This window comes from Salinimicrobium marinum, assembly GCF_014651535.1.
Taxonomy (GTDB): domain Bacteria; phylum Bacteroidota; class Bacteroidia; order Flavobacteriales; family Flavobacteriaceae; genus Salinimicrobium; species Salinimicrobium marinum.
Map to the genome: position 1 here is coordinate 1 of NZ_BMXB01000004.1, position 57,671 is coordinate 57,671.

General features: G+C 39.7%; 51 protein-coding genes and 1 pseudogene (1 of these 52 running past the window's edge). 31 read left to right on the forward strand and 21 right to left on the reverse strand.

From position 1 onward, the window contains the following. The first annotated feature begins 354 nt into the window (after positions 1–354). On the forward strand, positions 355–924 hold the full coding sequence (locus IE056_RS07465) for a transposase (protein WP_189604081.1): 570 nt from the start codon (positions 355–357) through the stop codon (positions 922–924). A 347-nt stretch (positions 925–1,271) separates the two neighbouring features. Here the strand turns inward: IE056_RS07465 and IE056_RS07470 are convergent, their stop codons facing one another. From IE056_RS07470 to IE056_RS07480, 3 genes and pseudogenes are all read right to left on the reverse strand, one after another. Further along, on the reverse strand, positions 1,272–1,814 hold the full coding sequence (locus IE056_RS07470) for a hypothetical protein (RefSeq protein ID WP_189604082.1): 543 nt from the start codon (positions 1,812–1,814) through the stop codon (positions 1,272–1,274). 93 nt (positions 1,815–1,907) lie between these two features. Beyond that, a complete protein-coding gene (locus IE056_RS07475; protein ID WP_189604083.1) occupies positions 1,908–2,915 on the reverse strand; it encodes a hypothetical protein in 1,008 nt (335 codons plus the stop codon). Between the two features lie 213 nt (positions 2,916–3,128). After that, positions 3,129–4,355, reverse strand: a pseudogene (locus IE056_RS07480) (IS110 family RNA-guided transposase); the annotation flags it as partial. Positions 4,356–4,522: 167 nt separating this feature from the next. Between IE056_RS07480 and IE056_RS07485 the strand changes: the two are divergent. The 7 genes from IE056_RS07485 to IE056_RS07515 all read left to right on the forward strand — a co-directional run bounded on the left by IE056_RS07485 (position 4,523) and on the right by IE056_RS07515 (position 13,457). Then, positions 4,523–5,020, forward strand: coding sequence for a DUF488 domain-containing protein (locus IE056_RS07485; protein ID WP_308427612.1), 498 nt, complete (start codon positions 4,523–4,525; stop codon positions 5,018–5,020). 157 nt (positions 5,021–5,177) lie between these two features. Then, positions 5,178–5,645: a PepSY-like domain-containing protein gene (locus IE056_RS07490; protein ID WP_189604085.1), complete on the forward strand. Its 468-nt coding sequence runs from the start codon at positions 5,178–5,180 to the stop codon at positions 5,643–5,645. Positions 5,646–5,763: 118 nt separating this feature from the next. After that, entirely contained in the window at positions 5,764–6,390 is a 627-nt protein-coding gene (locus tag IE056_RS07495; RefSeq protein ID WP_189604086.1) for a hypothetical protein, read from the forward strand. After that, positions 6,387–6,686 (forward strand): winged helix-turn-helix domain-containing protein, encoded by a 300-nt coding sequence (locus IE056_RS07500; protein WP_189604087.1) that lies wholly within the window; start codon positions 6,387–6,389, stop codon positions 6,684–6,686. The genes IE056_RS07495 and IE056_RS07500 overlap by 4 nt, the downstream gene beginning before the upstream one ends. Positions 6,687–6,754: 68 nt before the next feature. Next, positions 6,755–7,090, forward strand: coding sequence for a potassium transporter KefB (locus IE056_RS07505; protein WP_189604088.1), 336 nt, complete (start codon positions 6,755–6,757; stop codon positions 7,088–7,090). 39 nt (positions 7,091–7,129) lie between these two features. After that, positions 7,130–8,374 (forward strand): hypothetical protein, encoded by a 1,245-nt coding sequence (locus IE056_RS07510; protein WP_189604089.1) that lies wholly within the window; start codon positions 7,130–7,132, stop codon positions 8,372–8,374. Positions 8,375–8,480: 106 nt separating this feature from the next. Next, positions 8,481–13,457 (forward strand): PAS domain S-box protein, encoded by a 4,977-nt coding sequence (locus IE056_RS07515; protein WP_189604090.1) that lies wholly within the window; start codon positions 8,481–8,483, stop codon positions 13,455–13,457. A gap of 83 nt (positions 13,458–13,540) precedes the next feature. Here IE056_RS07515 and IE056_RS07520 read toward each other — a convergent pair whose 3' ends face one another. The 3 genes from IE056_RS07520 to IE056_RS18775 all read right to left on the reverse strand — a co-directional run bounded on the left by IE056_RS07520 (position 13,541) and on the right by IE056_RS18775 (position 18,296). Then, positions 13,541–14,767 (reverse strand): multidrug effflux MFS transporter, encoded by a 1,227-nt coding sequence (locus IE056_RS07520; protein ID WP_189604091.1) that lies wholly within the window; start codon positions 14,765–14,767, stop codon positions 13,541–13,543. A 262-nt stretch (positions 14,768–15,029) separates the two neighbouring features. After that, positions 15,030–17,903: a M16 family metallopeptidase gene (locus tag IE056_RS07525; protein ID WP_189604092.1), complete on the reverse strand. Its 2,874-nt coding sequence runs from the start codon at positions 17,901–17,903 to the stop codon at positions 15,030–15,032. A 171-nt stretch (positions 17,904–18,074) separates the two neighbouring features. Then, positions 18,075–18,296: a PLDc N-terminal domain-containing protein gene (locus IE056_RS18775; protein ID WP_189604093.1), complete on the reverse strand. Its 222-nt coding sequence runs from the start codon at positions 18,294–18,296 to the stop codon at positions 18,075–18,077. 374 nt (positions 18,297–18,670) lie between these two features. Between IE056_RS18775 and IE056_RS07535 the strand changes: the two genes are divergently transcribed. From IE056_RS07535 to IE056_RS07550, 4 genes are all read left to right on the forward strand, one after another. Continuing rightward, positions 18,671–19,501, forward strand: coding sequence for a M57 family metalloprotease (locus IE056_RS07535; protein WP_189604094.1), 831 nt, complete (start codon positions 18,671–18,673; stop codon positions 19,499–19,501). A 537-nt stretch (positions 19,502–20,038) separates the two neighbouring features. Next, on the forward strand, positions 20,039–20,218 hold the full coding sequence (locus IE056_RS07540; RefSeq protein ID WP_189604095.1) for a hypothetical protein: 180 nt from the start codon (positions 20,039–20,041) through the stop codon (positions 20,216–20,218). A 176-nt stretch (positions 20,219–20,394) separates the two neighbouring features. Further along, positions 20,395–22,284, forward strand: a complete 1,890-nt coding sequence (locus IE056_RS07545) for an ATP-binding protein (protein ID WP_189604096.1) — start codon at positions 20,395–20,397, stop codon at positions 22,282–22,284. 11 nt (positions 22,285–22,295) lie between these two features. Further along, on the forward strand, positions 22,296–22,967 hold the full coding sequence (locus IE056_RS07550) for a response regulator (RefSeq protein WP_189604097.1): 672 nt from the start codon (positions 22,296–22,298) through the stop codon (positions 22,965–22,967). Positions 22,968–23,031: 64 nt separating this feature from the next. Here IE056_RS07550 and IE056_RS07555 read toward each other — a convergent pair whose 3' ends face one another. Continuing rightward, positions 23,032–23,379, reverse strand: coding sequence for a hypothetical protein (locus IE056_RS07555; protein ID WP_189604098.1), 348 nt, complete (start codon positions 23,377–23,379; stop codon positions 23,032–23,034). A 102-nt stretch (positions 23,380–23,481) separates the two neighbouring features. Continuing rightward, positions 23,482–24,180 carry a M15 family metallopeptidase gene (locus IE056_RS07560; RefSeq protein ID WP_229793694.1) on the reverse strand — a complete coding sequence of 233 codons (699 nt, stop codon included), beginning with the start codon at positions 24,178–24,180 and terminating at the stop codon, positions 23,482–23,484. A gap of 134 nt (positions 24,181–24,314) precedes the next feature. Between IE056_RS07560 and trhA the strand changes: the two genes are divergently transcribed. Then, positions 24,315–24,992 carry a PAQR family membrane homeostasis protein TrhA gene (trhA, locus tag IE056_RS07565; RefSeq protein WP_229793695.1) on the forward strand — a complete coding sequence of 226 codons (678 nt, stop codon included), beginning with the start codon at positions 24,315–24,317 and terminating at the stop codon, positions 24,990–24,992. Positions 24,993–25,032: 40 nt separating this feature from the next. Here trhA and nadB read toward each other — a convergent pair whose 3' ends face one another. From nadB to IE056_RS07590, 5 genes are all read right to left on the reverse strand, one after another. Next, positions 25,033–26,544 (reverse strand): L-aspartate oxidase, encoded by a 1,512-nt coding sequence (gene nadB / locus IE056_RS07570; RefSeq protein WP_189604099.1) that lies wholly within the window; start codon positions 26,542–26,544, stop codon positions 25,033–25,035. 4 nt (positions 26,545–26,548) lie between these two features. Further along, the gene (gene nadA, locus IE056_RS07575; protein WP_189604100.1) at positions 26,549–27,493 is read right to left on the reverse strand and encodes a quinolinate synthase NadA; all 945 of its coding nucleotides are present in this window, start codon (positions 27,491–27,493) and stop codon (positions 26,549–26,551) included. A 165-nt stretch (positions 27,494–27,658) separates the two neighbouring features. Beyond that, complete coding sequence (locus IE056_RS07580) at positions 27,659–28,129, reverse strand: hypothetical protein (RefSeq protein WP_189604101.1); 471 nt, start codon at positions 28,127–28,129, stop codon at positions 27,659–27,661. Positions 28,130–28,221: 92 nt separating this feature from the next. Beyond that, positions 28,222–28,689 carry a hypothetical protein gene (locus IE056_RS07585; protein ID WP_189604102.1) on the reverse strand — a complete coding sequence of 156 codons (468 nt, stop codon included), beginning with the start codon at positions 28,687–28,689 and terminating at the stop codon, positions 28,222–28,224. Positions 28,690–28,973: 284 nt separating this feature from the next. After that, positions 28,974–30,266, reverse strand: coding sequence for a sulfurtransferase (locus IE056_RS07590; RefSeq protein WP_189604103.1), 1,293 nt, complete (start codon positions 30,264–30,266; stop codon positions 28,974–28,976). Between the two features lie 365 nt (positions 30,267–30,631). Between IE056_RS07590 and IE056_RS07595 the strand changes: the two genes are divergently transcribed. From IE056_RS07595 to IE056_RS07610, 4 genes are all read left to right on the forward strand, one after another. Next, positions 30,632–31,009: a rhodanese-like domain-containing protein gene (locus tag IE056_RS07595; RefSeq protein ID WP_229793696.1), complete on the forward strand. Its 378-nt coding sequence runs from the start codon at positions 30,632–30,634 to the stop codon at positions 31,007–31,009. A 3-nt stretch (positions 31,010–31,012) separates the two neighbouring features. Then, the gene (locus tag IE056_RS07600) at positions 31,013–31,276 is read left to right on the forward strand and encodes a DUF202 domain-containing protein (protein ID WP_189604104.1); all 264 of its coding nucleotides are present in this window, start codon (positions 31,013–31,015) and stop codon (positions 31,274–31,276) included. Between the two features lie 237 nt (positions 31,277–31,513). Further along, on the forward strand, positions 31,514–32,644 hold the full coding sequence (locus IE056_RS07605) for a vWA domain-containing protein (protein ID WP_189604105.1): 1,131 nt from the start codon (positions 31,514–31,516) through the stop codon (positions 32,642–32,644). A 128-nt stretch (positions 32,645–32,772) separates the two neighbouring features. Next, entirely contained in the window at positions 32,773–34,236 is a 1,464-nt protein-coding gene (locus IE056_RS07610) for an AAA family ATPase (RefSeq protein ID WP_189604106.1), read from the forward strand. A 146-nt stretch (positions 34,237–34,382) separates the two neighbouring features. Here the strand turns inward: IE056_RS07610 and IE056_RS18605 are convergent, their stop codons facing one another. After that, on the reverse strand, positions 34,383–34,514 hold the full coding sequence (locus IE056_RS18605; RefSeq protein WP_262891443.1) for a hypothetical protein: 132 nt from the start codon (positions 34,512–34,514) through the stop codon (positions 34,383–34,385). Between the two features lie 53 nt (positions 34,515–34,567). Here IE056_RS18605 and thrA point away from each other — a divergent pair, with 53 nt between their 5' ends. From thrA to IE056_RS07660, 10 genes are all read left to right on the forward strand, one after another. After that, positions 34,568–37,015, forward strand: coding sequence for a bifunctional aspartate kinase/homoserine dehydrogenase I (gene thrA, locus IE056_RS07615; protein ID WP_189604107.1), 2,448 nt, complete (start codon positions 34,568–34,570; stop codon positions 37,013–37,015). Between the two features lie 3 nt (positions 37,016–37,018). Then, positions 37,019–37,942, forward strand: coding sequence for a homoserine kinase (locus IE056_RS07620; protein ID WP_189604108.1), 924 nt, complete (start codon positions 37,019–37,021; stop codon positions 37,940–37,942). 1 nt (position 37,943) lies between these two features. Beyond that, the gene (gene thrC, locus IE056_RS07625; RefSeq protein ID WP_189604109.1) at positions 37,944–39,236 is read left to right on the forward strand and encodes a threonine synthase; all 1,293 of its coding nucleotides are present in this window, start codon (positions 37,944–37,946) and stop codon (positions 39,234–39,236) included. A gap of 45 nt (positions 39,237–39,281) precedes the next feature. Then, positions 39,282–40,160, forward strand: coding sequence for a sterol desaturase family protein (locus tag IE056_RS07630; protein ID WP_189604240.1), 879 nt, complete (start codon positions 39,282–39,284; stop codon positions 40,158–40,160). Between the two features lie 601 nt (positions 40,161–40,761). Further along, the gene (locus IE056_RS07635; protein ID WP_189604110.1) at positions 40,762–42,063 is read left to right on the forward strand and encodes a cytochrome ubiquinol oxidase subunit I; all 1,302 of its coding nucleotides are present in this window, start codon (positions 40,762–40,764) and stop codon (positions 42,061–42,063) included. 2 nt (positions 42,064–42,065) lie between these two features. After that, positions 42,066–43,085 carry a cytochrome d ubiquinol oxidase subunit II gene (locus IE056_RS07640; RefSeq protein ID WP_189604111.1) on the forward strand — a complete coding sequence of 340 codons (1,020 nt, stop codon included), beginning with the start codon at positions 42,066–42,068 and terminating at the stop codon, positions 43,083–43,085. Positions 43,086–44,254: 1,169 nt separating this feature from the next. Continuing rightward, positions 44,255–44,761 (forward strand): acyl-CoA carboxylase biotin carboxyl carrier protein subunit, encoded by a 507-nt coding sequence (locus tag IE056_RS07645; protein WP_189604112.1) that lies wholly within the window; start codon positions 44,255–44,257, stop codon positions 44,759–44,761. A gap of 41 nt (positions 44,762–44,802) precedes the next feature. Continuing rightward, positions 44,803–46,245: an acetyl-CoA carboxylase biotin carboxylase subunit gene (accC, locus tag IE056_RS07650; protein ID WP_189604113.1), complete on the forward strand. Its 1,443-nt coding sequence runs from the start codon at positions 44,803–44,805 to the stop codon at positions 46,243–46,245. Between the two features lie 101 nt (positions 46,246–46,346). Then, entirely contained in the window at positions 46,347–47,888 is a 1,542-nt protein-coding gene (locus IE056_RS07655) for an acyl-CoA carboxylase subunit beta (protein ID WP_189604114.1), read from the forward strand. A gap of 26 nt (positions 47,889–47,914) precedes the next feature. Further along, a complete protein-coding gene (locus IE056_RS07660; protein ID WP_189604115.1) occupies positions 47,915–48,802 on the forward strand; it encodes an NAD(P)-dependent oxidoreductase in 888 nt (295 codons plus the stop codon). 4 nt (positions 48,803–48,806) lie between these two features. Here IE056_RS07660 and IE056_RS07665 read toward each other — a convergent pair whose 3' ends face one another. Beyond that, positions 48,807–49,433 (reverse strand): trimeric intracellular cation channel family protein, encoded by a 627-nt coding sequence (locus IE056_RS07665; RefSeq protein WP_189604116.1) that lies wholly within the window; start codon positions 49,431–49,433, stop codon positions 48,807–48,809. A 201-nt stretch (positions 49,434–49,634) separates the two neighbouring features. Between IE056_RS07665 and trxB the strand changes: the two genes are divergently transcribed. Further along, on the forward strand, positions 49,635–50,603 hold the full coding sequence (gene trxB, locus IE056_RS07670) for a thioredoxin-disulfide reductase (protein ID WP_189604117.1): 969 nt from the start codon (positions 49,635–49,637) through the stop codon (positions 50,601–50,603). 63 nt (positions 50,604–50,666) lie between these two features. On the opposite strand, the gene IE056_RS07675 is transcribed toward trxB, so the two are convergent. The 4 genes from IE056_RS07675 to IE056_RS07690 all read right to left on the reverse strand — a co-directional run bounded on the left by IE056_RS07675 (position 50,667) and on the right by IE056_RS07690 (position 53,903). Next, positions 50,667–50,855 carry a hypothetical protein gene (locus tag IE056_RS07675; RefSeq protein WP_189604118.1) on the reverse strand — a complete coding sequence of 63 codons (189 nt, stop codon included), beginning with the start codon at positions 50,853–50,855 and terminating at the stop codon, positions 50,667–50,669. Between the two features lie 96 nt (positions 50,856–50,951). Next, positions 50,952–52,925: a PspC domain-containing protein gene (locus tag IE056_RS07680; protein WP_189604119.1), complete on the reverse strand. Its 1,974-nt coding sequence runs from the start codon at positions 52,923–52,925 to the stop codon at positions 50,952–50,954. Further along, positions 52,918–53,262: a PadR family transcriptional regulator gene (locus IE056_RS07685; protein ID WP_189604120.1), complete on the reverse strand. Its 345-nt coding sequence runs from the start codon at positions 53,260–53,262 to the stop codon at positions 52,918–52,920. The genes IE056_RS07680 and IE056_RS07685 overlap by 8 nt, the downstream gene beginning before the upstream one ends. Positions 53,263–53,402: 140 nt before the next feature. Then, positions 53,403–53,903, reverse strand: coding sequence for a DUF4870 domain-containing protein (locus IE056_RS07690; RefSeq protein ID WP_189604121.1), 501 nt, complete (start codon positions 53,901–53,903; stop codon positions 53,403–53,405). Between the two features lie 143 nt (positions 53,904–54,046). On the opposite strand from IE056_RS07690, the gene IE056_RS07695 reads away from it, so the two are divergent. From IE056_RS07695 to IE056_RS18470, 3 genes are all read left to right on the forward strand, one after another. Continuing rightward, complete coding sequence (locus tag IE056_RS07695) at positions 54,047–54,505, forward strand: DUF4442 domain-containing protein (RefSeq protein ID WP_189604122.1); 459 nt, start codon at positions 54,047–54,049, stop codon at positions 54,503–54,505. Positions 54,506–54,516: 11 nt separating this feature from the next. Further along, complete coding sequence (locus IE056_RS07700; protein ID WP_189604123.1) at positions 54,517–55,317, forward strand: TIGR00266 family protein; 801 nt, start codon at positions 54,517–54,519, stop codon at positions 55,315–55,317. A 130-nt stretch (positions 55,318–55,447) separates the two neighbouring features. Further along, the gene (locus IE056_RS18470; RefSeq protein WP_229793697.1) at positions 55,448–55,645 is read left to right on the forward strand and encodes a hypothetical protein; all 198 of its coding nucleotides are present in this window, start codon (positions 55,448–55,450) and stop codon (positions 55,643–55,645) included. Between the two features lie 129 nt (positions 55,646–55,774). Here the strand turns inward: IE056_RS18470 and IE056_RS07705 are convergent, their stop codons facing one another. Continuing rightward, positions 55,775–56,716 carry a LysR family transcriptional regulator gene (locus IE056_RS07705; RefSeq protein ID WP_189604124.1) on the reverse strand — a complete coding sequence of 314 codons (942 nt, stop codon included), beginning with the start codon at positions 56,714–56,716 and terminating at the stop codon, positions 55,775–55,777. A gap of 222 nt (positions 56,717–56,938) precedes the next feature. Next, on the reverse strand, positions 56,939–57,671 hold the 3' portion of the coding sequence (locus IE056_RS07710) for a serine hydrolase (protein ID WP_189604125.1). The gene runs 212 nt beyond the window's last position; only the last 733 of its 945 coding nucleotides appear in the window; its start codon lies beyond the right edge, outside the window — the gene reads right to left on this strand; it ends in the stop codon at positions 56,939–56,941.

Here is a 57,671-nt window from a genome sequence, read left to right on the forward strand (position 1 = left end):
GAAGTATTTGCTTTACCTGACTCATTCGTTTTGGTTTTCCGGCCATTACTTATCTTTTGATGGTATACATCAAATAAACCAAAACCAATACAAAAAGCTGGGGGGTCAACATGCTCCTGAATAAATTCACAGAGGGGTCAACATGCTCCTGAATAATTTTTCAAGCCAGCTTTTTTATTTTCTAAAGGGGTCAATATCCGCCGGAATGACAGATACCTCAAAGATGATCTTCAGAGGGGTCAGCTTAGTCCTGAATATCCACCGCAGTCTCTTCCGTCGCCGAAATGATCTTGTTAAGGATTTGCGGCGCATAAAATCAATGATCAAAAGCAGCTGCTCTACTTTGGGATCCAGGTGCCCGAGGAGTTTGATAATGATCACTGGAGCCATAAATACCGCAACTGGCTGGACAACCTGTCTTTTGAATTTGATACTGCCCGTGAGACCTTGAACAGCCGTATGCGCAGTTTCAGGTTCACAGATCAGGAGTTGCGCCAAGTTACCAATCAACTCCGCGCCTATTGTCGTAAACATTATAAAAAAGATTATTATCTGTTAAAAAGCATTCCAGGAATTGGTGGGATTGTAGCCGTGGGCATTCTCTCAGAACTTGGAGACCTGCGCCGGTTCAATTCATTAAAACACCTGGCAGGATATGTTGGTATCGCCCCGGGAATGCATCAAAGTGGTGCTTCAAACAAAGCTATGGGAATGAACCCAAGGTCAAACCGCCTAATCCGATCCTATTTTGTGGAAGCTTCCTGGCAGGCCATCCGCACAGATCCGGTAATGCAAGCTTACTATCGCACACATTTGGGAAAAGAGGACAAAAAGATCGTTATTAAAATAGCCCATAAACTCCTGAGCAGGACCCTTGCAGTTATAAAAACAGAAACTCCCTATGAAATAGGAGTGGTTGCATAAAAAATAAATAAACTATTCATAACCAGCTCAAAACAATTTCAGCCTGTACCACAAAACACTGTACGTGGCCAATTAAGGATCACATTTTTTAGCTGGTGGACAGGTTTTTATAATCAAAATCATAATGATGCTGGTGGCCTTGCCAGGGCGAGGACCACATATAGGATGCGGAGCAGGTTATAAGTATTGAAATATTGACAAGTAAGCAAGTGCTGAAAAGACTTGCCAACATTTCAACACTCCAAAAACACCATCAGGATGAAATAAAATAGAAAATAAAATATTAATTTTGAGAGAAGGACTTATTGCTTTTCATGGGATATAGTGTTGACAATAGTTATTTTTTTCTATTTTTTATTTATTTCCAGTCCGTTAAGAAAGTCGGTTTTCTTTTTATTCCATTCATTGTTTTTTAGATAAGTAGATGACCAAATATAAAATTCTGTATCATTCAATAACATTCGACTTGTCATCAACAATTCGCCGTCTCTCATAGAAATTCTGACTTCCCTTCCTTCTAATCCATCAATTTCAAAACTTTGTGAAATGACTACTTTTCCAGAAACCATTTCGGCACCTTGTCGTTCGGCATTGTCATAGAATTCTTTTAATGAAGGTTTGAGCTGTTCCAAGTCTTCTTTTAGATATTTTGAATATATTATGGCGAAAGCCATTTGGTCTGATTTGTTTTCCGAATAAGCCCTATTTATTTCCATTTGACCAAAGATGTTACTTTGAACGGTATGGTTCTCTACAGGCTTTTTTTGAAAATTAATAGAGAAATTGAAATTGTCGGGATTATAAGAATAATATTGGGATGAATTTTCTCCGACTTGTCCTTTACAAGATATTATACTTAAAAAAAATATTGTGTAAATCAGTTTTTTCATAATTATTGTCAACGGTCTCGTTTAACCGTGCGTTACGGGTTAATATGCGTTAATTTTCGGTTTAGCACAGAAGTTAGCAATAGTCTTTTCCGCTTATTCATAGTTCGCAACTCTATTATTTTTGATAATGATAAAGAAACTATTCCCATAAGTTACATTTTGTTTCATTTTTTCGGAATAAGACGGTATCATAATTGGAAGATTTTTTACTGTTTCATGACCAATTTTCTCTAATGCTTTGTTACTGGATTTAATTGAACTTATTTGAGCTTTTATTTTTCCATCGATTTGAACTAAATAACCAACTTTTAATGTGTCATTTTTAATTTGCATATTATTTTCTCCTACTCTTTTGATGACCAAATCTCTAATCTTATTATTCATACAGCTGATTTTATCATTGCTGTTTTCGCATCCTGGAAAAGTAGGTTCCTGACTACCTATGATGGGGTTTTCAATATTTGGAATTGCTTTTCTGTTTCTTTTTATCAGTTCTGAATTTTTGAAATCAAGTTTGTTTTCTAAATTAATTGCTAGATATGAAAGATAAATTTTATGAGTTGGAAAAATTTTTTTCTGCTCGTCATGAATATTCGACATCATTATGTTCAATTTTACAATCGTATTTTCAAGTGTCCATTGAATTTCTTTAGAATAGGTGTCTCTATCGTTGATATTTTTTGGGATGTCTCCGCTGGTAGTACCATTTCCGTAATTTCTCCGCAAACTCTGCTCTAACATTTCATAGAACTTGACTAAATCAGTTCTGAATTTTACATCTTTTTTGTTGTCAAGTTTTTGATTATGATTTGCGATATCCCATTCATTTCGAATTTCTTTAATCAGGCTATCTTTTTTGAAATACAGATACCTTACAATTAAGTCAACATTTGGGACGCTATTGTCAGATCTAATGTATGATGTAAGTGCTAATTCATCGTAAGTAGTAGAATAGTCAGAGTCAAGAATTCTTCCGCCAACAAATTCCTTTTCTTTTTCAATGTAATCTGAAAAAGATTTTTTATTAATATCGAAACTTTCATTTTGACAAGAGCCGACAATTGGAAGTAAGAAAATTAGAAGTAAAATAATTTTGTTCATTAACTCAAGGCTTTTTTTTAAGATTATTGCTAACGTCCGGTATAAAACTGTGCGGGCGAGCGTGATTGTCCACAGGTTAATCCGCCCTTATGCTCTTTTTTTATTCCGTTGTAATAAAGAATTATCATAGATCCGAGAACGTTCATGGCACCTAACACAATGTTTATCATAGATTATTTAATAAAGGTTTTTTCAATTCTGACTAACGTCAAATTAGTTGGTTGGTATTAAGGTTGGTAAAAACCCCAGATCCTCTGGTTTGAGTTCCAATTTAGCTATATTTTTCTTTAGCCGCGCCACCACCTTTAATTTTCGCTTTTGATCGAGAAATAGGTATTCAGTTGGTGGAAGGTATGGAACTTTTTTCACCATCATATTCCAGATTATCACTGCCAGTTTTCTCGCTGTTGCAGAGACTGCCGCTGTTCTGCCCTTTCTGTAAGCTACCCTCTTAAAGAAATTTGAAAGATGTGTGTCTTTTAAGTTTCCTATGGAATTTGCAGCTTGTCTAAAAGCAATTTTTAACCGGTTACTGCCTTTTGGTATTCTATGGCTTAAGATTTTGCCGCCCGATATCTTATTGTTGGGTGCTAATCTTAGCCAGGAGGTGAAGTGCTTGGCGGATTCAAATTTTTTAAATCCTTCCGGTCCTATCTCACCCATAATAGATACTACTGTAGCATGGCTCAAGCCTTCTATGGCCAAAAGGTCGACACCTTCAAAATACTGGTAGGCTACCTGGTTGAGATTCTTAATTTTAGGAGCATTTTTGTTGATCCTTTTGTGTGGTTTATCTGTGGTTTTAAGTGCTTTTTTGGCAGGGAATTTTTTAAGTTCTGCATTGATGAACTTTTCCATCTGTTTATCACACTCATTGATTTTCTTCTGAAGGAACAGGTAAGTTTCGTATTCCTGCTTTAGACCAAAAAGGAAATCTTCTCTATTGTTACCGTGCAATGCTTTGGCTATCTCTTCTTCTGACTTTCTACAGTTGTAATGCCGGTGCTTTGCAAGTTTTTCCGGATCTAAATTTCCTTTACAGATATCACCAATAATTGCAAGTCCTGTAAGGCCACATACATCCTTTACCACTACATCGAGCCTAAAGTTTAAAAACTTCAGAAACTTCTGCATTTTATGAGTGGTGGATGCTGCCTGATCTACCCAGTTTCCTCGCTGCCTGCAATAGGTGCGGAGCTTCTCTGTGGTCTCATCTGGAAGAAAACTCCCGGAGAGAAGCCCTAGGGTATGTAGCTGCTGGATCCACCGACAATCCTTTACGTCTGTCTTCTTCCCTTTAGCGTGTTTGGTAAATTTACCATTGACCAGAACAACTTCAAAACCTTGTTTAACCAATTCGGCGAACAGGTTTTGCCAGTAATCACCAGTAGACTCCATTGCCACAGTGGTAATCTCCTTTGATTTCATCCATTGTCCAAGTGCAGTAAGGTCTTCGTATCCACCCCACCAACTGCATCTTGATTAGCTGACTTTCTACCGATAGCTTTGCTGCTCTAAAATAATATTTATTATGAGCAAACAGGAAGAAATGTACACTTTNGCAGGATCAACCAGAAATATTCACCGTAGGCCATGCCACCCGCTCGCTGGAAGAATTTCTGGAAATACTTCGTACCTGGGATATTGAAGTTTTGGTCGACGTTCGGCGCTATCCCGGTTCGAAAAGGTCACCACATTTCAAGAAGGAAAATCTAATGGATTCTATGGCTCTCCATAAGATAAAATATTACCATATCGAGGATCTCGGCGGCAGGAGGAAGGCTGGTAAGAATTCAGCCAATACTGCCTGGCGGTTGTTGTCATTCAGGGGTTATGCCGATTATATGGAGACAGAAACTTTTCAGGCTGCAGCAAAAAAACTTCAGGAGATTGCAGTTAATTCAAGCGTGGCTTACATGTGTGCAGAAACTGTTTGGTGGAGCTGCCACAGAGCACTAATTTCCGATTATCTTAAAGTCAGGGGATGGAAGGTAAATCATATCATGGGGCCGGAAAAAATTATGGAACACCCGTGGACCAGGCCCGCAGAAATAGTTGATGGAAAACTGACTTACAGAAAAAAGAATCCTGAAAAGCCAGACTAGAAAAAAGATTAAATAAATTCTGTTTCAGCACCCATATTTCCTCGTATTTGCTCCTTCCGAAAAAACATCCTTCCGAAATTAAACTATCAGGATTTACTCCCATTTCTTTCCAGAATCTGTTAGTAATATTGCATCAAATTTAAATACAATTATAGTTATGAAAAGAAGATTTTTCACAATCGCATTCCTTGCTTTAGGAGCAATTACTTTTGTTTCATGTTCAGATGATGATGATGATAATTCACATGAAACAATGATCGAGGCTCAGGATCTACCTGAAAATGCACGTACTTTTATAAGTACTTATTTTCCAACTGCAGAATATTCCAGAGTAGAAGAGAACTCTGCAGTAGAAAGTGATGGCACCATGTACGAAGTTGATTTAAGCAATAATTTTGAAATAGATTTTACTTCTGAAGGATCTTGGGTAGATGTGGATGGAAACGATCAGGAATTACCCGCCGGTATTGTACCGCAGAAAATTGCAGAGTATGTATCTGAAAATTACCCAGATTTTTTTATTACTGGGATAGATACCGAGACTACAGGATACGAAATAGAATTATCCAACGATCTTGATGTGCTTTTCGATACAGAAGAGAATTTTATTAGTGAAGACAAATAAGAATTCCATAAGCTATTTGTTAGAGGCAGCCATTGGTTGCCTCTTTTTTTTGGAAATTTTCGAGCCGGTGTAAAACATATTCCATTTTTATTTAACTTTGAAATACAAAGTACTTTCTATGAAATCGGAACAGGAATATATCAGGGATCTTTCAGAGATTCGTTCTATGATGGAACGGTCAACCAGATTTTTGTCTTTAACAGGCTGGTCAGGGATAATGGCCGGGGTGTATGCTTTAGCCGGAGCATATATAGCATATCGTTTCTACTATCAGAATTTTGATACGGATTCGTTAAGCGCCGGACAATATACCATTGTCACCGGAAATGTGTTGGATTTAGTTTTTTTAGGAGTTGCTGTCCTGGTACTGGCAATTGGAACGGCGATTATTCTGTCTCAAAGAAAATCCACAAAAAAAGGAGAGCGACTTTGGAATGCTGCCGCAAGAAGATTAATTACCAATATGGCTATTTCGCTGATTACGGGAGGTGTATTTATTCTAATCCTTCTGTCAAAGGGATTGTTTGTTTTTGCAGCGCCTGCCAGCCTTATTTTTTATGGTTTGGCACTTCTCAACGCCAGTAAATTCACGTTTGAAGAACTTAGATCACTGGGGATCATCCAAGTGGTTATGGGACTTATTGCAGCAATTTTTGTAAATCACGCACTCTTGTTCTGGGCACTCGGTTTTGGGGTTATGCACATCATTTACGGAATTTACATGCACCTGAAGTACGAGAAATGAAAACGATCATTGAGGATCTACATAAGGCTTTTGAAAGCAGGATTAGGTTAGGGATCATGTCTGCACTGGCTGTTAATGACACGCTCGATTTTATTTCGCTGAAAGAGTACCTCGACCTTACAGATGGAAATCTTGCCAGTCATTTAAAGTCTCTCGAAAAAGAAAAATTTATTGAAGTAAAAAAATCTTTTGTGGGTCGCAAACCAAACACTAAATATGGAATAACGCGGGAGGGAAAAAAAGCTTTTGAAGCCCATCTCCATGCGCTCGAAAAACTCATAAAAACTCAGAAGTAATTTTTTTATAGTTTCACTTTGTAATTCAAAGTACTCTAAATTAATGTCTAACCTAAAACCAATAGATCATGTCACAACAACGTAGTTTAACCAGCAGGAGGATTTCTTCAGCATCAATTTTAAAAGCGGTAATAACAGGAGCGGGAATCGGTATTTTGGTGATCTCATTTTTTGTGTTCGGAATTGATAAACCAAATCCCGAATGGGGGCAATACTGGAGGATAAAACCTTTAATTCTTTCATCACTTATGGGAGCAATAGGCGGAGCATTTTTCTACTTCACAGCTAACCGGATTTTCCGTGGCATGAATAATACCATGGCTATTCTTTTAGGCATGGTCGCTTATTTTGTAATTCTGTGGCTCGGAGTTGTAATGGGATTAGACGGTACTATGTGGGATTAACATACATACTTCATTATTGTTTAATTAAATCGCAACCTTATGAAAAATGAAATTCTTTCTCATATGAAAGATCCCGGGGATCTGGAAAAGCTCTACCAGAAAAATAAAGTACAGTTTAAACGGGAATTCAATGGGATATATCCGGAACTGAAAGGTAATCACGCTGCCGACTTCTGGTATGAAAGACTGAATTTTAGGAAAGATATTCCTAAGAAAAGGTCTAATACTGAATTACTTTTTGTGGTTTTGGCTGCACTCCTGGCAGGGGTAACAGCAAAACTTCCGGCAATATTCTCTATTGATGATGAGTTTTTCTATTCCAGAAATGTCGGATTCATCATTTTTCCGGTATTAATGGTCTACTTCGCCTGGAAAAATAAAATCTCTTCCCTAAAATCAGGATTCATAGCTCTTTCCACCTTAGTTGGATTAATTTACATCAATGCCTTACCTGCTGTACCCGAAAGCGATACTTTATTTCTAGCCTGTACTCATTTGTTGTTGTTTCTCTGGATTCTTTTCGGCTTTACCTATGTACAGGAGTGGAATAATAATACAGGAAAGCGTCTGCAGTTTTTAAAGTATAACGGAGATCTGGTAGTCCTCGCAGCCTTAATTTGTATTGCAGGTGGCCTCATGACCGCAATTACAATTGGTCTTTTCTCACTTATTGGATTTAGCATTGAAGAATGGTATTTCCAGAATATTGTAGTATTCGGTCTTGCAGCCGTACCGGTTGTGGGAACTTATCTAACTCAAACGAATCCGCAGTTGGTTGGTAAAGTGTCTCCGGTAATTGCAAGAATTTTTAGTCCGCTGGTCCTGGTAATGCTCGTTATTTATCTCGTTGCGATGCTTTTTTCGGGTAATGATCCTTACCGGGACCGTGAGTTTCTCATCATATTCAATGCTCTCTTAATCGGGGTGATGGCTCTTGTCTTCTTTTCAATCGCAGGGACTTCAGCAGAGAGCAAAAGGAGTTCTGAAATCTGGATCCTTTTTCTGTTATCAATCATGACTATTATTGTGAACAGCATTGGACTTTCTGCTATCCTGTTTCGTATTTCTGAATGGGGAATGACACCAAACAGAGCTGCGGTACTGGGAGCCAATGGTCTTATTCTGCTCAATCTTCTGCTGGTAACTGCTCAATTATTCAGGGTGATCACCAAAAAAACGGATATGGAAGCTGTGGGAAAAGCTATTGCTCTTTATCTTCCTGTTTATTTTCTATGGGCTATTGTCGTAACCTTCATATTTCCACTAATTTTTGGGATAAATTAGGGAAAATATAGTTGTATTTTAAGATCAAAAAAATAATCTTTGAAGAGATATTTATACCTGAAAATTCCTTTGTTTTCTGCTGTTTATATTTCTGTAACTTAATTTTATGTCCGATAAAAATATGCCTTCTAATGAAACTAATGCTTCAGGTTTTAGCAAAGTAGAAATCTTTCCCGGGAAGGTTGCCCAATTAAGCCCCAATCTCCTGTTTGTGATAGGGCTACAGGAGTTAAAGATTCACTATGTTAATATAAAAGCAGAAGAGTTTCTAGAAAATTTGTCAGAAGATATATTCAGAGAAGGAGCTGATATTTTTAAAAAGCTTGTGCATTCTAATGACTATGAATTATTTGAGCAAAGCCTGGAAGAGGGAAGTTTGCTTTTAGATCATGAAGAAAAGGAACTGGACCTCCGTTTAAAAGTAGAAGAGGGCTTATGGGAGTGGTACAGGATAACCTATAAGGCGTACGAGAAAAATCAAGCTGGTGCTGTTTCCCACCTCATTGTTACTGCTCAAAATGTCCATGAACAAAAGGTAAGAGAAGTCCAGCTTCAGGAAGAGGATCGAAGGCTTAAAAATGCACAGGCTATTGGGCACATTGGTAGCTTTGAAAGGAAGTTGCCCGGGAACAATTTTATCTATTCCGAAGAATTTTACCGCATTTTAGGACTGGAACCCAAACAGGAGGAAATTGGCATGGATGAATTTCTATCTCATGTACACCCCGAAGACCGGGAAGCCTACAAGAATGCTATTGATCATACCCATGCCACAGGGGAACCGCTTGATATGGTTACCCGCATAAATCGTGCAGATGGGACGACCAGGCATGTACACCGGCGTGCTGCGATCATATATGATGAAAAAGGAAAACCGGTACGGGTATATGGTACTGTGCAGGATATTACCGAAAGACTTAAAGCTGAAGAAGAACGGAATAAATTTAACAAGCTGCTGCGTGCCACCGAAACAATTGCGGAAACCGGAAGTTACGAAGCAGATCTTCAAAGCAACAACATCTTTTTCTCTGCAGGTCTTTTCCGACTTTTTGGGGAAGAACCTGATTCATTTGTTCCATCCCAGGAGTGGCTTGAAGAGCATTCCCACCCAGAGGATGTACCCATTGTAAGAGAGATCCTGGAAAAAGCCAGGACCAGTAAAAAAGGATATCAATACACAAGACGAATTTTCCATAAAAGCGGAGAGATGCGTATTCTGGAAGCTAACGGAAGTGTGGTCACAGATGCAGAAGGCAACGTGGTAAAGCTGATAGGTCTTGTGCAGGATGTTACCGCACGCAAACAGGCCGAAGAAGAACTGCGAAGAAGCGAAGAACGCAGTAAAAATTTATTGAAGGTGCTTCAAAATGCACCCGATTCTTACCTGGTGCTTACTCCCGATTTACATATCGAAATGGCAAGTGATGCATATCTTGAAGCCACCTTTACCAGCCGGGAGCGTATTATAGGAAAGCACATGTTTGAAACATTTCCCGATAACCCTTCAGCACCCGAGGCTAATAGTGTTAATAATCTGACTGCATCTTTAAAAAGTGTATTGTCATCGAAAAAGCCACACCGAATGAACATTCAGCATTACGATGTGCGCCGCCCCGACGGAACTTTTGAGGAAAAATATTGGAGTCCCATCAATACCCCGGTAATTAACTCCGAGGGTGAAGTGGAATACATTATCCACCGGGTGCTGGATGTAACAGATGTAATGAAGAAAAAAACTACAGACAAACATGTAGTCAATGAAACAGAGATGCTGAAGAATTCTCTGGAAGAAATAAAACTCCAGGCCGATCAAATTAAAGAAAGCCGGGCTTTGTTACAATCCGTTTTTGATGCCTCGCCCAATTCTATCATCCTTTACCGGGCGCTTTATGACGAAAAAGGTACCATAGAAGATTTCGAATTTTCAATGTTAAACGCTTTTACCTTTAAGTTACTTAAGGTCTCCCGTGACATTATTGGTAAGCGACTACTGCACGAATTTCCTAATTCCAAAGAAACCGGACTTTTTGAAAGGTTTAAAAGAACTGTGGAAACCGGTGAGCCTACAGATGTGGAGATATGGTATGAGGGAGATGGATTGCAGCACTGGTTCCATTTTAGAGCTAACAGAATAAATGAACTTCTGGTGGTAACTACAGAAGATATTACCGAGCGTAAAAAAGCTGAACAGGAACTAATTCTTCTCAAAGATGAACTGGCTCAACGAGCAAATGATAAATACAGGAAGATCATAAATTCCATGGATGAGGGCTATTGCCTCCTGGATATTATTTTTGATGACAACGAAGAATGTATTGATTACCGTTTTGTAGATACAAATCCTGTTTTTGAAAAACAATCGGGATTAAAAAATGTCCTCGGAAAAAGACTCAATGAGCTTGCCCCGGAAAGTCCGGACTTTTGGAAGAAGATTTATGGCAAAGTGGCGCTAACAGGTGCGTCTATTCGTCTTGAAGATTATTCGGAAGTGTTGGAGCGCTGGTTTGATGTATACGCCTTTCCAATTGATGCCGCTAACAGAAAACAGGTAGCTGTTATTTTTAAGGATACCACCAAACGTAAAGAAGCAGAAGAGCGACAATCTTTTCTGTTGAGGTTGAATGATGCATTACAACAACTGGCCGAACCCGAAGAGATCCAGGAGAAGGCAATGGAGATCCTTGGGGAGCATTTGGAAGTAAACAGGGCATATTATTCCTCAGTGTCTTCAGATGGAGACAGGATGCTGAAGGGGTTTGGTTATCAAAATAATATTTCTGGTCTTCCGGAAGAAAGGTCAGTTTCAGATTTTGGGACTGCTTTTAAAAAATTATTACTTGCAGGTGAAATAGTAGTAAATAATAATCTTCGTCAGGATTTAGGATTAAATGAAAGGGTCAAAGAATCTTTCAGAAATCTGCAGGTCGAAGGCTTTATAGGTGTGCCATTACTAAGAAACGGAAATTTAGTTACAGTAATTGAAATCCATGATTCTGATCCCCGGCGTTGGACCTTGGATGAAATTGCGCTGATAAAAGAAGTTTCTGATAAAGCTCGGGAAGCGGTGGAAAGAGCAGAGATCGAGAAAGCACTGCGAGAAAGTGAGCAGCGTTTCCGTAACCTGGTGGAAGCTTCTGCACTGGCGGTGTGGGAAACTGCGCCCAATGGCGAAGTATTACAGGATAGTCTTTCCTGGCGCAGCTTTACCGGCCAAACCTTTGAAGAATTTTATGGTAAAGGCTGGTTGCAGGCGGTACATAAGGAGGACAGAGAGTATGCAGCAAGTCAATGGAATGAAGCGGTAGCCTCCCGAACAAAAGTTGATGCAGAATTCAGGCTGAAGAATGCCGCGGGCGGATATAAATGGACAAACGTAAGAGCCATTCCAATCCTGGATGTTAGTGGCAGGGTCATCAAATGGTCGGGTATGAACCTCGACATTCACCACAGAAAGATGACAGAGGAGGCTTTGAGAAATGCAAAAGAAGAAGCCGAAGCTGCTTCCCGGGCAAAAGAAGATTTTGTCTCTACCATTAGCCATGAAATTAGGACTCCTTTAAATGCAGTGATAGGAATCACCAATCTTTTACTGGAACAGAATCCACGGGATGACCAGAAAGATAATCTTGGTTCTTTGAGCTTTTCTGCTAAAAATCTTCTGGCTCTTATCAACGATATTCTTGATTTCAGCAAACTGGAAGCAGGAAAAATGGAGCTGGCAGAAAATGCCTTTAACCTGCACGATTTATTGTTCAGTTTAAAAAATTCACATGAACCCCAGGCTTTGGCAAATGATACGAGCCTGCTTTTAAACCTTGATGAAACTATTCCTGAGCGTATTACTACAGATCAACTTAAACTGTCCCAGATATTACATAATCTCGTAAGTAATGCCGTAAAATTCACTCAAAAAGGAAGGGTGGTGATAGAAGTGAATTTAAGTGAAAGGGAAGAGGATGTCTTGTGGCTTGATTTTGCTATTCAGGATTCAGGCATAGGTGTTCCGGAAGATAAAGTAGATCATATTTTTGACAAATTTGCCCAGGCAGAAAGTACCACGGTGCGCCATTATGGAGGTACCGGTCTAGGACTTAGTATTACAAAGCTGTTGCTAGAATTAATGGGGAGTGAAATTAAAGTGGAAAGCAAAGTAGGGGAGGGATCTGTATTTTATTTTAACCTTCCTGTTAAAATTGCTTATGACGAGATTCCCTTTGAAGAACTAATGGAAATTCCTGAAGACTTATCGCATTTCAACCAAATGAACCTGCTGCTGGTAGAGGATGTGGAAATAAACCGGAAGATCCTGGTGCAGTTTCTGCAGAACTGGTGGCAGCTGGAACCAGATTATGCTACTAATGGAAAACAAGCCCTGGAAATGGCAAAAAGAAAAGTCTATGATCTTATTTTGATGGACGTAAGAATGCCTGTCATGGATGGATATGAAGCTACCAGGCAGATCAGGAAACTTTCGGGATATAAGAATACGCCCATTCTTGCCCTCACAGCAGATAAGAATCAGGAGGTGCAACAGGCGCAGCATGCTACCCAATTCAGTGATCTTTTAACCAAACCCTTTGAACCTGCAGACTTAAAAAAACGGATTATCAAGCACCTTTCCGGTTCCGGAAAGAATTTTACGGCAGCTGAAAAGGAGGTCGGAGCCGGCAATCCGGAACCCGTTGAACAGAAGGATTCAAATAAACCGGAAGCACCTGTTCAATTCGGTTCAGAAAAGGCATTTGAAATCTCGAGATATAAAAAGATTGCAGGGGACAATGCAGAAATCCTGCACAAATTGATTGGTAATGTTATTCGTGCTTTTGAGCTTTACAGAAAAGAGTTTTTAGAGGCGGCCAATGACGAAAGTGAAGAAGACCTTTCGAACCTTGTGCATAAAAACACCACTTCTGTTCATTATATTCAGGCAAACCGGCTGGCAGAAACAATAGGAGAATTCAGGGAATTTTTATCCAGGCCTACTCCTGAAATAGAAGCCTTAGAAGCCAAAAAAGCAGAAATACTTCAGGAATTTGACCTTATTTTAGCCGGACTAAAAGTTATACATGAAAAAGAGGAGTAAGGCACGATTTCTTTCTGAAAAAAAGGGAGGCAGATTACAGGATCGGGATTGTCCAGTTCTGGTGTTCAGCAGCTAAAGAGGAATTACCTGCCAATAATGATAAGGGATCTTTTTTCTTTCCACTGAAACCGAAACAGCAAAAGTGAGCTTAAACTAAGGCACACCAGAAGAGTAAGTGCTAACGGCAACATACTTACTCCGGTAAACTGACTGATGATGAAAGAAGCGACTGCTCCAAGAATCATTTTGAGGCTTCCCACAAGGGCAGAAGCTCTTCCGGCTCTTTTCTCAAAGGGATATAAAGATAATGCTGTGGTATTTGGATTTTGGAAACCAAGTAAAAACAGGATTAGGAATAACAGGAATACCGTGATATAAAAATTGTCTCCGGAAAAGGCATTCAGAAGAAATGCTAAAGCCAAAACCACTAGCAAAACACTAATGTTAAGAGTCACTCTAAAAGTTGTAAACTTCTTCAGGACCATTCTGTTGAGCTGACTTCCCGCTATTAATCCGGCGGCGTTAAGTCCAAACAGCCATCCAAATTGTGTTTCTGTGAGGTGAAAATTATCCATAAAAAGAACAGGTGCATTTGAAATATAGGCAAACATCGCACCTATTGCCAGGCTTCCCGCCAGTGAAAATGTGAGAAAAATCTTGTTGATGAAAATTCCGGTGTATTTTGAAATTACCTTATTCAGTTTTAGTTCCACAGATTTGTCGGGGGTAATACTTTCAGGTAAAAAGAGAGTTACACTCAGAAACATGAGTCCCGCAAAAACCGCCAGGATGAGAAAAATAATATGCCAGGAATAATAAGTGATGACAATTCCACCCACGGTAGGAGCAATAATGGGAGCGCCTCCCATGATCAACATTAAAAATGAAATGGCCCTGGCCACCTCTTCTGAAGGGAAAATATCCCTCACAACTGCTTTTGAAGCTACCATTCCAGCCGAAGCACCTACGGCAAGAAAGAACCGGGAAATTACCAGCCAGTCGAGACTAGGGGAATAAAAACAACTTATGGCTGCCAGCACATATATTATTAGCCCTATCAACAAGGGGCGTTTTCTGCCGAATTTATCCATGATTGGACCGTAGGCCAACTGACCTAGTGCAATTCCAATAAAATAACTGGTTAAGGAAAAACCTACTTCTGCTTTTGATATGCTGAATTCACTGGCGATGCTCTCAAAAGCGGGCAGGTACATATCAATAGAAAATGGCCCCAGGGCAATTAAAGTTCCAAGGACCAACAATATTACCCGTTCCTTCTGTTTGTCTCTTCCACTAAATTTTTTTTGCATTCCGCAAATTTCGTGGACGCTGAGTTCATTTCCTATTCCCGATTTTATCTTAACATATAATTATCAACGATAGCAGCATCGAAAAGGATGTAGTCTAAAATATTTTAGAATTTATTTTTTTCATTGAAATTTTGTAATTCAATAGGTTATAGAGAATAAAGAAATACGGAAAACAATTCCGGGATTCAGTTATGCAAGAAAAGGCAATAAAGAAAAAAACCTGCCGGAGAGGCAGGTTTTCAGATCAATTAATATTCTAGATTTAAGGCTTAACTTCAGAAAGTTGAACTTCTTCACCTTTTTTGTCTAGTAGTTTAACTTCATCAAAGCCCATTTCTTTGAACTGGTCAAATTGAGTTGCGGCATCTCCTACAACCAGATACGCCATTTTGGATTCATCCAGGTACTTTTTGGCTAGTTCTTTATGCTGTTCTAAAGTCATGGCTCCAATGATCTCTTCTTCATTTTCAATATATTTTGGATCCAGGTCGTAAGTGCTCATTTCCTGTAGCATTCCCAGTAAAGATCCCTGGGTTTCGAAACGACGTGCATTCGATTTGATGAGGGCATTTTTGGTGAATTCAAGATCTTCTTCTGAAATTCCTTCTTTATATTTTGCGATCTCATCCCTGAAAATTCCAACCGATTCGCCGGTAGTATTTGTTCGAACACTTGAAGATGCGGTAAAAGTGCCGGGAATTTTGGACCCGCTAAACCCAGAACGTGCTCCATAGGTATATCCTTTCTCTTCCCGTAAGATAAGATTCACATTTCCTGAGAAAGAACCCCCTAATTTGTAATTCATAACTTCTGCAGGGAAATAATCCTGGTTGGTTCGTGGTAAGGCAATATAACCTATGTTGATCACAGATTGCTTAGCATCTGGCACATCTACAAAATACAAAGATGCTTTGTCGCGGTTGTTGGTTACCTCAAATTCCGGAATAGTAACTTCTTTTGGTGCCCAGTTCTCTTCAATCCCCTCCAGGGAAGCCAGCGCTTCATCTCTGGTAACATTTCCAACAATATGGAAATTGCTCACTGTTGGTGAAAAATACTTGTTGTAATATTCTTTTAAATCATCAATGGTAATTGCTTCTACAGATTCCACTGTTCCCAATGTCGGATATGCAAAAGGATGGTTTTCACCATAAAGTATCTTGTTGTAAACATTACTGGCTATCCAGTTAGGATCTGCTTCATTTCTTTTGATGCCATTGATGGTACTCGTTTTAATACGTTCAAATTCTTTTTCATCCCAACGCGGCTCTAACAGGATTTCCTGCACCAGGTCCATGGTTTCATTGAAATTACGCTTTAAGGTATTACCGCGTATTACAATAGTTTCATTGGTGGTATACATATATATGTTTGCTCCCAAAAGATCGATTTCTTCTTCAAGTTCTGCCGGAGTTTTATTGGCAGTTCCTTCCATAAGAATGTCTGTCATTAAGTTGGCTACTCCGTTTTTAGAAAGATCATCCAGTAAATGGCCTCCTTCTATCACAAGACTGAAGTTAACCAGTGGCAGTTCTGTTTGCTCGATTCCATATACTTCCAGGTCATTCTCTAATTGAACGGTCCAGGCTTCAGGTACATTTAAAGACGGGGTTTCGCCCATTTCAGGTTGCACAGAGCGATCAATTTTAGAAGGTGTTTTTTGAACTTCCTGTTCCATTTCGGCAACTTCAGTAGCTACATTTTCAGTGATTTCTTCCTCTACAACTTCTGCTTTTTCAGAATTTTCAGCAATGAGTTCTATTTGACCTTTAGGGACAAAACTGGTAAGGACGAAAGGCTTTCCTTTAATATACTTTTCATAAACCCGTACCACATCTTCTTTGGTCACTGCCTTGATGTTTTCGATATCTTGCTCAATATATCCGGGATCACCTGTGAAAACATCATATTGTGCTAGTTGAAAGGATTTTCCAAGTACGCTGCTAATTCCATTATAGAAATCTGTTTCAAGTCCGGCTTTAATACGTTCAATGTCCCGCTCTGTAACCCCTTCTTTTTCAAAAAGCCTGAAAGCTTCACTGATTCCGGCTTCTACACTGTCAAGGTCAACATCTGCATTGGCGGTGACCATGATCCTGAATTTTCCGGCAATCTGGTCTGCACTGTTGAATGCATAAGGCTGGGAAGTAAGCTCCTTTTCTTCTACAAGAACTTTATACAGCGGTGCTTCTTTTCCATCTGAAAGAATTTCTCCAAGAAAGTCCAGAGCATACGCATCTTGTGTGTACTGCTCAACAGCAGGCCATACCATATTCAGCTGAGGTGCGCTGGCAAAATTATCTTCGTGATAAAGTCGTTTTGTTTCCTCAAGGCTCACATTCTGAACTTCCAGAGGCTCCACTTCCTGACGTTTTTTAATCTCTCCAAAATATTTCTCTACCAGTTCCCGGGCTTCGGTTTCATCAAAATCTCCGGCAATTACCAAAGTAGCATTATTGGGTCCGTAAAATTTATCGTAAAACTCCTTTACGTCTTCCACTGTAGCATTTTGAAGATCCTCAAGTTCTCCAATTACCTGCCAGCTGTATGGATGACCGTCGGGAAATAAATTTTTATCGATGACCCATCCCGTATGTCCGTATGGGTTATTATCTACCCGCTGGCGTTTTTCATTCTGAACAACTTCCTGTTGATTTGCAAAAGCAGATTCGGTGACAGTATTTATCAGGTATCCCATACGGTCAGATTCCAGCCACATAACCATTTCCAAAGCATTTTTTGGCACTACCTCGTAATAGACAGTTCCATCCTGCCAGGTGCCTCCGTTAAGAGTTCCACCGGCATCCTGAATTTTCTTAAAAAATTGATCCTGCGGAACATTTTCAGATTCCTGGAAAAGCATGTGTTCAAAGAGATGGGCAAAACCAGTACGCCCTTTTTTCTCACGATTTGATCCCACACCATATTGAATGGCAACGGAAACAATAGGATCAGATTTATCCTGATGCAGGACTACATTAAGTCCGTTTTCCAGTTCATATTTATCAAATTCAATAGATAAACCGGGATCTGTAGTGACTTTTTCCTGACCTTTTAGCTTGTCGCAGGAAACAAAAACCGACAATAGCAGCGATAACATCAAAAATGCCATCGGTTTTAATCTGAAATTTTTCATTCTTTAAAAGTTTGATTAGATGATTGTTAAATATATGGTAATTTGTTTAATGTAAAGAAGGAAAGTTACATAAGCCCCTGAATTTTTCAGATTTATGCCAGTTTACTTCAGAATACAGAAGAATTTGAGGGGTTCAGAAGTTAAAAATTGATTTTGTAAAGCTGCCAGAAATCAGGATCTGGAAGAAAATATATTTTTATCTAATTCTGTGTTGCCTTTCCAGAGAAAATAAATGATGGGTGCTAAAACCGGAAGGGCGAGGATAAAGATTATTAGCAACATTTTTTGTGTAGATTTTAAATGTTGGTCATGAAAAATATCATAGCATGCCCAGATGGTTAAAATGGCATACAAGAGCAGAAATATAACGATAGATAAACCCTGTAAAATCATTGCGTTATTTTATTAATTAAGGGATGGACTGCTTGCAATCCTGATTTTTGCAATTTTATCACTATAGTGGTGGGGACAATTTTATTTTAGAATAAGTAATGTATACCAGATGACGTTCGTTTTTATTTCAACATTTATTGTTCAATTTTAATATATATTTAAGTAAGTAGCTAATTTTTACCCGTATAAAATGTACGGGTTGTAAATTATTTTATGATCATTAGCTAAACGTGAAATGAAAGCTTTATTTCTCAAAATGAATAAGTTAAGATTTTATTAAATCTTCGTACCCGTAAAAATTGTACGGTAAAATTTCGGGAATTAAGAATTGAGAAAGTTAATTTCAGCATCTATTAACCCTAAATTTATTTATGATGAAGTATTACAAATTAATTTTTACAATGATGTTGGCAGGTAGCTTTCTTGTTTCTTGTGAAAAGGATGAGATCCCAGAGGAAGAAATTCAAACCGTGCAGCAGGATGAAAAAGTCTCCAAAGTTATCCTGAAGCAAATTTCTTCTCTCCATTTCAACAATAAAGACGTGGAAATGATTGATTTCCTGTTGCCCGATGGATCTACAGAGAAGAGTCTTTTAATTGAAGGAGATATTGTGATGAGCCCAGATCAATTATCGTCTATGCGACCATCGGCAATTACCGGGAAACAGTATAGAACCTATAATCTGGTAAACCCTGGAACTGTGAATATAATAGGATTTACAGGAGGAGGACAGGCTCTTACTTCCAAGCAGAGAACAGCTTTGCAAAGAGCGGTAAGCAACTATAATGCTCTTAACATCGGACTTAATTTTACGCTCACCTTCGGAACAAATTATGGTCCTTATGATATTGTGGTATATCAAAACCCTAATGGACAGGCTGGGGGAGTAGCAGGTTTTCCAAGTGGTGGAAATGCATATAAGTATGTACAGATCTTTTCGGGAATGGAAAACTACAGCACTGCTACCAATGAGCATGTAATTACACATGAAATAGGACATTCTGTTGGATTACGTCATACCGACTGGTCTACAAGACAAAGTTGTGGTCAAAGTGGAGAAGCAGCGGGAAATGATGGTGCAGTTCACATTCCGGGAACTCCAAGAGGGTATGATTCAAATTCTATCATGCTGGCTTGCTTTAGTGCGAACGAAGATGGAAATTTTGGGTATTATGATAGGGTAGCCCTGGAATATTTATACTAATATTTTAGTTGATTAGCAGTTGAAGAGAGGTTGGCGTCATTGTCAGCCTCTCTTTTTTTAAAAAAAACATTAAAAAAGTTCAAACCCGTAAATATTGTACGGGAAAATTTCAGGTTGATTGAGATCCATACTATACATTTGCTTTACATTAATGAAACAACATGCCGGAAAATTGCGGATTGTTTTTGTAGGGGTACAGTTATATTCGTTTTAGCATTGTTTCATAAACTACTTTATTTAATTAGCATTAAAAGGGTGTCTTAAGAAGCACCCTTTTAAATGATTTTCGGAAGCTTTAAAATATTGTTTAATCTTCCACCTACTGGAATTATTCTCTATATTGCTAATTATAAGTGTTTTGTGCTTTATATGTATATGATGAAGCTATTCAACTGATGAATCCGGAGATCTTTATCTCTGTCACAATAATAAGCATTTTTACCTAACATCCATTTTCAGTCTTAACCAGGTAGTCTTGGTTCTAACCAGCTTATTCATTGAAAATGTTTTATTGTTTAACCACTAAAACCACTTATTATGAAGAATTTGTCACGAATCTTATTTTCCATGTTTGCAGTAGCATGCTTTTATTCTTGTGAGCCCGAAGAGTTACCACAGGATGAAATTTTAGAAAATCCCGTAGAATTGCCAACAGAACCTGTAGGTGATACTGGTAATGAAGGGGATGTGTATGATAAAAAAGATCCTAAAAATTAAAAATGATCTATATTATAATGTAATAAAACTCCATTCGTGGGGTTTTGTTATTTTTACCCAAAATCTATTAATACAGAGTTATAAAAAATACGCTTTATTTTTTGCTTATTAGTCTCTTTTTAGCAGCCTGCTCTAAGGAGGAACCACAGGTTGTACAATCTGAGGAAGCTAAAAAATTGGCAATACTGAAAAATGAATTTTTAGAAGGTAATTCAAATACAGATTCTGTAAAATCTTTAATAATTGATTTACCAGAAGACTCTTTAAAAAATGCATTAGTATATGATATTTCTTATCACTTCTATAGACAAAACGATTCCTTAGCGTTTAGACATTGGAATGAAAAGACCATGAAACTTTCGAAGAAGCTATCTGATTCCCTTCGAATGGCAGAAGCTCATTGGGATCTGGCCAGCTTTTTCGTGGATTATGAAATCATTGATAGTGCCTATTTCCATTATAATAAAGCTTCTATTTTATATTCAAAGGCAGGAGATGATTTTTATTCGGCCAGGATGCTCTTAAATCTGGCTATTCTTCAAAAGAACGTAAAAGATTATACCGGAAGTGAAACTACCACTGCCAGGGCCATCAGGATTATTAAACCTTTACAGGAACACAGACAGCTTTATATAGGATATAATAATCTGGGGATTCTTTTTAATCAATTAGCCGAATATGATAAGGCTTTAGAGTATCATAGGAGAGCAATGGAAAGTGCTAGAGAACTGCATGACCCAGTTTTGGAAGCCAATACCCTGAACAATATAGGAGTGGTCTATGAAAATGATGGTGAATATAACAAGGCTATAGTGAATTATGAGAAGGCGCTTTTGGTGGATAGTCTCTTCCAAAAGCAGCCTAGTATTTATGCCATGTTACAAGATAATCTGGCTTACTCCCGCATGAAGGCAAATCCGAAATTAAATGTAGAATCTCAATTAATGAGATCTCTTCATATTCGTGATAGCATTCAGCATAGTGGAGGTGTTGTCATTAATAAACTACATTTAAGCGAATATCATCTTGGCAAAGGAGACACTCTAAAAGCTGTAAATTTTGCTTCGGAAGCTAAAAACCTGGCAGAAGAGACCATGAATTACAGAGACCTGCTGGCCTCTATGTTGCTACTTTCTAAAATAGATTTAAAAAATTCGAATAATTACCTGAATGATTATGTTACTATTAGTGACAGCCTGCAAAGAGAGGAAAGAGCTATTAGGAATAAATTTGCCCGAATCCGGTTTGAAACAGATGAGTTCATTGCCCGTAACGAAAACCTAAGTCGGGAAATGAATTATATCTATATGGGATCAGCTGCTGTTCTGGGGGTTATACTCCTGGTTTTTGTAAATGTCTACCAGCGCAACAGAAATAAACAACTCAAGTTGGAGCAGGATCAACAGCATTCCAACGAAGAGATTTATAACCTGCTACTTGTTCAGCAGAACAAATTGGAAGAGGGACGACACCGGGAAAAAAACAGGATCTCCAAAGAATTACATGACGGGATCCTGGGAAAATTATTCGGAGTAAGATTTATGCTGGAAAGTCTGCACGACAAGACAGACAAAGAATCTTTAGAGTCCAGGAAAAAATATATTCAGGATCTGCGCTCAATTGAGGAAGAGGTGCGGAATGTGTCTCACGATCTGCAATCAGATTTTTTTTCTCACAAGGAAAGTTTTCTTGAGATCCTGGCAGAATATCTGGCAAATCAAGAAAAAGCAGGAAATTTTGAATTACATTTTCAAAATGACGAATTTATAGAATGGGAGCAACTGAGTAGTAAATTAAAGATTAATCTTTTCAGAATTATTCAGGAGGCTGTAAATAATATTAGCAAATATGCCGGTGCAACAAAGGTGACCATAAGTTTTAGAGAAGTGAGAGATAACCTGGAAATGTTGATACAGGATAACGGTACCGGGTTTGATACCAGTAAAACCATGAAAGGTATTGGTCTTAGAAATATGAAATCAAGGGTAAAAAGTATTCATGGAACCTGGAAGCTTTCCTCGGGAGATGGAGGTACAAAGATTGTAGTAAAAGTTCCGGTAAAATAAAAATTTAATCAATGACTAAAGAACTCAGGATCCTAATGGTCGATGATCATCCTATTATCATAGAAGGTTACAAAAAAGTGCTTCTGGATAATAGATCAGATTCCTATCGGCTTATTATAGACACCGCAAATACTTCAGATGAGGCCAATGATAAAATAGAAACTTCAATAAATGACAGTTTCTATGATGTCGTGTTTCTGGATATTGGCCTGCCCCCCTCAAAGAACAGGGAAATTTCCTCTGGAGAAGACCTGGGGAAAAAGATAAGGCAATCTTCCCCCAACACTAAATTGATCGTGCTCACGATGTTTGTTCAGAATATCCGGTTACTCTCAATCCTTAAGAGCCTTAGGCCGGAAGCCTTTATGATAAAAAGTGATGTTACTGCGACAGAATTTTTGTTTGCGTTTGATACGGTACTGGAAGGACAGACTTATAGCAGCCAGACAGTGCAGGATCTAATGAGAAAACAAATTGTCAATGATTTTTACGTAGATAAGACCGATCGTGATATACTTTACCATTTGTCCTGCGGGGTAAAAACAAAAGAATTACCAGATGTTGTTCCTGTTTCCCTGGCGGCCATTGAAAAGAGAAAGAAAATAATGAGAGAAGCTTTCGGTGTGGAAGACCTCCGGGATATTACTTTAATAAATAAGGCGCGTGAGCTCGGTTTCCTCTAGTATATGTCAATCTTCTGAAGAGGCTGATTACAAGGTAAAAGTTCTCTTTAGGATTTTTAATTTTCTAATTCTGAAGGAGTTTTTCGGTAATAAAATTCTTTCTTCCGAAGTAACTGCTGTGAGCAGCTCCTAAATTAAGAATGATCGTAAATAATCCCGTAAAAATATAGAGTACTTTAAATGCAGTTCCTGTAAAAAATGTGGTCAAAGCATAAGCAGATATCACCACAAGGAAAATTGTAAAATAAAAGGAAAGCCAGTTATCATTTTTAAAACCCAGTCTTTCAAAAAACCTTCCGAAGATCGAAAACCTTTTCTCGTCGGTACCACTCAGCCTTTCCGAGGTAATGTAGCAATTCAGGAATTTTGAAGCAATAATGTCTATAGAAACTAAAGCAATTATCAGGTCCATATTTAAATTTACTTTGGGGGTGCGGGAGCAAAAATAAACAATTTATTGATATAAAAATTTAATTGTTTACTAATAATCAGTGACTTGGTAGTAAAGTTGGGATTATTTCACCGGAAATTTAAAATAAGTATCTGGATAAGGTTCGTTTTCTAAAGTGTAATGCCACCATTCTGTTGCCAACGGACGAAAACCGTGTTTTTGCATGGTGTTTTTGAGTAAAGATCTGTTCCTTTCCTGTTTAGGGGTAATTCCGGGAGCACCATGATGAGAAATCTCTCCAAAAAAATCGTACGAACTTCCCATATCCAGTTCTTTTCCCGATGTAGAGTCAATAATGGTTAGATCTACCGTGCTGCCACGGGTATGTCCAGATCTGCTCGCGATATAATCCAGTTTAAATAAATCCTTTTTATCGACCTCGGGATAAAATTCCGGTTTCATCTGGGTAGCAGCTGTATCCTTTGCCCATGCTATAAAATGATTTACAGCCTGCTGAGGCCGGTAAGCATCAAAAACTTTTAACTGGTATCCCTGATTTTTTAATTCCTGTTGTACTTTTCTTAAAGCATCTGCAGCTTCTGAAGTTAGCAGCGCCACAGGATTTTTGTATCCTTCAATAGGTTCTCCTATAAAGTTATGGTCTCCTGCATACCGAATATCATAAGCAACTTCAGGTATCACTTTATGTACGTAAACAAATCCTTTGGGGGGATAAGTTTCCCGGTCATTTTGGCCGAAAAAAAGTACAGGGAGCAAAAATGTTATTCCGAATATAATTCTATGGAGTTTGTTCATGTTCATAATAAAAGATGATTTTCAGAAGCTTTCAAGATAGTAATTTTGGTGATAATCCACACACCTGAAGAAAATTCCAAAACCAGCCAAACAAAGCTTCCGGAGAAGAAAAGGGTTCCCTTTTAGTTTGTTATTTTTGCATGAACTATTCTTTTATTTCCAGGGCTTACACCATGAGCAAAGATCAAAAAACATATCCGCCTTTTGAGGAAAAATTAAATGTTATTTCTCACGCATTTGGATTGGGACTCAGTATTCTTGGACTCGTCCTCCTGGTTTGGCGTGCAAGTAAACTTGGAGAAACGGTTCACCTGGTAAGTTTCAGCATTTTTGGTGCCAGCATGATCCTATTATATGCGGCTTCCACCTTTTATCACAACGCAAAAAAGCCGGGATGGAGGTACAAGCTGAACATTCTTGACCATGCTTCTATTTACATTCTCATCGCCGGCACTTACACTCCTTTCTCGCTGGTAACGTTGCAGGGCACTACGGGGTGGATCATTTTTGGAACAATATGGGGAATGGCCTTGGCAGGTGCGATCTTAAAATTGTTCTTTATAGGAAAATACAGAACACTTTCTACCATTATGTATGTGGTTATGGGGTGGATCATTGTATTCGCTGTAAAACCTCTGGTGGATAATTTATCGGTTGAAGGGTTGCTGTGGCTGGCGGCGGGAGGGATCGCCTACACCATTGGTGCCTTATTTTTCAGCATGGACAGGATTAAATTCAATCATGCCATTTTTCACGTTTTTGTACTGCTGGGAACTTTCTGCCACTTTATTTCCATTTACCTCTATGTTTTAACATAATCAGCTGAATCTTATAAAAGAGACTGCTTTTCTGAAGAGGCTAGATATGGATCACTCTGCTTTTTGAATGCTGAATGGCATCTTCAAGAATTAATACCGCGGTTTGAACCATATTTCTCAACTCATAAAATTCCGTTGTACCCGTATTAAACGGAGTATCTTCCCGAAGTATCTCCAGAAGCATTAAAAGTTGTTGTAGAGCCCCTTCTTTTTCATCTTTTCCGGAGGAATAGAGAAGATCATAAGTCATAAGTTCATTGAGACGAATCTTTAAACTGCTAATGATCGTAGGATCGGCTTCTGGTCCTGTATGTTTTTCTGAAAGGTTTGCATTAGTTTCCGGGGCTTTGATCAAATCTATTTCCTGAAGGACCACTTTTGCAGCCTGGTGAGAGAAAACCAGTGCTTCCAAAAGAGAATTGGAAGCAAGACGGTTGGCTCCGTGAAGACCGGTGTGCGCACATTCTCCCGATGCGTAAAGATTCTTTACAGAAGTCCGGGCGAATACATCCACAGCAATTCCGCCGCATTGGTAATGTGCTGCAGGTACAATGGGGATGAGGTCTATCCGGATATCGATACCGATGGACAGGCAGTATGAAACGATGGTAGGAAAATGTTCTTGAAAATCTGCATAATCCAGATGCCTGCAATCCAGAAAAGCCGACTTCTCTCCTGAAATTTTTAATTCTTTTACGATGGCTTCAGAAACAATATCCCGTGTGGCCAATTCGCCCCGATGATCGTGCTGGAGCAAGAAGCGATTGCCCTTATGGTTCACCACGTACGCCCCAAAGCCGCGCACAGCTTCAGAAATGAGAAATAAAGGATGTTTATCCTTTTCGTAAAGTGCAGTGGGATGGAACTGGATATAGCTCATGTCCCTGATGCTGGCTCCTGCACGATACGCCATGGCCAATCCATCGGCCGTTGCTACAGCGGGATTGGTGGTGTTTTCAAAGATCATTCCGCTGCCACCAGATGCGAGAAAAGTGATTTTTGAGAAAATATTTTTGTACTGGTTGTCTTCCTTGTCCAACACAGTTACTCCTGTACATAAAGAGCGGCCCACAAGCAAGTCTGTCACAAAATAATTATCTATAAATTGGATGCTTTCCAAAGATTTTGCTTTAAGACGCAGCTTAGTGTAAATTTCCCGGCCGGTAAGATCCCGGTGATGAATAATTCTTTTCTGGGAATGGCCGCCTTCCAGACCCAATTCCAGGTCTCCATAACGGTCTTCATCAAATTTCGCACCCCATTCAATAAGTTCCAGCAATCTTTCGGGCGCCTGGGATACTACCATTTCCACGATGTTTCGCTCGTTTAGACCTTTTCCCGCCCTAATGGTATCTTCTGTATGCTGTTCAAAACTGTCACTAATCTGGTCCAGAACCACAGCCATTCCACCTTGAGCATGTGCTGTATTACATACATCTTTGCTGTTTTTGGTAAGCACAATAATATCAAGATCGGGTCTTTTTTCGGCTGTTTTTATTGCGAAGCTCAACCCTGCAATTCCCGAACCTATTACCAGCACATCTGTTTTCATCTTTTTATATTTCCAGCATACGTTGAATGGGGAGGTGCGCTTTTTTCATGAGACTCTCCTCCAGCAGGATCTCCGGTGTTTCTTTTTCAAGACAGTTGTATAATTTTTGAAGCGTATTCATTTTCATAAAAGCACATTCACTGCAGGCACAGGTATTATCTTCTTTGGCAGGAGCAGGAATAAGGGTTTTATGGGGTACATCCTTCTGCATCTGGTGCAGGATCCCTGCCTCTGTAGCCACGATGAAGGTGTCGTGATCGCTGTTTTTTACAAAATTCAACATTCCCGAAGTGGAACCTATATAATTTGCTGTTTTCAGAATATGATCTTCAGATTCGGGATGGGCAATGATCATTGCCGAGGGATGTTCTTTGTAAAGTTCAAGAAGCTTGTCCAGTGAAAAAGCTTCATGTACAATGCAGGCGCCGTCCCAAAGCAACATGTTTCTTCCGGTTTTTTCGATAAGGTACCTGCCAAGGTTTTTATCGGGCGCAAAAATTATTTCTTTCTCCTCCGGAATCGAATTTATTATCTTTTCAGCATTAGATGAGGTGCACACCAGGTCACTCATGGCCTTAATCTCTGCCGAACAATTAATATAGGTTACCACCACATGATCGGGGTATTCACTTTTTATATTCTGAAAAGCATCGGGAGGGCAACTCTCGGCGAGGGAGCAGCCGGCATTAAGATCGGGCAATAATACTTTTTTTGAAGGATTTAGGATCTTTGCTGTTTCGGCCATAAAATGTACGCCTGCAAAAACGATGATATCTGCAGAAGTTTGCGCTGCTTTTTTCGCCAGTTCCAGACTATCTCCTATAAAATCGGCCACTTCCTGAATGTCAGGTTCCTGGTAATAGTGTGCCAGGATCACCGCGTTTTTCTCCTCTTTTAATGCTTTTAGCCGTTGCTGTAGACTTTTATTATCTGTTGTAATTGTATTCATTTACAATAGTTATAATAGATCGTAAAAATTTCTTACTGAAAATTTCAGGTAGAAAATCCGATTTTGCTTTTATCTAAAACAAAAATAAGGGCAACTGAGCCCTTATTTTATGACCGAAGTCAGGAAATGGGGGAGAATCCTGACCTACGGTTCATTTTTTTGCTTTTATATAAAGTATATTCTATAAGCCTGCAGGTGTGCTTCAATTTCTGAAGAAATCTTTTCTCCTTCTGTTTGTGAATTAACTTCTTTTAACTGAGCAATATGTACGATTAAAGGTTTGAGATAAATATGAAGATTGTCGTGGGATGGGCCTTTCATGTTACATTCAGAAATCAGGGTATTAAGTTCTTCGGCAAGATCATCCCCAAGCTTTTGGTAATTTTCCAAAGATGCTGTTGAAGTTTCCTTTAACAGTAACAACATATTTTGCACCCCTTCGGTAGTTGCTTTGTTAGCTTTCCATTGCTGTCCTTTATCAAGTTGTATTTTTGATTCCCAGGCCATGGGATCGGGACGCTCTGAATTATGTTGCTGATGGACTTCTTCCAATGCAGGTTGTTCTGCATTTTTCTGATCCTCACAACCTATTAACGCAGTGAAAAGAATACAAAGTAAAGCAACTGACTTTTTCATGGTTTGGATTTTCACCAAAAGTAGCTGCTTTGCGCCTGCCGGAATATGATTTGAGTCAGGTTCGGGAAATATAAAGAGTGAGAATTTTCAGATTATACGAAATAATTTGACCAGGCGTAGAAATGTTGCTCCAGTTCAGATTTGATTCGGCTGCCTTCTTCTACAGATTCTACTTCCTGAAGCTCCCGAATTTTTTCGTTAAGTGCATCCATATAAATATTCAGATTGTCGTTAGACGGACTTTCTTCCCGGGTGCGGTTATTTTCGAGGGCGTTTCTTTCTTCTTCCATACGCTTTCCCAATTCCCTGTATTCCTCCACGGTGCCAGGATCACTGTCTTTTAGAATCCCCGACATCCCCTGAACTCCTTCTGTGGTTCCTCTGTCTACCTGCCATTGTTTTCCATTGTCCAGTTCTATATCATCTTCCCAGCCAACTTGTTCAGGATGAACGGCTTCTTCATGATCTATGGTTGGATTTACTTTTTCCGTTTGACGGTTGTCTTTACAACCGGTAGAAAATATACTGAAAAGCAGAGCTAAAATTACCGTAGTTTTCATAATGTAATACTTTGATATTCAATATAATGATTTGTGAGGCAATTTCAAAAGGATGTAAGAAAGCCTCGCCGGGAAACTGCAGAAATAACCTGATTCTTGACTATAATGTTAGAGAAGCAAATAGGCTGTCTAAAAAAATCTTCAAACGTTATTCTGAGTTTATTTCAGAATTTTAATATTATGATTTCAGAATTCATTAGACCCTGATACTCCCGAAGCACCGGGACAGGTTCACGTACAAAGTAATTTTAGACAATCTCTTAGCTGATATAGAAAGGCTCCTATTACGCCATTTCCTCCGGAACTCCGGTCTCGTATGGGTTTTCAGGATCATTGCTCCATTCAAACCAGCCACCGTCATAAACCGATACGTGGGGCCAGCCCATGAGCCAGGCATTAAACCAGGCTTCACTACCGCGCCAGCCTGTTCCGCAGTAGAAAGCAAGGTGTTTGTCGGGAGTGATTCCGTTTTTTTTCCAGATTTCTGCTGTCTCATGGAATTCGCGGGTGGTATGGTCAACATTTCGGTAGTTTTCCATGTGATAGGCATCACTTCCACAGTCGGCAAACACAGCTCCGGGAATCCGGCCTTTTGCCTCTATATAATTATAACCGCTTACTTCTCCAATATACTCCGGATAACTGCGTACGCATACCAGTTCGGAATCTGCTGCTGCCAGCATGTGTTTTGCTTCGGGAACATCTACCGCCAGTTCTGGATTTGCAGGAATCTCTGCCCCGAAATCACCTACCGGATTTTTCGGTACATCTTCCGTACTAATATCATAGCCCGCATCTTCCCATGACTGGAATCCACCGTTGAGTACCCGCACGTCTTTGACGCCGGCATACATCATGATAAAAGCATTTCTTATAGCCCCAATGTCTCCGGCTGCACTGCCGGGAAATTCATCATCATTGTCGGGGAACATGAATTTCCCGTATAAAACCACGGTGGTGTCTGCTGTGATCCCATGCTCTTCAAGGGCTTTTTTCAGCTCTTTGGGACTGCGGCGGTTCCAGGTTTCCGGTGATTCCAGCGCATTGGTATCCATATCAATGGCACCCGGAATATGGCCAGTCAAATAAGCATTACGGTTGCGATAGTGGGAATGAACTACCACATATTTATCATTGGTATATTCTGAAGGTTTTTCTCCGGAAATTAGTTGATGAACCCATTGCGCCGAAACCAGGTGCCGGTAATTCGCCAGCTTCTCCATTGGCAGGGACTCATCGTGAACATATTCTTCCAAAAAGCTATTATAAACTGAAATGTTTGGATAATCTGCCTTTTCAAAATGGGCTGCTACTTTTTGGCTTTCTTCAGCAGTATAGCCGTAGAGAATAAGTTCATCTTCCGGAAGAATTTCCTTGTGGCGCACACTTTCAATCCAGTCCATGTATTTTGTCCATTTTATGGGAAGTGATTTAGCTCCTTTTATATGTCCGCCTCTGCCTTCATTTTTTAATTTCCATCCATTATATGCATTTACAGATCTTACATCAATGATTTTTGCTCCTTTTTCTTTGCGTTTTAGGAGTTCTTTGGTGGTCACTTCTTTATAATGGCTCATTCCAGCTCGTTCTTTTTAGGTGATTTTTATTTAAAAAAGCCTGTGTTTAAAGGCCTTTTCGTAAATCTAGTAAAAAATTCCCTTTTTCCTTTAGAAGCTATAAAAGCTTTAACTAAAAATTTGGAACAGTAGAAACTTTCGTAATTAATGCTTTTTAGAAGTATCATTTTATCTGATTTTTGATCCTATAGATAACAGGATTAAATTTTAAAGCACATTCCGGCAGAGATAATTTTTAAAGGACTTCGGTCAGGTTTTTTCTCTTAGGAATTATTCTGGGGGTTTATCTTTGGTATAGAAAGTGCAGCAATGTATGAAGGCAAAATGCTGTTTTGCAATAACATCAAATTTGTATCTTTACTCTTATGAAAAAGTTTTTTTTAATCTTACTAATTACAATGTTAACCTCTGTTTCTTTTGCACAGGAGCAGAAAGGTTTTGAAGTAATTTCGCCTGCCGAATATCAGGAGCAGATAAGGAGTGAACAAATACATTTAATTGATGTAAGAACTCCCGAAGAGTTTGCGGAAAGCCATATAGAAGGAGCTAAAAATATAAATTTTCATTCAAATGATTTCTTAGCTCAGTTTTCTCAACTGGAACGTGAAAAACCTGTATATCTCTACTGCAAAAGTGGTAACCGCAGCGGAAAAGCGGCCAAAGAACTCGCCGATATGGGCTTTACAAAAATTGTTGATCTTAAAGGCGGATTCCTGGCCTGGAAAGAGTTTGTTAAAGAGTAATTTATGCCAAAGAAAGAAGAATTGATCACCCGCGACTGGCTGGCTATTGACAGAACGCGGATGGCTAATGAAAGAACATTTTTAGCTTATTTTCGCACCTTTGTAGTAATCTTAAGCTCCGGAATAGCCATTTTAAAAGTAGAGGTCCTCGAGGAAATGTACGGACTTGGTGTTTTTCTTGTTATTGTGGCACCAATAATCCTCACGATTGGAGTTGGGCGTTTTATATACGTGAAAAGGCACATCAGGAAATATCACCAGGATTGATTTAATTGGTCTTTTCTAGCTCATTTTAGTCACTTCAGATGCTTCGGATAAAATTTCCTCATTCGGGGAAATCTGCTTTATCTGCAATTTTCCAATAATTCAGGAGCGTTCCTTCAGGAAATAGAAGCCGGAAAATACCTTTACTCCTGAACCTTCAGCAGTAAAAATTTCAGGAACATTTATTTAAGCAGATTTTCTACTTCAGATTCTGTTGAAAATGCCTTAACTTTAAATCTTATGAAAAAGAAGAATGAAGCAGTAAGAAAAGGCTTTGTATTCAAAAAATACGAAGAGCCGGATATTTCCCCTTTTGATAAACTTTTTGAGATTTTCAAGGAATTGATCACCCATACTTCGGGAGATTTTGACGAAGCTATTGAATGGTTGCGGCAGCTCGATGTGGAATATAGCCTCACAACAGAGGATTATTCGATCGATGATTTTATTGAGGACCTTAAGAAGAAGGGATATATTCGTGAAGAAATTGATCCCGACGGTAATGGTGGGATGGCCATTACGGCGAAGACCGAAAGAGCCATTCGGCAGCAGGCACTAAACCACATTTTCGGAAACCTTAGAAAAAGTAAATCGGGTAACCATTCTACCAAACGACAGGGAATGGGAGATGAACATACCGGGGAGTTCAAAGATTTCCATTATGGAGATCCACTTGATAAAATCTCCATGACCGAAAGTCTGAGAAATGCGCAGATAAATCACGGTACAGGCGATTTCAAAATGACCGAAGATGATCTTGTGGTCGAGGAAACTCATCATAAATCCCAGATGAGCACCGTTTTAATGATCGACATTAGCCATAGTATGATCCTCTACGGCGAAGACAGAATCACCCCTGCGAAAAAGGTGGCCATGGCGCTCGCAGAACTCATTACTACCCGCTATCCGAAAGATACTTTGGATATTCTGGTCTTTGGAAATGATGCCTGGGCAATTTCCATTGCAGATCTGCCGTATCTTAATGTAGGGCCTTATCATACCAACACTGTTGCAGGCTTGCAACTGGCGATGGATCTTTTGCGCCGAAAACGAAATACCAATAAACAGATATTTATGATCACCGACGGCAAACCGAGCTGCATCAGGGAAAGGGATGGTACATATTACAAGAACAGTATGGGGCTTGATTCCTATATTGTTGACAAATGTTACAATGCCGCACGGCAGGCAAGAAAATTACATATTCCCATCACCACGTTCATGATTGCACAGGATCCCTACCTCGAGCGTTTTGTGCGGGAGTTTACGCAGGCGAACCAGGGGAAGGCATTTTTCACCGGACTAAAAGGGCTGGGGGAAATGATCTTTGAAGATTATGAAGCGAATAGAAAAAGAAGGATAAAAGGTTAAACATAGGTTCAGTAATAAGAGGAGTAACAGTAATTTTTTACAGTTTTTTGACATTTCCTGAAATATTTTAAATGACGGCTGTGAAAAAGCCAGCTGCCTAACATTTACCACTGCATTAAAAAGAACACATGAAAAAAGAAGATATTAAAAATTTTGGAACACTGAAAAAATCAGGTTACCAAAGCAAGAGTATAAAAGAAGAGCTAAGACAAAATCTAATAGAACGAATTAAAAAAGGAGAAGCGGCTTTTGAAGGGATTCACGGGTATGAACACACTGTAATTCCAGAGCTGGAAAGAGCTATTCTATCTAAACATAATATCAATTTGCTGGGGCTGCGCGGGCAGGCAAAAACCAGGCTGGCTAGGCTAATGGTAAACCTTCTGGATGAATGGATTCCGGTGGTGGAAGGATCTGAAATCAATGATGATCCTTTAAAGCCAATTTCAAGATTTGCAAAAGAACTTCTGAAGGAAAAAGGGGATGATACACCTATTTCCTGGGTGCACCGTGAGGAGCGGTTCTTTGAAAAACTTGCTACCCCAGATGTTACGGTGGCCGATCTTATTGGTGATGTTGACCCAATAAAAGCCGCAAACCTGAAACTGAGTTATGCCGATGACCGGGTGATCCACTTCGGAATGATTCCGCGGGCGAACAGAAGTATTTTTGTGATCAACGAATTGCCCGATTTGCAGGCAAGGATCCAGGTGGCTTTGTTCAACATACTTCAGGAAGGCGATATCCAGATAAGGGGATTTAAACTGAGACTTCCGCTGGATATGCAGTTTATTTTTACTGCAAACCCCGAAGATTATACAAACCGCGGAAGCATTGTGACTCCCTTAAAAGACAGGATAGGATCTCAGATCCTTACCCATTATCCTAAATCAATTGAGATTGCAAAATCCATTACACAACAGGAGGCAAGGCTGGATGAACGTCAGCAGAATATGATACATGTTCCCGAACTGGCAAAAGACCTGCTGGAACAGATTAGTTTCGAAGCCCGCGACAATGAATTTATAGATGCTCGAAGCGGGATTAGTGCCAGGATGAGTATTTCGGCTTTTGAAAACCTGCTAAGTACAGCCGAACGCCGGGCCATTAAGAACGGAGAAGATAAAACGCTGTTGAGGTTTGGCGATTTCCTCGGAGTTATCCCGGCAATAACCGGAAAAGTAGAGCTGGTTTATGAAGGAGAGCAGGAGGGAAGCGCTACCGTTGCCCATCAATTGATTGGTGATGCTGTGAAGACCTTGTTCCCCGATTTCTTTCCGAAGATTGAGAAGCTGGAAAAAGCAGATGCAGAGAGTCCGTACAATGATCTTGTGGAGTGGTTCTTTTCAGAATCGGGATTTGAACTTCTGGATGATATATCCGATGAAGAATACAAAAAACAGCTCAATTCAATTCCGCCTCTAAACGAGCTTATCAAAAAATACCAAAAAGATATCCCAGAGCAGGATAGCTACTTCCTGAAGGAGTTTTTACTATGGGGATTGGTGGAATACAGAAAACTCAATAAATTCCGCTTTTCTGAAGGTCTTCAGTTCAAGGATCTCTACGGAAGCTATATCAGCGGACTTTAAATAACTTTTCATTACAGAAAAAACAAAAAATGCCTCATCATTTTATGGATGAGGCATTTTTTTATTCCCTAATTCAGAATTTCATATTTCTTGTCGAAAATGTGATTTTTCATTTCTTTTATAGTTAAAAATATATACATTTACCATCAGTTTATACTGATAATGAGAAACGACCAGTCCATATTTACTTCTACAACTTCTGCTATGATGGCTGGCATGATGATTATTTCTACTACGATTACCCCTTTGGGGTAGTAAGCAATATATTCCGTCCGCATTCCTATTTGCTTTTAAGCAGGCAAATAATCCTTTAATCAACTAAAACCATATTATGAATATTTTGAAATTCGGAGGCTCCTCTGTGGCATCCCCAGATCGTATAAAAAAAGTTGCTGAAATTGTTCAGAAGAAAGCACAGGAAAAAAATACGGTGGCTGTATTTTCGGCTTTTGGAGGAGTAACCAATGACCTTCTCAAAATGGCAGAATTAGCTGCCGATGAAGATCTAACCTACAAAGATCTTCTGGAGAAAAATGAAAAACGGCATCTGGAAGCGGTAAAAACCCTTATTCCCGTAAAAGATCAAAGCAGTATTTTAAGTAAGGTCAAGAATGAATTCAACCGGCTGGAAACCCTGTATGAAGGGGTTTACCTGCTCAACGAGCTTTCCAACAGAACAAAACACGTGATTGCAGGCTACGGGGAGATTCTTTCTTCTCTTATTATTACAGAATATTTTAGAAGTCTGGGAGAAGAAGTTCAGTTTGTTGATTCCAGGGAGCTTATTGTTTGTAAAAATACCAATGAAAAGATCCAGGTGAATTATGAGAAAACCTATAATAATATTGAAGATTTCTTTTCTGAACATGAAGCCAATATCTTTGTGGCCCCTGGATTTGTGGCCAGAAATGAGCAGGGAATCCCCAGCACTTTAGGTAGGGGAGGATCAGATTTTACAGCAGCGATCTTTGCCGGGGCTCTTAATGTAGAGAGGCTTACAGTGTATACTGATGTAGATGGAATGTACACGGCAAATCCAAACATCGTCCCGCAGGCGTATTCGCTAAAGAATATTTCTTATCAGGAAGCGATGGAATTATCTCATTTTGGAGCCAAGGTGTTATATCCACCCACACTTCAGCCCTTGCTGAACAAGGGAATCGAGATCCATATAAAAAACACTTTCAGGCCCGAAGAGGAAGGAACATTGATCTCGAAAGGTAGCCAGGAGAATTTCAGATGGGTGACAGGAATTACACATATTGATTCTGTCAAGCTCGTGAATATCGAAGGCAGCGGAATGGTAGGTATTCCGGGTTTTTCAAAACGTTGTTTTGACGTCCTTTTTCATGAAAATATCAACGTGGTATTAATTACCCAGGCTTCTTCTGAACATAGTATTTGCATTGCCGTAAAAGGAGACGAGGCCGAAGCTGCAAAACTGGCTTTGAATGAAGCTTTTGAAGTAGAGATCCAAAGTCATAAGATCAAAGCTGTGGAGGTTGAAGATAAGGTGGCCATCGTTGCATTGGTTGGGGACAGGATGAAGAGCCATCATGGATTGAGCGGAAAAATGTTCAGTGCACTGGGAAATAACAATATTAACATCAGGGCCATTGCACAGGGATCATCTGAAAGGAATATTTCTGCCGTGATCGCAAAGAAAGATGTTACAAAGGCACTCAATGTCCTTCACGAGCAGTTTTTCGAAGTTCCGTCAAAAGAACTCAACCTGTTCATTACCGGCGTCGGAAATGTTGGGAGTAAACTGCTGAATCAGTTGAAGAGTCAGGAGCAGTATTTACTGGATAAACTGCGACTGAAGGTAAGGATCCTCGGACTTTCAAATTCCCGGAAAATGATCTTTGATGAGAACGGACTTGATCTTGATAAATGGCAGGACCTGATCGAAGAAGGAGAAAAAGCAGATCAGAAAGCCTTTTTTGAAAAGGTAAAAGAACTGAATTTAAGGAACAGCATTTTTGTGGATAACACCGCAAGTGCAGAGATCTCTTCCCTCTACAGTGCCTACCTCGGAAATTCCATTTCTGTGGTGACCTGTAATAAGATTGCCTGCTCTCAGGACTTCCAGGGATATACAAGGCTGCAGGATCTCTCCCGGGAATACGGAGCTTCCTTCCTCTATGAAACCAACGTGGGTGCAGGATTACCAATTATTGATACCCTTAAGAACCTCGTAGCTTCGGGGGATAGAGTAACAAAAATTCAGGCGGTACTTTCCGGAAGTCTCAATTTTGTTTTCAATAATTATAAAGGCGAAGAACCTTTTTACAAGGTAGTGGAAGCGGCCATGAAAGAAGGCTACACTGAACCCGATCCAAAAATAGACCTTAGCGGCATTGATGTTGCCCGAAAGATTTTGATCCTTTCCCGTGAAAGCGGACTGGAAATGGAGCTGGGGGATATCGAAAACGACAGCTTCCTTTCTGAAGCAAGCCTGAATTCTGAATCAAATGAAGTCTTTTTTGATCTACTGAAACAGGACGAACCCGACTTTAAAAAGATGTACGAAAGTGCAGCTGAAAATAATGCTCAGCTAAAATATGTAGCTCAGCTGGAAGATGGAAAAGCTAAAGTGGGATTACAACAAGTAGGCCCCGAACATCCGTTCTACAATTTAAGCGGGAGTGACAATATCGTGTTGTTTTTTACAGACAGGTATAGTCAGCAGCCATTGATCGTAAAAGGAGCGGGCGCAGGTGCAGATGTGACTGCCTCCGGAATTTTCGCAGACGTAATAAGGATCGGAAAAAAGTAAAGGATGGATGAAATAAAAATTTTCGCCCCTGCGACTGTTGCGAACCTTTCCTGCGGATTTGACGTATTGGGTTGTTGCCTGGATACGGTGGGAGATGAAATGCTCATTAGGAAAAACAATTCCCGGGAGGTAAAGATCACTAAAATAACCGGTCAGGATTTGCCTTTGGAAACAGATAAGAATGTTGCTGGGGTTGCTGTAAAAGCAATGCTGGAGAAGTTGAATAGTGATCAGGGGTTTGATATAGAGATCTATAAAAAGATCAAATCCGGTAGCGGAATTGGGAGTAGCGCTGCCAGTTCTGCCGGAGCTGTTTTTGCAGTAAATAAACTGCTGAATGAACCTTTTTCATTGCAGGAATTGATTCCGTTTGCCATGGAAGGGGAGCGGCTGGCGAGCGGAAATGCACATGCAGATAATGTTGCGCCGGCGCTCTTGGGAGGCTTTAGCCTTGTAAAAAGCTACGAGCCGCTGGAAATTCTAAAACTTCCAACTCCGCCGGAACTCCGCATGGTGATTCTGCATCCGTTGATCGAAGTGAACACCAGGGATTCCCGGTCGATCATCAAACAAAGCATCAGCCTTAAAAAAGCAATTAATCAGTGGGGGAATCTGGCGGCACTGGTGAGCGCTTTGTATACCGAAGACTACGGACTTTTGGGTAGGAGCCTGAAAGATGAGATAGTCGAGCCGGTGAGGTCAATTCTCATTCCGTTTTTTGATGAGCTTAAAAAAATCGCCAAAGACCATGGAGCACTCGGCTTCGGAATTTCAGGTTCGGGGCCTTCGGTTTTTGCAATGTGCCGTGGCGAAGAAAAAGCTGAAGAGGTCAAAAAAGCGATTCAGGAGTTTTATCAGGAAAAAGAAATAGAATTCGATCTGCATTTATCGAAGATCGGTAACGAAGGAATAAAAATTTTAGGATAGGATGAGATATTTCAGTTTAAACAATAAAGAGCATTTTTCCAGCTTTGAAGATGCAGTCATCAAAGGCCTGGCACCCGATAAAGGATTATATTTTCCGGAGGAAATCAAGAAGTTACCGGATTCTTTTTTCAGAAATATGGATTCCCTGTCCAAAGCTGAAATTGGATATCACGCCATTGAAAATTTTGTGGGTGATGAAATCCCAAAAGCCGAACTGGATAAGATCATTGAAACGACCTTAGATTTCGATTTTCCCGTGGTGAAGCTAGAGGAGAATGTGAATGTGCTGGAGCTTTTCCATGGTCCTACGATGGCTTTTAAGGATGTGGGCGCACGATTTATGGCCGGTAGCCTTGGTTATTTCATCAAAAAAGGAAATATCGGAAAGGTGACAGTACTGGTAGCAACTTCAGGTGACACGGGAGGAGCCGTGGCCAACGGATTTTTAGATGTGGACGGGATCGATGTGGTGATCCTGTATCCTAAAGGAAAGGTGAGTGAAATTCAGGAGAAACAGCTTACAACCCTCGGCAAAAACATTACTGCCCTTGAAGTAAACGGAGCTTTTGATGAATGTCAGGCTATGGTGAAAAAGGCATTTCTGGATGAGGAGATTCAGCAGAAAAGAAAACTCACTTCTGCAAATTCCATCAATGTTGCGCGGTGGCTACCGCAAATGTTCTATTATTTTCTGGCATACCGTCAACTGGAGCAGAAGGAAAAAGTGGTTTTTTCTGTTCCCAGCGGGAATTTCGGGAATATTTGTGCCGGACTAATGGCTAAGGAAATGGGGGTGCCCATCACTCATTTTGTGGCAGCAAATAATGCCAATGACGTGGTGACCCGTTATCTGGACTCAGAAAAATATGACCCTAAACCAAGCGTGCAGACAATTTCCAATGCGATGGATGTAGGAAGCCCGAGTAATTTTGTCAGGATTCAGGAGCTTTTTAAAAATAATTTTAAGGATCTGAGGAACATTATTTCCTCTTATAGCTTTGATGACGATCAGACTAAATCGGTCATTAAACAAGTGTACGACAAAAACGGGTATGTAATGGATCCTCATGGCGCGGTGGGATACCTGGGGCTTCAGGCTTTTTTAGAAAAGAACCGGGATTATAACGGAGTGTTCCTGGAGACGGCGCATCCTGTAAAATTCTTGGAAACGATTGAAGCTGTTCTGAATAAAAAAATTGAGCTTCCGGAAGATATCAGGGCGTTGAGCCGGAAAGAAAAAAAATCTGAAGAGATTAGGGATTACGAAGAGTTGAAAGCTTTTTTGCTACATTAGTCGCTTGAAGTTTAAAAAGTTGCTGCTCACTCATAATTTCTGAAGCTGGAAAAGTATCTAAACATACTATCAAATTCCTTCACGGGCTATTTTCATTATCTCGTCTCAGAGATAACGAGTCCTGTATGGAACAGTTATTTTTACTGGCTTCTGGGGCTTTCCCTGTTGATATGGTTACTGGAAATTATTATTCCGTGGCGTAGAAATCAGAAAATTTTCAGGAAAGGCTTTTGGCTGGATTCCTTTTATATTCTTTTCAATTTCTTTTTGTTTTCTCTCATTGGATATAACGCCATTTCTAATGTAGGAGTGGCCGTGTTTCATGATTTTCTTAATCTCTTCGGAATGGAGAATGTGGTTGCTTTTAAAGTGCAATCATATCCCGTCTGGGCGCAGTTGCTCATCATGTTGGTCATTGCCGATTTTATACAGTGGAACGTGCACCGGTGGTTACATAAATCAGATTTTCTCTGGAAATTTCATCAGGTGCATCACAGCGTGAAGGAAATGGGATTTGGAGCGCAGTTCCGGTTTCATTTTATGGAAACCGTGATATACAAATCCCTGCAGTATATTCCGCTGGCGATGATTGGTTTTGGGATCAAAGATTTTTTTGTGGTACATATGTTTGCGGTGCTGGTAGGGCATTTAAACCACGCAAATCTGCGTTGGGATTATGGCCCCTTAAAATATATACTTAATAATCCAAAAATGCATATTTGGCATCATAGCCGTGCACTTCCCGAAGACCGGAGAAACGGAGTAAATTTCGGGCTCACATTGAGTCTCTGGGATTATATTTTTAGGACAGCTTATGTTCCTGATTTTACAGATGATGTCAAAACCGGTTTTGAAAATGATGAGGATTTCCCTGAAACTTTTTGGGAGCAGCTTAAATTGCCATTCAAATCCAAAACAAACTAAAAAATTTAAGGCTGCCCGCTAAGGCAGCCTTTCTTTGAATTCGGCTAATTCAAACAAATTATCTTTCTGGCAAAATCATGCCTGTTATTTTCAGTTTCAATTCAATTTTTTCCTTAAAATTATCAGGATTATCAATTTAATAAAATTTAAAGGTAGTTTACTGGTAAAAAATTATAAATTTTTGTGAATTCCTGTTAGACGTATTTTTTACACTAATTCAGATAGAATGGCAGCTGAAAAAGATATGACGCCAATGTTTTTAACAAAAAGTTAAGAAGTCTGCTTTAAAATTTTCCGAAGCGGCGGTTTATTAAACGGAAATCATAAGGATATTTTAGTTAGGAGAGTCCTTTCTTGGGAAATAAGATGCACAAACCATTGGTTCTATGCTTGTTTTAATTTTAATCTAGATTAGGAATTCTAATTGTACCGTGTCGGGATGATTTCGAGTAAAAATTTCAAAGGAAAGGTTTGGTGGGTTGAAAATGGAATATGCAGCACGAAATAGAGGTTAAAGAAGGTTTTTTTCTTAAATTTATACGTGGATAAAAGCAGAAGTCGGCAGGCGTAAAATCTGCTGCTGCTAATTTAATTTATTTACATGGAAAATTTAGATTATGCGAGGCTGCAAATGGCATTTACCTTAGGGTTTCATATCATTTTTGCCTGCATTGGGATGGTCATGCCTTTCTTTATGGTAGTTTCTCATAAAAAGTGGCTGAATACACGAAATCCAATTTATCTACAACTTACGAAATCATGGCAAAAAGGTGTTGCCATATTTTTTGTTACAGGAGCGGTCTCAGGGACCGCTCTTTCTTTTGAACTCGGGATGCTTTGGCCGGAATTTATGAAGCATGCCGGGCCTATTATAGGAATGCCTTTCTCCCTGGAAGGTGCCGCATTTTTCATTGAAGCCATTGCTCTGGGATTTTACCTTTATGGATGGAACAAGATCCCTGAAAAGTTTCACTGGTTTACCGGAATCATTATCGGAATCTCAGGAGTGGCCTCCGGGATCCTGGTGGTATCGGCAAATGGATGGATGAACGCCCCATCAGGATTTGATTACATCAACGGGGAATTCACCAACATAGATCCGGTGCAGGCATTTTTGAATCCGGCATGGTTTACCCAGGCGCTGCATATGACCCTGGCAGCATTTGTAGCCACCAGTTTTGGAGTGGCGGGAGTGCATGCTTTTCAGATCTTCAAAAACAGAAAAGTTGATCTGCATAAAAAAGCATTTAAGATTGCCATTGTTTTTGGAGCCGTTGCAGCCCTTTTGCAGCCGTTAAGCGGAGATCTTTCGGCCAAGGATGTTGCCGAAAGACAACCTGTGAAACTGGCGGCTATGGAAGCCCATTACGTTACCGAGAAAGGAGTTCCCTTATATATAGGAGGAATTGTGGATGAAGAAAACCGACTTGTGTCTCATAAGATAGAGATTCCGAAAGCGCTTTCCTTTCTGGCTTTTGGGGATTTTGATGCAGAAGTTGTTGGGCTGAATGATTTTCCCGATGATGAACTTCCGCCGGTAGCTATTGTTCATTATGCCTTCCAGATCATGGTGGGAATAGGAAGTTTATTAATGCTGGCGGGTATTATTTACTTCATTAGTTTAAAGAAGAAATCCTGGCTGAACAAAAAAGTATACTGGTTGTTCTTTATATTTTTGGCTCCGCTGGGGTTCATAGCCATTGAAGCAGGCTGGGTGGTAACTGAAGTGGGGCGCCAGCCCTGGATCATTCATGGAATTATGAAGACTAAAGATGCAGTAACCCCAATGCCGGGAATGAAATTCAGTTTTTATATGTATCTCATGGTGTACATTATCCTTGCCCTCACTGTCACCTGGTTAATGAACAGGCAAATTAAAGCATTAAATACTTCAAAAGAATAGCTATGTTGTACGTCGTTTTATTCTTTCTCCTTTTCTCCTTTTTTCTCTATGTGCTGCTGGGAGGTGCCGATTTTGGTGCCGGAATTGTGGAACTTTTTACCTCCAAAAAGAACAAAAATATTACCCGTGAAACGATCTACAGGGTTATGGGTCCAATTTGGGAAGCCAATCATATTTGGCTTATTATTCTAATTGTTATTTTATGGATTGCCTTTCCAGTGTATTTTAATGTGATCATTGTATACCTTCATATTCCGTTTACGCTGGTTTTATTGGGTATAACCATGCGTGGGGTGGCATTTATTTTCAGGCATTATGATGCCGTCGTTGATAAGTCGCAGGTACTGTACAACTGGATGTTCCGGATTTCAAGTTTTATTACTCCGGTTTTCCTCGGAATGTCTTTCGGAGCCTTAATAGGAGGGGAAATATTTTTGACTGATGATTATTCTGAAGTCCATTTCGCTGATATTTTTATGACGCCGTGGCTGAATATTTTCACATTCCTAGTCGGATTATTTTATGCGGCACTTTGTGCTTTCCTGGCGTCCACCTTACTAATTGGGGAGACCGTAGGAGAGACCAGAAATATCTTTAGCCGTAAATCAGCTATGTTTACCATCGTCCTTGTGGTCATTGGATTCCTTTTAATTGGTTATGGATATTTAAATGATGTAACTTTCATTCAGGATTTTATCCATAATCCAATCTCCATTGGGGCCGTAGTTTTATCAGGTATTTTGCTTTTTCCGTTATGGAGGTTCATCAGGAATGAGAACAGGATAGGAAGCCGATATTTAGCCGGATTCCAGGTCGTGTTGGTGCTTTTTGCAGCCCTGGTGGCACATTTCCCGTACATCATCATTACCCAAAATAAGGAACTGAGTCTTCTGGAAGGGGTGGCTCCAGATGCTGTTATTCAGAATCTGGCGATTATGCTGCTAATTGGAGGATTTTTCATCCTTCCGGGGCTTTTTCATTTAATGAAATCATTTAAAATGATCAAGGTCTTGGAGAAGTAGCGTGAAAAAAAGTAGGAATTGAAAAGCCGGAACTTTTTTTTGTGCCGGCTTATTTCTCTAAATAATTCATCTCTTTCAGGATTTTAATTAATGGGTATAACTTTTTCTGTTACACCAGTATCTGTGTGATGATTTCTGGTTCATAAAATGTCTTCGATGGGTTCTTCCTCCTTCCTTTAGGACATAGCAATTTTCGATAATTAATCCAACTGTGATCATAATTTCTAATTTTTAAGTTTCTTTGATCCCTCGATACGGGCGCGCCTGTATGCGATTAGTGAGCGTAACGTCTTTTGGTAGTCCAGTTATCTTTCCTGGAAGAGGACGTATTCATAAAGTGTTTTTTCTCGATGGTTTTCATGATGTTCTTTTTTTGATGATTGATGATTTTTTTCTTCAGAATTAATTGGTATAACGTCTTCTGCTTTCCCAGTTGTCCTTTTTGGAAGATGTAGTGTTCAGGAAATGTTTTTTTTCGTTAGTTTTCATGATGTTGATTTTTTAGTGATTGATGAATTTTTTACTCCTGACAAGTGTACGTACCGTCTTTTGGTGGTCCAGCTATGCTTTCTGGATGAGGAGGTATTCAAAAAGTGTTTTTTTTCGTTAGTTTTCATGATGTTGATTTTTTGATGATTGATGAATTTTTACTGCGGATTAGTTGGTGTACCGTCTTCTGCTTTCCCAGTTATCCCTGTTAGAGGAAGTGGTGTTCAGGAAATGTCTTTTCTCGATAATTTTCATGATGGCTGATTTTAAAAGTTATTTATTATAAGCTTAAAAGGATAATCGCATTTTAGGATTCCAAATAGATCTTTCTAAAACTCTTTGATTGAGAATGAATCTGTGAGGGGTAAGACTTCCTTCATTAAAAATGTCTTGATGTTCGAAGATATTGTGTAAAATTCTCATAGTTAGAAGTTTAATAGTTAAGTGATGCTTATATTTAATAGACTGTTCATTTGTTGGTTTGTTACAGTACTGTGTATAAAATAGTACTATATTAACATATTTTTAACTTCGGTGAAATTTTTGAGGTATCCTCAAAATTGCTGATTTCACTGTAAACCAGCCCAATTCACTGGGGGTGACTGAAGGTTTCGAAAAAATATCTGGTTTAATTTTTTATATTTACAAAAAGACCTAAAAAATAACCTTTATAAAAAGCTATGGAAAAAAGATTTAAAGTGAGGGTAAATGAGTCCTTTGAATACGAATTCACCACAGAAGAAATTGCTGCTTTAGATGCCCGTGCCACTACATCTTCAACCTATCACGTTTTAAAGGACAGTCGGTCTTTTGAAGCCCAGATCCTCAAATCGAATTTTCTTCAAAGGGAGTATGAAGTAAAGATCAACTCCTCTACATATAAAATTGAAATTTCCAACGAACTGGATCTTTTGATCAAAGAAATGGGATTATCGATAAGAGCATCGCAGGTGATCAATAATATAAAAGCACCTATGCCTGGGCTCATCCTTGATGTGAACGTTAAGGAAGGGGAGAAGGTAAAAGAAGGAGATTATCTGCTCGTTCTGGAGGCTATGAAAATGGAGAATTCTTTAACAGCTCCAAGAGATGGCATAGTGAAATCTGTTACGGTTAAAGTTGGGCAAACAGTAGAGAAAAATCAGTTATTGATTGAAATGGATGATCCGGCAGAGGGAAATGAATAATGTGATTGTAAAACATCAAATCTGAATTCAGCATTAATTATATGAAGAAAATATTAGTAGCAAATCGGGGTGAAATTGCTTTAAGGGTAATGAAAACAGCTCAGAAAATGGGAATAAAAACAGTTGCCATTTTCTCTACAGCCGACAGGAATGCGCCGCATGTAAAGTTTGCAGATGAGGCGGTTCTTATTGGAGAAGCTGCATCAAATGAATCCTACCTTAAAGGCGAAAAGATCATTCAGGTTGCTAAAGAATTGAACGTTGACGGTATCCATCCCGGATACGGATTCCTGAGTGAAAATGCCTCCTTTGCGGAAGAAGTGGAGAAAAGCGGTATTACGTTTATAGGTCCCGGTTCAAAGGCTATAACCGTCATGGGAAGCAAACTTGCCGCTAAGGATGCAGTGAAAAAATACGATATCCCAATGGTTCCGGGGATTGATGAAGCAATTACAGATGTAGAAAAGGCCAGGTCAATAGCGAAAGAGATCGGATTTCCAATTCTCATAAAAGCATCTGCAGGTGGCGGTGGAAAGGGAATGCGCATTGTGGAAGAAGAAAAAGAACTTGGTGACCAAATGAAGCGGGCCATTAGTGAAGCCGAATCGGCTTTTGGCGACGGATCCGTTTTTATTGAGAAATATATAAGTTCTCCCCGGCATATTGAGATCCAGGTCCTGGCAGATACCCATGGAAATTTTGTGCATCTTTTCGAAAGAGAATGTAGCATTCAGCGGCGTCATCAGAAAGTGGTAGAGGAAGCCCCGTCTGTTGTGCTTACCGAAGAAATTCGTAAAAAGATGGGAGAAGCCGCGATTAAGGTGGCAAAAGCCTGTGACTATGTTGGTGCCGGTACCGTGGAGTTTTTGCTGGACAATGACAAAAATTTTTACTTTCTGGAAATGAATACCCGGTTACAGGTGGAACATCCAGTGACCGAATTTATCTCCGGAATTGACCTGGTAGAACAACAAATAAAAGTAGCCCGGGGTGAAAAACTGAAATTCTCTCAGGATGATTTAAAGATAAATGGACATGCAGTCGAACTAAGGGTATATGCTGAAGATCCTCTAAATGATTTTCTGCCAAGCGTGGGAAATTTGGAACGCTACCGGATTCCGGAAGGGGAAGGTATAAGAGTGGACAATGGTTTTGAAGAAGGTATGGAAGTTCCTATTCATTATGATCCTATGCTGGCCAAGCTTATTACGTATGGTAAGAACAGGGAAGAGGCGATAGAGTTAATGATCAAAGCTATTAAAGCCTATGAAGTAGAGGGAGTGATGACCACCCTGCCTTTCGGAAAATTTGTTTTTGAGCATGAAGCTTTTCGCAGTGGTAATTTTGATACTCATTTTGTGAAGAAGTATTATTCTGCCATAATGCTAAAATCAGAAATAGAAGATGAAGCGAAAATGGCTGCCATAATAGCTTTAAGGCAATATCTAAAAGATCAGGAGCAGTTGAGATTACCCATAAATTAAAAACCAGTTAAAAAATATAAAATTCCAGACCTGAAATGGTTTCAGCAGATTTGGGACTACGTTCAGATATTTTTTGGTGAAAATTATTCAGAAGCAATTATATGAGTAAAAATATACAAAAACTACAAGATAAAATTGCCCAGGCTCATTTGGGTGGTGGTGAAAAAAGAATTGCGAAGCAGCACGAGAAGAAGAAATTAACAGCACGGGAACGGGTTGAATATCTTCTGGATGAAGGTTCATTTGAAGAGATCGGGATTTTGGTAACGCATCGAACTACAGATTTCGAAATGGATAAACAGAAATTCTATGGCGACGGTGTCGTTACCGGCTACGGAACCATTCACGGGCGCCTTGTTTATATATATGCGCAGGATTTTACCGTTTTTGGAGGGGCTTTATCTGAAACTCATGCCGAAAAGATTTGTAAAGTAATGGATCATGCCATGAAAGTGGGCGCACCGGTCATAGGATTGAATGATTCTGGCGGAGCAAGGATTCAGGAAGGGGTAAAATCTTTGGGTGGTTATGCCGAGATTTTCCACCGTAACCAGAAAGCTTCCGGGGTAATTCCGCAGATCTCCGCCATCATGGGGCCTTGTGCCGGGGGTGCAGTATATTCTCCTGCGATAACAGATTTCACCCTGATGGTGGAAGATTCCAGCTACATGTTTGTTACCGGGCCCAACGTAGTGAAAACGGTGACCAATGAAAATGTAACTTCCGAAGAACTGGGAGGTGCAAGCACGCACTCCACAAAATCGGGCGTCACTCATATTACTTCCACCAATGACATTGCATGTCTTGAGGATATAAAATTACTGCTGAGTTATCTTCCGCAGAGTAACAAACATACGCCCGATAAACTTCCTTTTCAGCCCGGAGATGAACATCGGGAAGCTCTGGAAACAATAATTCCTGATAGTTCCAACAAGCCTTATGATATGCACGAGGTGATCAAAGGAATTATTGATGAGGATTCCTTTTTCGAGATCCATAAAAATTATGCAAATAATATCATTGTCGGTTTTGCCAGACTGGGCGGGAGAAGTATTGGAATCGTGGCGAATCAGCCAATGAGCCTGGCGGGAGTTCTGGATGTGGACAGTTCCAGGAAAGCTGCCCGTTTTACGCGTTTCTGTGATTGTTTCAATATTCCGTTGCTGGTGCTGGTGGATGTACCGGGATTTCTTCCGGGAACAGATCAGGAGTGGAACGGGATCATTTTACACGGTGCAAAACTGTTATATGCGCTGAGTGAAGCTACCGTACCAAAAGTTACCTTGATTACACGGAAAGCCTACGGTGGTGCGTATGATGTGATGAATTCAAAACATATTGGCGCCGATCTTAATTTTGCATGGCCAACTGCTGAAATAGCGGTGATGGGTGCAAAAGGTGCCAGTGAGATCATCTTTAGAAAGGAAATAAAGAATGCCGAAGATCCAGAACAGAAATTAGCTGAAAAAGAAGCTGAATACGCAGAATTGTTCGCAAATCCTTTTGAAGCGGCAAAACGCGGATTCATTGATGAAGTTATTATGCCCAGGGATACCCGAAGAAAATTGTTGAAAAGTTTTAGTATGCTTGAGAACAAAGAAGTTCTACGTCCTAATAGAAAACACGGGAATATTCCGCTGTAGAAATATCTGGAATTGAAATTTACTGAATGAAATTTAACAAGATCGTTTGCCTGGACCATACCAAACTTCAGGAATGGGCACTGGAGGAATTGCAACAGCTAAGTGAGCAGGAGATTGAAGTGTACAACGATTATCCTGAAACAGCGGAGGAGATAATCAGTCGCATTGGAGATGCCGAAGCAGTATTGATTTCATGGCAAACAGAACTTTCCGAAGAAATTATTAAGCAGTGTCCTTCCATAAAATATATTGGGATGTGCTGCAGTTTGTATGATGATGCATCTGCAAATGTTGCGGTGACTTTTGCCAGGGAACAAGGTATTACTGTAAAAGGAATCAGGGATTATGGAGATCCCGGGGTTATAGAATTTGTTATTTCTGAAATCATTCGGTTATTGCATGGATTCGGTGAGCATCAATGGAAGGAAATGCCCCTGGAACTTACCGGCAGGAAAATTGGGATCATTGGGCTTGGCACCACCGGAAAAATGTTGGCTGATTGCTTGTTGCCATTTGGTGCCGATCTTTATTACTTCAGCCGAAGCCGGAAAAAAGACTATGAAGCCAAAGGCGTTAAATACCTGCCGTTAAAGGAACTTCTTCAGCAATCGGAAATATTATCTGTACATCTTCCGAAGAATACAAAGATCCTGAGCAAGCAAGAATTTGATGTATTCGGCTCCGGAAAGATCCTGATAAATACGTCTCTGGGGCTGCCATTTGAAGAATCGGCTTTTGAAAAATGGATAAAAGATCCTTCCAGTTTTGCCATTTTTGACGGAGACGGAAAGAAAGAATTAAATGAGAAGCTTTTGAAGTTGACCAACGTAATTTCAGCAGAGAAAAGTGCTGGCTGGTCTGCTGAAACCGAAAAAAGATTGTCGGAAAAAGTACTTCAGAATATAAAAAAGTAACTAATCACTCCTCTTCATTTCCGTTAGAGACATAGAAAGAGGGCAGGGAAATGTGGTATCTTACTACTATAAGCCTAATGGTGATTACAGTTAATGAAGTAGCGATATATAAAAAGTCTCTGTTTACCCCTACATTATAGAGAATTACATAAGCTAAAGCTCCAATGATACAGGCCGTGGCATAAATTTCTTTCCTGAAGATCACCGGTATTTCATTACAAAGAGTATCTCTTATCACCCCCCCAAAAGTACCTGTCATGGCGCCGAGAGCAATGGAAACAATTGGATCTAGCCCATTCTGCACTCCTGTTTCCACACCGGTAATAGTAAAAACTCCCAGTCCAATAGTATCAAACAAAAAAAGTGATTTTCTAAGACGGTTTAAGTATCTTCTAAAGAAGATGGCTAGAAGCACGGTCACTCCAATTGTGTAAATATAAAAGGTCTGTTCCATCCAGATGACCGGGGTACTTCCTGTCAAAACATCCCGAAGGGTACCACCCCCAATGGCAGTTACAAAACCTATGATGAAAATGCCGAAAATATCCAGCTTTTTATGCATGGCCGTTAGTGCTCCCGAAGTAGCAAAAGCTATCGTACCCAAAATGTCGAGAACAAGGAATAAAGACATGCTAAGTTTGTAAAAATGAGCGGCAAAGTTACAGGTAAAAGTGACAAAGCAGGAGGATTTGGATTATTATTTAGAAAATCCTCAGGATTCAGGTCAAAATTTATTGCACACTACTATTCGTCAATAACAAAAGTTAATCGTTTTTACTCTTAACTGTGACTTAAAGTTATTATTTTTACAAAAAATAAAGTTTTACTTACTATGGCCGATAAAATCGAAAGAATAAAATGCTTAATTATAGGTTCCGGACCTGCAGGATATACTGCAGCCATTTATGCTGCCCGTGCAGATATGCATCCGGTAATGTATACAGGACTTGAACCGGGAGGACAATTGACTACTACTACTGAAGTTGATAATTTCCCTGGTTATCCTGAAGGTGTTGATGGTCCTACCATGATGGTACAGCTACAACAGCAGGCAGAACGATTTGGAACCGAAGTGAGAATCGGGATGGTAACCTCTGTTGATTTTAGCAAAGAAGTAGGAGGAATTCACAAAGTGACTGTTGATAATGCGAAAGAAGTGGAAGCCGAAACAGTGATTATTTCTACCGGGGCTACAGCAAAATATCTTGGACTTCCAAGTGAGCAGAAGCTTAGAGGAGGCGGAGTTTCTGCCTGTGCCGTATGTGACGGATTTTTCTATAAAAACCAGGAAGTAGCCATTGTTGGTGGAGGAGATACTGCTGCCGAAGAGGCTACCTATCTTGCAAACATTTGTTCGAAAGTGACCATGTTGGTTAGAGGTGATGAGATGCGTGCTTCAAAAGCAATGCAGCATAGGGTTGCTAATACTCCTAATATTGATCTCAAGTTTAACACCGAAGTAGAGGAAGTAGTAGGGGGGCAGGTAGTGGAAGGTTTAAAAATGATCAATAGTAATACCGGGGAAAGAGAAGAAATTAAGATCACCGGATTGTTTATTGCCATTGGGCATAAGCCGAATACCGAGATCTTTAAAGGTCAAATAGATATGGACCCAACCGGATATATTATTACCAAAGGAAAATCAACCAAAACAAATGCTCCGGGTGTTTTTGCCAGTGGAGATGTTCAGGATAAAGAATATCGCCAGGCGATTACTGCTGCCGGAACGGGTTGTATGGCTGCTTTGGATGCCGAACGCTATTTAGCGGCGGTTGAAAGTAAAGAAGAAGTATCAGCTTAAGAACACTGCTGAAATATATAAAAAGAGGCTGTTTAAAAACTTTTTAAACAGCCTCTTTACATTTTAAGAATGGCAGGATGTTTCACTTTTGGGGTACAAGTAAACCCGGTATTCATTACTTCCGGTTTCTTCCTGACTTACTACAGAGACTTCTATGGTAGGTTCCATTTCTGTAGCTACAGGCATTTCGTGTTCTGGTGCAAGTAGCGCCGGAAACAGAGCAGCCAATAAAGTGTTTAATAAAGTAGCCATTACAATTAAATTTTTATTCTTTCTCTTTTTGCAGAAGATTAACTGAAATAGATTTCTTTAGAGAAATTTTTGCTTAGTTGCTGTTTTTCAGCAATATTACATTTTTCCGATGAAAAATGGATTCTTCTTTTCCTGATAATTTCTGGAAAATCCATAATCATTCTTTTTTAACAGAAATGCTGAAACCATGGCTTCTCCTGAAAATCCGTCGTTACAGTCCACCACCATGGATAGATTTCTGATCTTTCCATCTTCCTGAAACGCAGAACCGGAAAAATCAATATTGATGTTTTTCCTTACACTAAGTTCCTTTGCAATTCGAATTAATTGGGATTTTGTGGTTTCAGCAGTGATCCTTAAACTTGCTGCCTCATCGTTGAGGGAAAAATCGAAGCTTCTGTTGGCAGAACTGGTATCGTTCACTTCCTGATCCCATTCTGTTTCAGATTCGGGAATGCTGTCTTCCTCCTCCCATTCATCACTTGAATTTTCCCAACTTTCTTCATCTATATATTCTTCTTCAGGACAATCGGGGCACTCTGTTCCGTCTTCAGTAATAAGAAGATATTTTTCTTCATCTCCGTTCTTCAGGATATCTCCATACCAGTCAGAATTCCGGTGAAAGTTGTAGGTATTATCATCGGCATACAAAGTGGAACCAACCGGTAAATACAGGGTGATTTGCACTTCCTGGTTACGTAAGTGATTTTGCAGTTCCGAAGTTAAATAAGAATTCAGGATAAGTCTGTTGTTTCTGAATTCCATATCGTATTCAATATTTTCGGCACGTGTTCGGGCATCTCTCAGGTCCCGGCCATCGGCAGATTTCAACACTTCAATCCTTCCGGTGGAATCTTTAGTAGACTTTACAATTAGCCTGACATCGTGAGAAACCATGATCTTACGGTCCTGGTCATCATAACTAATCTTTACGTCATCCCTAAAAGAGGAATAGTTTGGATGGTATCTCATTTCAATTGATAAGGTATCTTCAGAAGTAACAGGGAGGTTTTCTGAAACCAGTACTTCTCCTTCAAATGCTCTTTGGGTAGCCTGCTGAATTCCAATAACAGATAAACCAATGAGTGAAAACAGCCATACTGCCAATAAAACCAATTTTGCGGTGGTCCCAATAGTTCTTAGTTTTCTCATAAGGATCTTTAATCCCAGGATGAAAAGGAAGAAGAACGGAATTCCTACAGCAAAGAAAGTGAGGAGGGAAAGGAGCCATAATGGTGCCCCGATGGCTGCCATTTCTATATAGTCTGTCCAGGGAGCTTCAATGATCCCAAAAGTACCTACGGAAAACAGGCCTATAAACAACCCGATCAAAACTGTTCCTGCAAACAATAACAGGATGATACCTATAAATTTTACCAGTAGATTCAAAAGAAAGGATACCACGTTACCGACAGCCGTTGCTGCAGAATCTGCTCCTTTCCTGGCTTTGTAACCGTACTTTTCGTAGTCTACGTTTTTTACCCTTCCGGTAACGTCGTCGAAACCCTCCTTGATCTTTCGTTCAATATTACTTACAGTCACCGGTTCACCCCTCATTGCCAGTTTATCGGCAGTGGTTTTTGCTTCAGGAACAAAGATCCAGAGGGCGATGTAGATAAGGATAAAACCACCGCTGGAGAAAATGGCGAGTAAGATCCAGATCAAACGGATCCAGATGGCACTAATTCCCAGGTAATGACCCAATCCTGAAGAAACCCCGCTAATATAAGAGTCCTCTGTATCCCTGAACAGCTGTTTGCTGGTCTTGGGAGCCCGGTAGGCAGGTTCATCTTCAAAGATCTCTTCATCTAGTACGTAATCTTCGGGCTGCCCCATGATAGCGATTACTTCTTCAACCTCCCTGATGCCAATAACGTACCGCTCATTTTTCCGTTTTTCACTAAATAATTCAGCAATACGGGCTTCTATATCTGCAATGATCTCTTCACTTCCCTGGGTAGAGGTAAGGGAGCGTTTTATGGTATCAAGGTAATGCTGCAGTTTGGCATAAGCGTCTTCATCTATATGGAAGAATATGCCTGCAAGATTTATATTTACTGTTTTATTCATGACTTTTCTTTTTTTGAGTGGTTACGATGGTTACAGCCGTTTGGAGCTCGTCCCAGGTTGTAGTTAGTTCTTTAAGGAATAATTTTCCCGTTTCTGTGAGACCGTAATATTTTCTCGGTGGTCCGCTGCTGGATTCTTCCCACCGGTAAGTAAGAAGTCCGGCGTTTTTGAGCCTGGTTAGTAATGGGTAAATGGTTCCCTCTACTACCAGAAGTTTTGCGTCTTTTAGGGTTGCCAGTATCTCGGCAACATAGGCATCTTCATCTCGTAATACCGAAAGAATACAGTATTCCAGGACTCCTTTACGCATCTGCGCTTTTGTATTTTCAATCTTCATAAGTCTTCATTTTGAATGTTGTTGAACTGTCCATTTTTTGATTGATTTGATGATGATTCATTTGATGTAACTCCCGGCATCTTCAGTAATGCGTAAAAAGCCGATTCCTGAATTTTACCTGATGATAGTATTGTTAATTTTTAAATAGTTGCTTTGTTGGATGGTTGCTCCCCGGCCTCGTGCGTGGAGGAGATAAAATTTATAGTCAAAGGATATTTATAATATTTCCCTTCACTTGCTGCTATGGTGGCGGCAATCACACATATAAGTTCCAGGATGAACAGGCCCAGTAGCAATACAGCAGAGATGGTAAGTATCATTAATAAAGGAAAAGCCTCGGGAATATTTATTAGCCTTACAAAATCATGTGGTAAAGAAAAATCACCTATAGAGGAAGATAAGCCTGCAATTACAATTCCGGCTAAACCACAACCTGCTACCAAAACCATATAAAAGAAGATGCTCAACTGAAAATTAAGTGCCTGCTTACCATGGTGATCAATGAGTCGGTTATTTTTTCCGGTAGTCCAGATAATGAGTGGAAAAATAAAATTCCCCAACGGAATGATGTATTTCGAAAATGTAGAAATATGTATTAATCCGGAAAGTGTTTGCTGCGATTTGTTGTTCTGTGAATCCATAACCCAATATTTTCTTATACAAATATATGTATAAAAGATAGTAGTGTGCAACACATAGTACCATATAATTTTTAAATATTTTAAAATTTAACATTTTCCACCCGCTTATTTTTAGCTACATTTATGGAAACTTAGAATTATATATGGCTATTGGAATAAAAAAATTGAACACTTTTGTAATGTTTAAATTACCGTCTGCCTGGATTTGCGGGGTTAGGATTAAATCAATTTCCGAAGAGAAATGCAGGGTCGGAGTAAAACACCGCTGGATAAACCAAAATCCGTTTAACTCCATGTACTTTGCCGTACAGGCAATGGCAGCAGAGCTTAGTACCGGTGCTTTGGTAATGGGTAAGATAAAAGATAGTGGTAAAAAAATTTCGATGCTGGTACAAAACAACAATGCTTCTTTTACCAAAAAAGCTACCGGAAGAATTTCTTTTGAATGTGAGGATGGAAATTTGATAGGGGATGCCATTCAAAAAAGTATAGAAACAGGGGAAGGCCAGACCTTTTGGATGAAATCTCTCGGAAAGAATGAAGAAGGAGTAATAGTTTCCACATTTAATTTTGAGTGGACCGTAAAAGTGAAGAACCAATAAAACTTTAAAATATGAATTCCCACGAAATTGACTATGAGATCTTTGGTGAAGAGATGCAGTATGTGGAACTGGAACTGGATCCACAGGAAGCGGTAATCGCAGAAGCCGGAAACTTCATGATGATGGATAACGGCATACGCATGAATACCATTTTTGGAGATGGCTCCAGCCAGAATGAAGGTTTCCTCGGAAAGATCCTGGGTGCCGGAAAAAGGCTGCTAACCGGAGAAAGTTTGTTTATGACAATCTTCTCTAATGAAGATATAGGCAAGAAAAGAATAAGTTTTGCTTCTCCTTACCCCGGAAAAGTAATTCCCATAGACCTTACCGAATTCGGTGGTAAATTTGTCTGCCAGAAAGATGCATTTCTCTGTGCAGCCAAGGGAGTGGCCATTGGTGTAGAATTCAGCAGGAAACTGGGACGTGGATTTTTTGGAGGAGAAGGTTTCATTATGCAGAAACTTGAAGGCGATGGCTTAGCTTTCGTACATTCGGGAGGCACTACTGCTAAAAAGGTACTTCAGCCGGGAGAAAAATTAAAAGTGGATACCGGATGCATCATAGGTTTTACGAAAGATGTGAATTATGATATTGAATTTGTGGGCGGGATAAAGAATACGCTGTTTGGCGGAGAAGGACTTTTCTTTGCTACCTTGACAGGTCCGGGAACTGTCTATGTTCAATCGTTGCCTTTTAGTCGCCTTGCAGGAAGGATTTTAGCAGCGGCTCCACAGGGAGGAGGGAATGATAAGGGAGAGGGAAGTATACTTGGCAGGTTTGGAAATATGATGGATGGGGATAATAGATTTTAACATTGGAAATCTGGGAACATCTTCTTCTAAATGAAAAATTTTTCTTAAATTTAGAAAGAACAAAATAACTTTCTAGCCTATAGGTTAAAACATTACCTAATTCTGACTTATCAATTAAAATTGTCAAATTATGGCGAGAGCGATGTTTGAATACACCAAAACGGTACTCCAAAAAGTAAGTTTTGATGTAACGCTTTTCTGCAAGGAGGTCAAAAAAGCATTTGAAAGATTATTACCTCACGAAATTGAGGAATTAAAACTCTGGATAATTACTTTGACACAGCAGAATCCTCAACTCAATAAGTGTCTAATCCATTTAAATCCTTAAAAAGCGGCATTTAGCCGCTTTTTAATATTTTGGATTAGATAGTTGAGCTCAATTCACATTACCCACATGTTGAGGTTGTAAAGCATCATAGAAATGCTTCCGGAAATATCCATCTATAAAATTTAAACCTTATTTTTTAGAGAGCGGACTTATTATCTGTACATTCTGAAATGCAATAGCACCTTTCACCACACCCGAAATAGTATTTCTCAACGCTTCAACAATCTGCATTTTTAATTCGCTCTTGTTGTAAATTAGACTGACTTCCCGTGCAGGTACCGGCTCTTTAAACATTCTTAAATTTCCTCTTTCATTCTCTCTTACGTCAAGAGTATGTAAATAAGGAAGTAAAGTCATCCCAAGCCCTTCATTTGCTAGTTTTACCATGGTTTCAAAACTACCGCTTTCCAGTTGGAACCGATCTTCATCAGCAGTTCTGGTAGATTTACAGAGATTAAGTATTCCTTCTTTAAAACAGTGGCCGTCTTCCAGAAGTAAAATGTCATCCAGATCCAGCTCTTCCACTGTAAGTTTTTCCTGTGAATGAAGCCTGTGCCCAGGGGGTATGTATCCAACAAACGGTTCATAGTATAAGGGTTGTTCCCTAATGTTATCCAGTTCCAGCGGTGTTGCTGCAATACCAGCATCCAGGTGCCCGTCCCTTAGTCTTTCGATCATGGCCTCGGTGTGAAGCTCCTCGATCTTTAACCGGACTTTCGGATATTTCTTGATGAAGTTGGTAAGAAACATTGGCAGTAAAGTAGGCATGACCGTGGGAATGATTCCCAGACGAAATAAGCCTCCCACAAAGCCTTTTTGCTGATCTACAATATCCTTAATTCTGTCACTTTCATTTACAATATTCCTTGCCTGCTGAACTATTTTTTTTCCGGTTTCGGTAAGTTCTATGGGTTTTTTGCTTCGATCGAAAATTAATACATCCAGTTCGTCTTCAAGTTTCTGGATCTGCATACTGAGAGTAGGCTGAGTAACAAAAACTTTTTGTGCAGCTTTTGTAAAATTCTGATGTTCTGCAACGGCTAAAACATAATGCAACTGAGTTATAGTCATATTCTGAGGCTTAAATTACCTTACAAAGGTATTGTTTTTTTCTATGATGAATAACAAATTTAGGTATGGTATCTATGAGTTTGAAGATCCTATTATTTTCTACAGTAATAGCGCGATGAGAAAAAATTATCATCAGCAAGGTATGCTTAAACTTAATTTTTTAAGTGCAACTTTATATTTCCGGAGAACCGGTTTTGTATGACTATTTTTAATATTTATTGCCTAGTAAGGCATCCCTGTAGTAAGTTCTTCGGTTCCCACGGCGGGTTTCCAGTCGGAATCAGGTTCAAAATAATTCCACAGATAAGCAGAAATCTCCCTGCTCAATTTCCATCCTTCGTTATTATAATTCCAGGATTGATCTTCATTGTCTTTGGTAGTGAAGTAAAAAACGTAATCCCCACCGGCTGCATTTACCATTACCAGCTCCGATCTGGAATCATTTACCATTCCTTGTTTACTTGCCGACTGGATGTATGGTGGAATCTGGGATAAAGCATAATCTGTATAAAAACTATTGGTCATTAACCGGTACATTTCTTCGCTGGCCGCTTTGCTACTTAGTTCCCCGTTTCTCATCTTCACCAGTAAAGAAGCCATTTCCCGTGGTGTAGTTTGACCCCAGCCAAATTTTTCCCAGATTTTCTCCCGTCCTTCTGTTCGTGAGTTTACCCGGGTGTGTTCCAAACCCAGAGAAGCCATATAATTATTGATCTCTTTACCGCCACCCGCCAGTTCCTGACTCCATAAAGCGGTGGTATTATCGCTGTACCCAATCATTAAGGCAAGAGCAGTCCTGAGATCGGTGTTCGTGCTGTCCTTGAAAAACTGCATTAATCCCGATCCACCATAGGTTCTGTCTTCCCTGTATAGCAGCGGTTCATTATATTTATAATCTCCTTTTTCAATTTTTTCAAACACGGTGGTAAGAATAGGTACTTTTACAACACTGGCA

Bases quoted from the DNA above. Each gene is read 5' to 3' on its own strand.
- IE056_RS07700 (WP_189604123.1), top strand. From the start codon at position 54,517: ATGAATTCCCACGAAATTGACTATGAGATCTTTGGTGAAGAGATGCAG.
- IE056_RS07490 (WP_189604085.1), top strand. From the start codon at position 5,178: ATGAAAAGAAGATTTTTCACAATCGCATTCCTTGCTTTAGGAGCAATT.
- IE056_RS07685 (WP_189604120.1), bottom strand. From the start codon at position 53,262: ATGAAGATTGAAAATACAAAAGCGCAGATGCGTAAAGGAGTCCTGGAA.
- IE056_RS07510 (WP_189604089.1), top strand. From the start codon at position 7,130: ATGAAAAATGAAATTCTTTCTCATATGAAAGATCCCGGGGATCTGGAA.
- IE056_RS07560 (WP_229793694.1), bottom strand. From the start codon at position 24,180: ATGAACATGAACAAACTCCATAGAATTATATTCGGAATAACATTTTTG.
- IE056_RS07495 (WP_189604086.1), top strand. From the start codon at position 5,764: ATGAAATCGGAACAGGAATATATCAGGGATCTTTCAGAGATTCGTTCT.
- IE056_RS07605 (WP_189604105.1), top strand. From the start codon at position 31,514: ATGAAAAAGAAGAATGAAGCAGTAAGAAAAGGCTTTGTATTCAAAAAA.
- IE056_RS07665 (WP_189604116.1), bottom strand. From the start codon at position 49,433: ATGTCTTTATTCCTTGTTCTCGACATTTTGGGTACGATAGCTTTTGCT.
- IE056_RS07555 (WP_189604098.1), bottom strand. From the start codon at position 23,379: ATGGACCTGATAATTGCTTTAGTTTCTATAGACATTATTGCTTCAAAA.
- accC (WP_189604113.1), top strand. From the start codon at position 44,803: ATGAAGAAAATATTAGTAGCAAATCGGGGTGAAATTGCTTTAAGGGTA.
- IE056_RS07470 (WP_189604082.1), bottom strand. From the start codon at position 1,814: ATGAAAAAACTGATTTACACAATATTTTTTTTAAGTATAATATCTTGT.
- trxB (WP_189604117.1), top strand. From the start codon at position 49,635: ATGGCCGATAAAATCGAAAGAATAAAATGCTTAATTATAGGTTCCGGA.
- IE056_RS07690 (WP_189604121.1), bottom strand. From the start codon at position 53,903: ATGGATTCACAGAACAACAAATCGCAGCAAACACTTTCCGGATTAATA.
- IE056_RS07660 (WP_189604115.1), top strand. From the start codon at position 47,915: ATGAAATTTAACAAGATCGTTTGCCTGGACCATACCAAACTTCAGGAA.
- IE056_RS07595 (WP_229793696.1), top strand. From the start codon at position 30,632: ATGAAAAAGTTTTTTTTAATCTTACTAATTACAATGTTAACCTCTGTT.
- IE056_RS07520 (WP_189604091.1), bottom strand. From the start codon at position 14,767: ATGCAAAAAAAATTTAGTGGAAGAGACAAACAGAAGGAACGGGTAATA.
- IE056_RS07590 (WP_189604103.1), bottom strand. From the start codon at position 30,266: ATGAGCCATTATAAAGAAGTGACCACCAAAGAACTCCTAAAACGCAAA.
- IE056_RS07535 (WP_189604094.1), top strand. From the start codon at position 18,671: ATGAAGTATTACAAATTAATTTTTACAATGATGTTGGCAGGTAGCTTT.
- IE056_RS18605 (WP_262891443.1), bottom strand. From the start codon at position 34,514: ATGCGGACGGAATATATTGCTTACTACCCCAAAGGGGTAATCGTAGTA.
- IE056_RS07680 (WP_189604119.1), bottom strand. From the start codon at position 52,925: ATGAATAAAACAGTAAATATAAATCTTGCAGGCATATTCTTCCATATA.
- IE056_RS07655 (WP_189604114.1), top strand. From the start codon at position 46,347: ATGAGTAAAAATATACAAAAACTACAAGATAAAATTGCCCAGGCTCAT.
- IE056_RS07525 (WP_189604092.1), bottom strand. From the start codon at position 17,903: ATGAAAAATTTCAGATTAAAACCGATGGCATTTTTGATGTTATCGCTG.
- IE056_RS07640 (WP_189604111.1), top strand. From the start codon at position 42,066: ATGTTGTACGTCGTTTTATTCTTTCTCCTTTTCTCCTTTTTTCTCTAT.
- IE056_RS07635 (WP_189604110.1), top strand. From the start codon at position 40,762: ATGGAAAATTTAGATTATGCGAGGCTGCAAATGGCATTTACCTTAGGG.
- IE056_RS07580 (WP_189604101.1), bottom strand. From the start codon at position 28,129: ATGAAAAAGTCAGTTGCTTTACTTTGTATTCTTTTCACTGCGTTAATA.
- nadB (WP_189604099.1), bottom strand. From the start codon at position 26,544: ATGAAAACAGATGTGCTGGTAATAGGTTCGGGAATTGCAGGGTTGAGC.
- IE056_RS07500 (WP_189604087.1), top strand. From the start codon at position 6,387: ATGAAAACGATCATTGAGGATCTACATAAGGCTTTTGAAAGCAGGATT.
- IE056_RS18470 (WP_229793697.1), top strand. From the start codon at position 55,448: ATGGCGAGAGCGATGTTTGAATACACCAAAACGGTACTCCAAAAAGTA.
- IE056_RS07515 (WP_189604090.1), top strand. From the start codon at position 8,481: ATGTCCGATAAAAATATGCCTTCTAATGAAACTAATGCTTCAGGTTTT.
- IE056_RS07675 (WP_189604118.1), bottom strand. From the start codon at position 50,855: ATGGCTACTTTATTAAACACTTTATTGGCTGCTCTGTTTCCGGCGCTA.
- trhA (WP_229793695.1), top strand. From the start codon at position 24,315: ATGAACTATTCTTTTATTTCCAGGGCTTACACCATGAGCAAAGATCAA.
- IE056_RS07645 (WP_189604112.1), top strand. From the start codon at position 44,255: ATGGAAAAAAGATTTAAAGTGAGGGTAAATGAGTCCTTTGAATACGAA.
- IE056_RS07505 (WP_189604088.1), top strand. From the start codon at position 6,755: ATGTCACAACAACGTAGTTTAACCAGCAGGAGGATTTCTTCAGCATCA.
- IE056_RS07600 (WP_189604104.1), top strand. From the start codon at position 31,013: ATGCCAAAGAAAGAAGAATTGATCACCCGCGACTGGCTGGCTATTGAC.
- IE056_RS18775 (WP_189604093.1), bottom strand. From the start codon at position 18,296: ATGATTTTACAGGGTTTATCTATCGTTATATTTCTGCTCTTGTATGCC.
- IE056_RS07610 (WP_189604106.1), top strand. From the start codon at position 32,773: ATGAAAAAAGAAGATATTAAAAATTTTGGAACACTGAAAAAATCAGGT.
- IE056_RS07475 (WP_189604083.1), bottom strand. From the start codon at position 2,915: ATGAACAAAATTATTTTACTTCTAATTTTCTTACTTCCAATTGTCGGC.
- thrA (WP_189604107.1), top strand. From the start codon at position 34,568: ATGAATATTTTGAAATTCGGAGGCTCCTCTGTGGCATCCCCAGATCGT.
- thrC (WP_189604109.1), top strand. From the start codon at position 37,944: ATGAGATATTTCAGTTTAAACAATAAAGAGCATTTTTCCAGCTTTGAA.
- IE056_RS07620 (WP_189604108.1), top strand. From the start codon at position 37,019: ATGGATGAAATAAAAATTTTCGCCCCTGCGACTGTTGCGAACCTTTCC.
- nadA (WP_189604100.1), bottom strand. From the start codon at position 27,493: ATGAATACAATTACAACAGATAATAAAAGTCTACAGCAACGGCTAAAA.
- IE056_RS07550 (WP_189604097.1), top strand. From the start codon at position 22,296: ATGACTAAAGAACTCAGGATCCTAATGGTCGATGATCATCCTATTATC.
- IE056_RS07705 (WP_189604124.1), bottom strand. From the start codon at position 56,716: ATGACTATAACTCAGTTGCATTATGTTTTAGCCGTTGCAGAACATCAG.
- IE056_RS07585 (WP_189604102.1), bottom strand. From the start codon at position 28,689: ATGAAAACTACGGTAATTTTAGCTCTGCTTTTCAGTATATTTTCTACC.
- IE056_RS07695 (WP_189604122.1), top strand. From the start codon at position 54,047: ATGGCTATTGGAATAAAAAAATTGAACACTTTTGTAATGTTTAAATTA.
- IE056_RS07540 (WP_189604095.1), top strand. From the start codon at position 20,039: ATGAAGAATTTGTCACGAATCTTATTTTCCATGTTTGCAGTAGCATGC.